Raw genomic sequence first — 56523 nt, 5'->3', positions numbered from 1 at the left:
GTCAGCTCGGCGACACCGGTGCCGACGCCGGCGGATCCGTACGACGAGACATGGAACAACTGAGGCGCGGCCTCTCCCGATGAGGCGCGGTTGATCCCGAGGGCGGTCCGTGGGGCCCGGAGTATCGTGAAAGAACCGAGGGTTCCTCGTGTGCCGGCCTTCACGCCCGTGCCGTTCTCGGCGATCGACGAGACCAGGTCGGCTGCGACGGCGCCGGGAACAGGTCCGCCTCATGACACAGAACGCGCTCCGGCCGCCCCGGGAACATCCCGGCGCCCGGGCCAGGCCCCGCCAGCAGTGCCCCTCGCCCTGGGAGGCGGAGCGGCTGCGCCCGTTGTCCCGGTGCCAGGTCATGGACCGGCTGCCGGAACTGGGCGAGATGTACGCGGCCAACTCCGGCGCCGAGCCCTGGCGGTGGGATGACCTGCGCCTCGCCTTCCTGGACCGGCTGGCCGACGACATGCGCCGCCCCGGCTTCTCCCTGCTGGTCGCGGAGAACTCGACGATGACGACGGCGTGCGCCTACGGATTCCCGCTGCGCGCAGGGCTGTTCGCGATCCGCGAGATCGTCGTACGCCCCCAGGTGCGCCGGCAGTCCACGGACCGCGACTGGAACCTGGCCCGGCGGCTGCAACGGCGGCTGCTCGGCGAGCATGCGGACGCCACCGGCGTCACCCTGGTCGCCCGTTTCGACGTACCGACGCTGGCCGCCCTGCGGGCCTGGGGCTGGCGGGACGTGCCGGCCGGCGAGCGCTGGACCCCGTCGGCCGATCCGCGCCGGGTCCTGCTCCTCGACCCGGGGCCGTCACCCTCGTAACCCGCACGCTCGTAACCCGCACGCTCGTGGCCCGCCCACTCGGGACCGTCAGTCGACCCCGTCGGGGGCCGGGATGGTGGACGTGTCGAACGTGCCGTCGACGATGTGCCGGGCGAAGTCGGTCAGCCGCAGGTGATGGGCGCGGGCGTAGGAGCGGAACGCGGCGAAGGCGTCGTCGACCGAGGTGCCCCAGCGCTCGGCCAGCACGCCCTTGACCTGTTCCACCAGGATCCGGCTGGTCAGCGCGGAGTTCAACTGGGTGTTCTCCACATAGGACTTCTCCAGCGTGCGCTGCTGGAGGATCGTGATGGTGGCCACGTCCGCGAGCGCCTGGGCGAGGGAGATCTCGGCGTCGTCGAGCCGGTGCGCGGAGGTCTGGAAGAGGTTCAGGGCGCCCACCACCCGGTCGCGCAGCCGCAGCGGGATGGCGTGCGTGGCGACGAACCCGAGTTCGCGGGCCCGCGGGGTGAAGCGGGGCCAGGCGGCGGCCGCCTCGGGGCGCCGGAGGTCGATGTTCGTACGGGCCGAACCGGTGTGGAAGCACTCCACACAGGGCCCCTGGTCGTGCTGGAGGGTGAGCAGCTCCAGCAGTCGGGTGTGTTCGTCGGAGGCGGCGATGACCTGCAGTTCACCGTGTGGGTCGGCGAGCAGGATGCCCGCCGCGGAGACCTCCAGGAGCTCCACGCAGCGCGTGGACAGCCGCTGGAGCAGGTCGAGGACGTCGAAGTCGTCGATGAGTGAGTCCGCGATCTCGACGAACACCTCCGCGAGGCGCTGTTCCCGCGTCATGCCGATCATCCCTCTCCAGCGACGGGCGCGTAGGTCCCGCTTCCATCGTCGTCGAATCGCAGCCTTCGGGCCACGACGTCTTCCGCCACGTCGCCGACCAGGCGCTCACTGCCGTAGGCGAAGGCGCGCAGCCGCACCAGGGCCTCGGCCAGGGGGATGTCGAGCTGGACGCTGATCATGCCGGTCGCCTGGTGCACCACGGCCCGGTGCAGCCCGTCGGCCGGCCACGGCAGTCCTTCGTCGCCGTTGCCGTCGCGGCGGTCGGCCGGTCGCCGTCCGTCCAGCAGGGCCGCGGTCAGGGCGGCGGCCAGCGTGTTCGCGTCCGCGAGCTGCCCGTCGTCCAGACTGCTCCGCCCGTCCCACAGCAGGGTGAACATGCCCAGCCGTACGGCACCCAGGCCGAGCGGGAAGCAGCAGACCCCGTCGACGCCGAGCTGTCGGGCGGCCGGCAGCAGCGTGGGCCAGCGGTCCGGGCGCACCCGGTCGAGATCCGGTTCCAGTACGGCGAGACCGGCGCGGTCGGCGTCGGGGCCGGGGCCCTCGCCGAGCGTGAACTGCAGTTCCTCGAACCGCAGGCTCGACTCGGGGTACCACCAGAGCGGTTCCGGCGCGCGGCCGCCGTTCGGGGTCGCGGCCGGCAGCGGGAAGACGGAGATCACGACGCCCGTGACGCCCAGCGCCCGGGCGGTGGTCCGCGCGGGATCGGCACCGCTGCCGGCGCGCAGCGACCGCAGCGCCTCGGCCATCCCGTCGCGGGTCACCGGTCTCCGTTCCGCCGGGGGCTCAGCACCCCCGGTCCTTCACCAGCCGAGCGATTCCTGGTCGGGGGCAACGGTACGGGTCGGGGCGGGCTGCGGGGCCTCGTGGCACACGAAACCGAGCCGGGTGAGCGCGCGGCGCATCTCGCCGGTGGTGAAGTCGCGGCGGTTCTGCCGGGTGATCACTTCGCCGACCTGGAGGACGGGGTAGACCTTCGTGCCGATGGTGACGGAGACACCGGTGACGGTTTCGGGCGTGATGCCGTCCATCGACTGCTCGACCTCGTTCTTGCGCAGGTCGAAGGGGAATCGGGCGATGACACAGCGCATGAATGCCTCCAACAGAAAGGGGAGTTGAACCGAGGGGAAGGCAGGGGAAGAGAGCGGAGTACAGCGGCGGACGGTGACACGGAGGAGCGGTCAGGACGCGCGGGTGGCGTCCTGACCGCGGGGAGCGAACCCCTGTGCCTGGACCTGTGCGGTGGTACTAGCGGGGGTTGCGGGTCGGGGTACGGCGCCCGCGGGAGCCGCCGGCCCGTCCGCCCCGGCCACGACCGGGTGCGCCGGATCGGTCACGTCGCTCCGCGGCCGGCGCGGGCGCCGTCACGACGACGGGTACGCCGGAGGGGGTGCGGGCGCCGGTGATGCGCTGGAGCTCGGGCTCGCCGGGGCTGACCCGGGTGCTGGTGGCCGGAGTGATCCCGGCGTCCTGCATCAGCCGGTCCATCGAACGCCGCTGGTGCGGCAGCACCAGGGTGACGACGGTGCCGGACTCGCCGGCGCGGGCGGTACGGCCGCCGCGGTGCAGGTAGTCCTTGTGGTCGCCCGGCGGGTCGACGTTCACGACCAGGTCGAGGTTGTCGACGTGGATACCGCGCGCGGCGACGTTGGTGGCGACCAGGGCGGTGAGGTGACCGTCCTTGAACTGGGCGAGCGTCCGGTTGCGCTGCGACTGGGACTTGCCGCCGTGCAGCGCCGAGGCCCGTACACCGACGGACAGCAGGTGCTTGGTCAGCTTGTCCACCGCGTGCTTGGTGTCCAGGAAGAGGATCACGCGCCCGTCGCGGGCGGCGATCTCGGTCGCCGTGGAGTGCTTCTCGGTGTCCCGCACGTGCAGCAGGTGGTGCTCCATCGTGGCGACACCACCCGCGGTCGGGTCGACCGAGTGCACGACCGGGTCGCTCAGGTAGCGGCGGACCAGGAGGTCGATGTTGCGGTCCAGGGTCGCCGAGAACAGCAGGCGCTGGCCGCCGGGACGGACCTGGTCGAGCAGCGCGGTGACCTGCGGCATGAAGCCCATGTCGGCCATCTGGTCGGCCTCGTCCAGGACCGTGATGCCGACCTGGTCGAGCCGGCAGTCGCCGCGCTCGATGAGGTCCTTGAGCCGGCCGGGGGTGGCCACGACGACTTCGGCGCCGCCGCGCAGGCTGCTGGCCTGGCGGCCGATGGACATGCCGCCCACCACGGTGGTGGTCCGCAGCCGCAGGGCGCGGGCGTAGGGGGCGAGCGCGTCGGTGACCTGCTGGGCCAGTTCGCGGGTGGGGACCAGGACGAGGGCGAGCGGCTGCCGGGGCTGTGCCCGCTTGCCGTTGAGCCGGGCCAGCAGCGCCAGCCCGAAGGCGAGCGTCTTGCCGGAGCCGGTGCGGCCGCGGCCCAGGACGTCCCGGCCGGCCAGCGCGTTGGGCAGCGTGGCGGCCTGGATCGGGAAGGGCACGGTGACGCCTTCGGCGCCGAGCGCGGCCAACAGGCCCTCCGGCATGTCGAGTTGGTCGAACGACTCGACGGCCGGGAGCGGTGCGGTGACGGTGGTGGGGAGTGCGAACTCCTGCTGCGGGCCGGCCGAGCGCGGGCCCTGGCCGTTCTTTCCGGCGCCGGCCGGACGCGAGGTCCGGCGGGGCTCGTGGGTACGGAAGCGGCTGCCGTGTGCGGAGCCGGATCCTCCCGTGGACTTCCTGTCCGTGCGGACGCGGCCCGAACTGGCGCTGCTGCTGCGACGGTCGCGGTTCATGGTGGAACCCTCCTCGATACGGCACGTATCGAGGAATTCCGTCCAGCGGCGAATAGCCGCATGAGGATTCACAAGAATGAGCCGTGAAAATAGCGAAAGCCGCGCCTGGCGGTTTGTGAACCGGAGTCGACCGGGGGTCGACCGGCGGATGAAACCGAGGCGGTCCCTCATGCGGGAATCAGCGTGAACTGGCTGGAACGTGAACTGGCTTGGAGCAGCAGGTAACGGCCGGAGTCAGCTGAGAGCGGCTGGGAACATGCGAAAAGTGAACGAGCTGAGGCCCGCACCCCATAGAGTGCGGGCCCCAGCTACTGTCATGCGTCAAGCAATCAGGCGGGAACGATGTTCTCGGCCTGGGGGCCCTTCTGGCCCTGCGTGACGTCGAAAGTAACCTTCTGGCCTTCCTGAAGCTCGCGGAAGCCGGAGGCGGCGATGTTCGAGTAGTGGGCGAAGACGTCAGCGCCGCCGCCGTCCTGCTCGATGAAGCCGAAGCCCTTTTCCGCGTTGAACCACTTCACGGTGCCAGATGCCATATTGAATCTCCCTTGGGGGGCAGTGCCGGGACCTGCACTTTGCCGATCCCGAGTCGCCGCGATGATCACCCCTCCGGAAAGATCCGGAAAGCTCTGCAAAGAAACTGGCTGTGAAACAAGTCTCTGGTAACCAAAACTGCAACTGGTATCACGCTAACACAGGTCGGCCGGAAACCCCATGTTGATCTGGAGTTCGATCACGAATTCTGACCCGGCCGAACACCCGGTTTCTGTACCCGCCGCACTAGATATCCGCGCCGCGCTCCGCCAGCAGCTTGCGCATTTCGTCGTTCAGCCGGAGGGCGTCCTCCAACTGGTCCTCCAGTGACACGATGCGGCACGCGGCCTCGATGGGAGTGCCCTGGTCGACGAGCTCGCGGGCCCGGGCGGCGACCCGCAACTGCCGCCGCGAGTACCGCCGGTGACCGCCCTCCGAACGCAGCGGTGTGATCAGCTCGGCCTCGCCGACGGCCCGCAGGAAGGCCGGGGTGATGCCGAGAACGTCGGCGGCCCGACCCATGGTGTAGGCCGGGTAGTCGTCATCGTCGAGATTGCCGGTGACGGGATCGATCTCAGCGGGCATGGCACCTTCGTTTCGGGGCGAGGCGGACGGCCCGGCCGGGTCCACGACCCGAGTTCCCTCAGGATCCGGCACCGAATCCGCCTCCTTCCCCAACCCTAACGCCGCGAGCCGCACGGATGTGTCTTGGCCGTGACAGATTTCCCTCGACGGCGCGGACAGCATCACCACGCGCCTCGAAGGACCGCAGGTCGGCCGGCTCCGCGATCTTCGGGGGCGGAGGGCTGCGTCACAGGGCCGTGTCAGGGTGTTGCGTCAGGTTGCCGCGCTCGGCGGGCGGGGCAGCGCCCCCACCAGGGGCGCTGCCCCGGCGGCCTACTCCTTCGGCTTCGGCGGGTCGATGCTCACCTTCACGCCGTTGTCGTCATAGAACTTCACGTTGTCCCAGTCCAGATCGCCCCACCTGTTGTACTTCACGAGCTGGCCCATCTCCCAGTCCGTGGCACTCCAGGTGCCGTTCTCGAAGTTCTCCACGGCTTTGTCGAACTTCTCCTGGTATGTGCCGTTGATCGGTTTGAAGCCCTTCAGGCTCACGGCGATCTTGCCGTTGTTCCGCATCACGTTGGTGACCTCGGACATCCAGGAGGCGTACGGCGTTCCGTCGGGCATCCTGCCCTCCTCCTTCGCGTACTTGGGGTCCATGAAGTTGTAGCCCTTGTGCTGTGTGGTCGCCTCCTCGATGAAGTCCTTCAGACCGAGGACCAGGGGCTTGCACTCGGAGTTGTGGACCAGGACCGGGGTCTTCCCGGCCAGGACGTAGAAGGAGTGCAGCCCCGCGACCGTGAGGCTGTACGTGACGGTCGTACGGGTGTAGGGGCGGTTGGCGAGCACCGTGGCGGTCCCGCCGCCGTCCGTGCGCAGGGTGTCGCCGGGGCGCAGGTCCTCCGCGGGCATCCAGGAGCGGAGGTCGACGCTCCAGAAGGGGTGCTCGTAGGTGGCCGAGAGCTCGCTGACGTCGCCGGTCGGTCCCCGGATGCTGAGGGCCGCGAGGTACTTGTCGTCGTACTCCGTGACGATCTGCTGCGCGACCCGTCGGGCCGCGGTCTCGCCGGTCGCCGGGTCGGTGGCCCGGACCAGGTCGCCCGCCCGGACCTTCTCGATCGGCCGGGTGCCGCCGTCCGACATGAGGACCCGGGTGCCGGGCAGGAAGCACTGCGTGCAGCCGCGTTGCAGGACTCGCAGTGTGCGGTAGGCCGCGCCCAGCATGCGGAACTTGGACGACATGATGACGTCCTTGTTCAGCTCCCAGCAGGCTTCGAGATCGCCCTTGCGTGCGCAGTTCTCCAGCTGGGTGAGACCGGTGATGGCGTTGATGATGTCGTTCAGCTGCTTCATGCTCGCCTCGAAGGCGGGCCCCTGGGAGAGCACATCGCAGTAGGCCTCGTGGTGCTGGCACCACCGGCCGGGGTTGTCGATCGCCTCGCAGCCGAGGATCCCGCACCGGTAGAGCTCGGCGGCCGAGACGCCGTCCTTCTCCTTGGCCTCCTTCGCGGCGACGGCCGCGCGGCGGCGGGCCTCCTCCTCCGCGCGGTACTTCTGGACGGTGGCCACGAACGCCTCGGTCGCGGCGGTCGCCGCCTCGGCCGCGCTCTTGCCGGCCCGCTCCGCCGAGGTCTGGGCCTGGGCGGCCGAGGCCCACGCCGACCCGGCGGAGGTCTGGGCGAGTTCCGCGGACACGGTCGCGTCGCTGGCGGACCTGGCGGCGTTCTGCGCCGCCGCGTCGGCCCGGTTCGCCGCGGCACGCGCCGTCCTCGCCGACTCCGCGGCCTGCGCGGCGGAGGCCTTCGCGTCGTCGGCGTACTGGTCGGCCTGCGCGGAGTAGTCAGCCGCCTTCTCGGAGGACGCCTTCGCCTGCGCCGCCCAGTTCTGTGCCTCGGCCGACGCCTTGCGGGCCGTCGCCGCGGTGGCCTGGGCGGTGGCGGCGTCGTGCTGTGCCTGCGCGGCCACCTGAGCGGCCTCGACGACCAGCTGCTGGACCTGCAACTGGTGGGTCAGGGACAGGAAGTCCTTGCGCTGGGCGGTGTACTGCCCGGACTGCACGAACCGGTGCAGCAGGTCGGCGGGGCCCTCGAGGGCGATCCGCGCGGCGGACCTCACCTCCGGGTCGCCGCTGTCGATCAGCTGCGCGGCGGTCACCCGGTCGTCCTGTACCTGGGCCTCGGCCAGGGTCTTGGTGAGGAAGGTGCGGTAGGCGTCGATGGTGCCGGTGCTCAGCGCCGCGCGCGCCTTGTCCTTGACGTTGGGGCCGCCGCCGTCGGCCGCCTGGGCGACCGCCACCCGGAACGCCTCCCGGCCGGCCTCGTACTGACCGTCCTTCAGGAACGCGCCGACCGTGGCCGTGCCACCGTCCAGTGCGGTCTCCGCCGCGTCCCGGACCTCCTTGACGGAGCTCTCCTCGGCGAGCCGCTCCACCTCCGTGCGGTCGTCCTGGGCCTGGGCCTCGGCCCGGCCGGTGCGGACGTACGCGACGACTCCCGCGGTGTCACTGCCCAGCGCCTCCTGGGCGGCCTCGCGCAGCCAGGGCTCGCCGTTCTTCATGTCGAGCAGGGCGAGTCGACGGCCCTGCGCCGCGATCACCTCGTCGTCGGTGCCCGCCCCGGCCTGCTGTGCCAACTTCTCGGCGGTGGCCTGCTGTTCGGCGAGGCCTGCGGCCTCCTGCTCGCGCTGTTCCTGTTCGGCCGTCTCCTGTGCCTTGAGGTCGCGGGCGTTCTCGATGCCGGCGTTGGTCCGGCCGAGCAGCTCCTCCGCCTCGACCTCGCGAGCCAGCGTGTAGACGGTCTGGGCCTGGGCGGCGGCCTCCGTGGCGACGTTCGCCGCCTCGGTGGCCGCGTTGGCGTGGGCGGTGGACCTGGCGGCCGCCTTGGACGCGTCGACCGCGCTGTCGGCGGCCTCCTGCGCTGCCGTCGCCGCGTTCCTGGCGTGCGTGGCGGCCGACCGTGCCGCGTCCCGCGCCTCGCCGGCCGCTGTGGCCGCCTTGCGCGCGAGCGACTCGGCCTGGCCCGCGGCCCGGTGGGCCTCGGCGGCCTGCCGGTGCGCCGAAGCCGCGGCGGCCCGGGCGTTCGCCGCCGCGGTGCTGCCCGCGCCGGCGTACTGGCTCGCGGTCACCGCCGCGTCGGCCGCCGCGGCGGCGTTGGTGCCCGCACTGGCGGCGGACGCCGCGGCGTCACCGGCCGCGTTGGCGGCCTTCATGGCCTTGTCCGCTGCGTCCGCCGCCTTGTCCGCGCCCTTGGCGGCGTCACTGGCCTTGGTCGCGGCCTTCCGCGCGGCGTCCGCGTTGGCGGCGTCCGTCGAGGCGGCCGCCGCCGCGTTGCGCGCGTCGGAGGCCGCGTTGGCGGCGCCGACCGCTGCCGCCGCGGCCTGGGCGGCTGCTGCCGCCGCCGTCCGCGCGGACTGTTCGGCGGAGTTGGCCGCGGAGATGGCCCGCTGCGCGGCCTTCGCGGCTCCGGACGCGGCGCTCGCCGCCCGGTTCGCCGCGCGTGCCGCGTCCTCGGTGTCGTCCTGGGTGGCCTCGGCCTCCGCGGCCGCCTTCAGCGCGGCCTTCTTCGCCTGTGCGGCGGCCTCGACGGCCTCTTTGGAGGCGTCCTCGGCCTTGGTCGTCTCCGCCGCGGCGAGCTTGCCCGCCTTCTCCGCCTGTTCCGCGAGCTCCGCGACGCTGGCGTGCTCCTCGTCCCGGTTGCGGGCGACGAACTGCCCGACGTCCAGGAACTCCCGTATGTCGTCGGTGGTTCCGCTCAGTGCGAGCCGTCCGGCGGCCCGCACGTTGGTGCCGCCGGTGGAGATGATCTGGGCCAGCAGGACCCGGTCGTCCTGCTCCTGGGCCTCCGTGATCCCCGTGTCGAGGAAGGCCTCGATGTCCTCGGGGGTGCCGGCGAGCGCGGTGCGGCCGCGCTCCTGCACCTCGGGGCCGCCCGCGTCGATCGCCCGTGCGACCAGGATCCGCTGATCCTGTTCCAGGGGCTCCGCCCAGCCCGACTTCATGAAGGCGGCGAGGTCGCCGTCGCTGCCGGCCAGCGCGGCGCGGACGGCGTCGAGGGTGTTCTCCCCTCCGACACCGGCCAGTTGGGCCGCCTCGACCCGGAAGTCCTGGACCTGTCGATCCCCGTAGGTGGTGAGGAAGGCGGCGATGTCGTCACCGCTACCGACCAGAGCGGCCTCGGCGGCCGACCGCACCTCGCTGCCGCCGGACGCCCAGAGGTCCACCACCTGCTGACGGGAGCTGCGCGACAGCGGTACGACCGTGTCGTCCGCCGTGTCGTCGGCGGCGGCCGGGTACACACCGAGCAGTCCGGCCAGCACGGCCAGGGCCAGGGAACCCGCCGTGCGTCTGAGGGCGCCCCTGCCTATTCCGGGGCGCCCGGATCGTTTCCCTCTCACAAATGTCCTCTTCCACCCCCGGGAAAGCTGCCCGCTCGGGCGGCTGTTCCCTTTTGTCGAATTCTGGATATTGCCACGGAAGAGCATAGCCAGAGGGGTGTGGAAAAAGCTTGCGGAGAATTTATTCAGGTTTATTAGGTCTATTCAGGCCTGTCGGTGAAACCCGCCACAGCCGGACCGACGGATTCCGGAAGGTGTGAGAGAGCAAATGTCACCGCCTCTTCCGCGGTGGCGGATTCACCGAGCATTCCGGTGTTCGCATGCCGCAGGACGAGGTACGGGCCGCCCCCGTACTGCGGGGCGATCGCGATCTCGTCGTGGTACGGGCGGTCGGTGCAGGAGCTGAAGGCGACCGTCCAGTGGCTGGTGAACGGGAAGAGCCGCCGCAGCCGGGGTTCCGCGTACGCCGCTTCCACCAGCCGCCCGAACTCGGGGAACGAAGGGGTGCCGGCCGCCTTCTCCTTCAACTGGTCCCACTGCGCCGCCACCGCCGCCTCAGGTCCAAGCTCATGGGCCTCGGCCAGCGCGTCGACCTGAAGGAAGGGCTGCGCGGCGCGCATCACCGGCGCCGGCGTGCCCGCCGCCCAGGCCGCACCTGCCTCTACGACGTCCCCGAGCTCCCGTGCCTCCCCGGTGAGGATGTCGACCTCCCTGGACCGGCCGACGAGCCGGAAGCCGCGGGCGTCGGCGCGCGGGAACACCAACAATGGGAGCCGTCCGACGGCCGTGGTGTCGATACCTACCGAATCCGCTATTTCCTTTCGACCGGCAACGAGAACGAGAGGGATATCGAGGCCGGCCGCCGTTTGTTCCAGCGCGTTCGCCAGGCCGCCGGCTTCGATGACGTCCGCATAGAATTCAGAATTCACCCGGACATTGTCGCATTGCGAAACCGGCCGTACCACCTGCTCGGCGGTACGGCCGGAACGCTCCTACCGTGCCGCGTAACCGAAACTGACGTCCGCGGCCGGCAGACCGCCGGCGCCCGGCTGATACGTCGTGACCGCGGCGACCGAGCCGCCGGCCGTCACGTTGGACAGCGGCAGGGCGTACAGAGTGCCGTAGACCGACGGACCGAAGGGCAGACCGACGTACAGGTTCGTACCGGTGTAGTGGATGCTGCCACCGAGGTGCTGGCCCGCGGCCGCGGTGCCGGGGACACCGTCGCCGTCGCCGATCTCGGTCCAGCGGTCGTTGGCGCCGGGCGAGCCCAGCAGCGAGAAGGTGCTGAACGCGCCCGCGCCCGTCGCCGACGTGCCGATGACCTCGTCCGGGATACCGACGGCCAGCTTGAGGGTGTCGGTGGTGCTCACCGCGCGGGGCGCCGTGTTCACCGCGCTCAGGGTCTGGCCGAAGTGGTCCCCGACCTCGGAGGTGCCGGCCACGTCGTCGCTGTCGGTGCCCGACATGTACGAGTTGAGCTGGGTGTAGGTGCCGGTCGAGGTGATCCCGAAGGTCAGGACGTTGCCCACCTCGGCCTTGGCGACCGAGTCGATCGTCAGGCCCTCGCCCGGCGAACCGACCGCGAGGATCGACTCGTTGGCCGAGGCGGCCCCGGTCGGACGGTAGGGCACGAGCGCCACCGAGCGGCCGAAGTCGTCACCGGCCTCCGCGCCCCCGCTCACCGTGGTCAGGTCCTGGTCGAGGCCGAACAGCGGGGTCGGGCGGCTCTCGGCGTTCAGCGTGTTCGGGTCGAAGACGGTGAGGTTGCCGGCGCCGGTGGCCGTGGTGCCGATGGTCTCGCCCGGGGCGCTGATGACGATGTGGTTGGAGTCGGCCGCGAGGGCGCCGCCGAAGCCGTCGTTCGGCTCGATGGAACCGGGGACGTCGAGGCTGTCCTGGTGGATGGAGACGTTGGCGTTGCCATGGACGTAGAAGGCCTCGCCGGCGTCGGGGGAGGTGCCGAGGTCCTCGCCGGGGCTGCCGATCACCACGAACGGCTCGCCCGCGTTGGTGACTCCGGCCGTGAGCGACGCGCCCAGCTGGTCGCCCGTCTCGTAGCTGGAGGCGGCCAGTGAGCCGGTGCCCGCGCCCTGCTGGAAGTTGGTGTCCTTCAGGGTGCCGGTGCCCAGGCCGCCGGTCGCGCCGTACAGGATGTCGGCCATGCCGGCGTCGGGTGCGGTGCCGAGGTCCTCGGCGGGGGTGCCGACGACCAGGTCGGTGCAGCCGTCCGCGTCGTAGTCGACCGTGTCGATGGCCTGGCCGAATCCGTCGCCGGCCTCCGCGCTGCCGTTGACCCAGTCGAGCGCCTGGTTGATCTCGGCGGTGCCCTTGCCGCCGCCGTAGACGATCCGGACCAGGCCTGCCTTGGCGTTGCTGCCGACCGTGGCCTCGGGGTCGGAGATCGCGATGTCCTCGACGCCGTCGCAGTTGAAGTCGGTGACGGGCGCCGCTCCGGTGGTGGCGGTCACCCAGGCGGACAGGTCGTCGGCGCGGGCGGCGACGGCGCCGGTGCGGGTCTCCGTCTCGCCCATGCAGCCGCCCTGCCAGGACCGGCTGCCGACGCCGACCAGCTGGACGGTGCCGCCTGTCTCGCGCAACAGGGGGCCGCCGGTGTCGCCCTGGCACAGCGCGCCGTTCACGCCGGTGACATTGAGGTCGGCGGTGCCTACGGCGTCCACGTTGAAGGTGGTGGTGTGCGGGCTGTCCGGCACCCACTCGGTGGTGGTACGGCCGTAGCCGACCGCGCGCAACTGGTTCCCGGCGGCGGGCGCGGCGGACGCGACGGTCACCGGGGTCACGCCGACGGCGGGCCGCGCGAGGCGGGCCAGCACCAGGTCACGGCCGGCCCTCGGCACCAACTGCACCACGGCGCTCGTCTTTCCCGCGACGGTGGCGGTGGCCGCCAGGGCGGGCTTGCCCGCGGCGACGGTCGGCACCTCGGGGTCGGCGGCGAAGCAGCTCGCCGCGGTGAGGATCCAGTCCGAGGCCACGAGGGCGCCGCTGCACGCGCGGGCCGTGTCGTCGGCGCCGAGGGACACCTTGGCGGTGAAGGCGTAGGAGCCGGCGGTCACGGTGTCGCCCGTGACGGCATGGGCCGGTACGGCGAGCAGGGCGCCGGCGGTGGCGACGACCGCCATCAACGCCGCGCCCGCGGAAGATCGCGCGGAGGAACGCGCGGAAGAACGCAGGGAGGTCACGTTTCTCGATTCCTTGACGCTGGGCACGGCCGGGTCAGCCGGTGACACGGATCTCGACGAGCACGGAGCGGGCGCCGCCCGTGGTGCCCTCGCCGACACTCTCGAAGCCGCCCTCGGCGACATCGACGGTGGTCGTGGCACCGTTCGCGGTGAGGTCGGCGCTGATCGGGTGGTCACCGGTCTCCAGGGCGAAGACGCGGGGCAGCGAGAGCGTGAGATAGCCGGACGCCGCCGTGGCCTTGAAGCAGTAGTCGCCCCTGCGGCCCACGGTGCTGTCCAACACGGTGTAGACCCGGATCTGGTCGGCGGAGTCGTCGCAGGTGACGAGCAGGATGTGCCCGTCACCCTTTCTCAGCTCGATGCCGTCCGACGTGAGAATGCCCGCCGCGCCGGGATAGGAGAACCGCTCCACCGCGACGGGCGGAGTGTCGGTCGCGGACGCCGAGGAATCATCGGCGACAGCGAGAGGAACGGCTATCGCCGCCCCCATCAATAGGGCCAGCCCAGCAAAAAGCAGATTCCGAGCACGGAAAAACACCGCACCCTCCTTTCGGGCGCGGCAAATTCCATACCGAAAGCCGCTCCCCCCGTGGAAACAGAATTACTAACGACCGTTCACAATCTAACCACAAATAAGCTGCCCGTCAACGAGATTAATTCGCGGCTATTTCACTGGTTGTGTTGGTAAGGGTGCAGCGCCCAGCGTGTGCTCAGATGACCACCAGAATCCGACATGCGGTATTTGCCGAGGGGGTGAGCGGGGCCGTTGCTTCGGGCGGACTTGAGGCGGCGGCTGGGCACCCATGGGCTGCACGCAGCTCGAACGCGGGGATCGCGAGGTCGCAAACCGGGGCCTCGGGACCGTGAACGTAGGGATGAGCTGACCACTTGCCGAGGCTTTCATGGACCGTGCCTGGGTTACGGAGCTTGAGGTATGTGTGCTGCGGGGGCCGCGGATCCGATTGAACGTCGAGGCGCTGGAAACCAAGCCTGCAAAGGATGCTGGTGGCGGCAGCCCTCTTTCTCCACGGACCGCCCGTACTGCTTTCGCGGCTACCGGGGCCGGAACATGGAAAAGGTGGTTCCGGTACTGCCTGCCGAAATTCATGGATCCCGTCGGCCATTTCTCACCAGATCCAACCCATGGCCGATCCGAAGCCGAATAACGTACGCGACACGGATGCCAAAGCGACGGCGCGGCGACGGCCGGACGTCGGCGCGTGGAGCTGCTCCATGACCACGTGGGGCCCGCCGCGCTTGGCGCATGGTCGAGCGGGCTCGGCTACGGGGTGGCGGGACCGGGATGCCGGCGCCGGGATGGCAAGTCCGCCCTCAAAACGGCCCCCACAACCACTCAGGGGCCTGACCCGCGATGCGGATCAGGCCCCTGACCTGGTGTCACAACGGTCGGGGTGGCGGGATTTGAACCCACGACCTCTTCGTCCCGAACGCGATCAGACCCGCCTTGACATGGATTCATGGCACCCTGACCTGCTGGTTCGGTTCCGGCACGGTCCACTACCGTCCGGGACGGTCTTCGTGCGGCTGCTTCGTTTGGCCCCCCTGCGCTCATGCCTCCCGGGGGAAGGCAGTCAGGCACTGTTGTGGCGTCCGCCCCTGTGCAGCACCCGCCGGCTACCGCTTCTGCTGGCGCATCACTTGCCGAACCGTGCGGCGGCTCGTCGGTGTGCAGTAGGCGCAGCTGAGCCCTGAGGTGATGACCATGCAAGGCCTGGGCACCCTTAAGGAGGAAGGTTCGCCCAGGTGGCGCAACGGTTACTTCCTCTGGAGCGACCGCAGACACCAACGATGAGCTGAAACGTTCATGAGTACAGGGAGTGAACGGCTGACAAGTGCTCGCTACCTGCTCGTTGCGACTGTAGATTGATGCTATGACGACTGCCCGAGAGCTGGTATGGCTGCGATGGAAGACGTGACGGCTCCCTGGACCATGACCCTCAACGTCCGTTGGCGCCCGACGCCGCGTGTCTACGACGGTCGCAATCGGCTGCTACTGCTGCTTGAGAGCCAGAAGCGGTTGCGTGCTTTCAAGATTGATGATGAAAATGTGCGCGCAGTAGTGGGAAAGGACGTGGAGATTCTCCTGTCTCCCGCCCATATCTCCATTGCGGAATCAACCGGTTCTGGGGACTCTGAAGCATTTATCTCGGTCCTTGACGCAGCAAGAGAGGCTATCGACTTCACGGCCACCTCCGTGAGTGCTTCATTTCAGCACCTCGTTCCTTTCGAGTCGGAGTCTGAGTACGACGAAGCGAGGCTAAGCTCGGCGAGGAACCTATTCAGGGGTCCGCTGGTCGACGGCTTCACGCTCACCGATACGGCAACTCTGTTGGACGGGAAGGCAGAGGCGACCGGGTCGTTGTTCAGGGCTGAATTCGGTGTCGTGGATCGAGAAGAATCTCTTGAGAGGCTGACCAAGAAATTCGGTAGACTCCGAAGTAGCGAAGAGCCTGACTTCAGTCATGTGGAGTTTGGGGGGCGGGAAATTTCGGATGTGGCGCTTTATGTCGATTCTAATTGGCATAGGCACGAGAAAATCCCTTCCGGTGTAGGCAGTGAGTGGTTCGTAGATATTGGTCGGATGTACAGTAGGGAGGCTGGTGAGCTAGTTAGCGGAATTTTTAGGCAAGTTTCCAAAAAAGACTAGGGGTGGGGGGTAGATTTGATGACGACAGGAACAGTTTCTCGGGCTGCTGGTATCATCAGTCGTAGGGGCTACTATTACGTAGACGACGAAATTCCGTGTGAGGAGTCAACTTCTCCAGAGTCGACACCTAGCTTGTTCATCGTCGATCCGGAAAATTCCGTACACGAGCCACGGCACGCAAACCGCGGAGACCTAGCTTCTCGGTGGCAGTACGCTGACGTAATTCTAGAGCTTCTGAGTGAACTTATCGCGACAGGGCGATCCAGCGAGGCGGCCGCAATCGAACGAGTCCTGGGGCACGACGACGATGAAGCTGCCATGCGCGCCTACGTTTCCCGGCTCTGGGCAGATGACTGGGATTCGGACGAAGACTCCGTATACGACAGTTAGTGACCTGTGCAGGTGAGACCCGGTGACATCGCCTTGGTTTACTTTCCGTTCAGCTACATGGCGGAGGAACCATTTAAAAGGCGCCCAGTGTTGGTTATTGGTTGCACGCTGCCAGGCGAAGTAGGGGATCATGCTGCGCTGGTAGCTCAAATCACAGGCGCATCTGAGCGGGTAGAAAATCCCGGCCAAGGTGATGTCGTGGTGCACAAATGGAAGGAAGCCGGACTTTATAAAATTAGCGTGGTGCGTGCTAGGCGCCTCTGGACTCCTGAGCCAAGGGATTTTGAGGGGACCACGCTGGGCGTTCTCGATGTGCCGACATTCGAGGAAGTTCTCTCGCACGTCAGGGTCTTTATCGCACCGCATGGCGCATCAGGGAGTATTTGAGCCCAAGCCCGGTTGGGAACTGAGCTGCGTTAACAGCGGGTGTCAGCGTGGCATGAACCCAGGTTTCTGTTCGGCAAGGGAGTGAAGCCGCGCAAGGTAGTCCTGTGCCGCCGGTTCTGACCTGTACCGGCTCCTCATCTCGGCAGCGAGTTCACGGCTGGTCATGATGAGCGACGGCACCGACTGTCGGTCACCTTCGAGGGCACGTTCGCCCGTGATGAGTGCCTCTTCCAAATCGCCCTCACGCGCCGCCGTGACGCGGGCTTCTGCGTTGCGCATTGGTGAGCGCTCGATGCCGTCGAAGTCTGTTCCTGCTCTCAGTACCTCTTCGGCCAGAGTGCGCGCGAGTTTGTCCTCACCGACCAGGCGGTAGCAGTCCATCGCGTAGAAGTCGAACTTAGCCGGGTCCACCACGAAGTGATTGTCCAGGTTCTCTGGGTACGGCATTGCTTCAAGGATTCGCCGCCCCTTGTCCAAAGCGACCTCGACTTGCCGGCGGTCCCCGAGCTGCGCCCACGCTTTGGCTTCCTGGGCGGCGAGTTGCACGGCTACGCCGTGGTGCGCCGCTGTCTCGGCTCCGGCCCGAGCCGCCGCGATAACGCCGCGGTAGTCGCCAGTCGTGAGGGCGAACCATGCCCGCATCTCGTGAGCCCACCCCGCGACTTCTGCATGGTCTGCCTCGGTCGCGAGTGAGAGCGCGGCCTGTCGGGTCGACTCGGCCGCATGTCGGGCGCCCGTGTCGTACTCGACCCAGCCGACCAGGAGCGCGAGCCAGCCGGACAGTGCGAGAACCGGCCTCGCCATTGCGCCCACCAACTGCACCGTCAAGGACGCTGGTCACGGACTGGCTCGCATATGGCCTGGCCGGCCTCGACCCCAGCACCGTCGAAACGACCACGCTCCTGAGCGAGAAGCACGTCATCCCCTCGCTCGGCGCTCGCAAGCTCCGTGACCTCAGTGCGGAGGATGTGGACCGCTGGCTGGCGACCAAGGCGAAGACACTCGGCACGCGCACACTTCAGGGCCTCCACTCCTGCCTGAGCCGTGCGGTCAAGCGGGCCGTGGCGCGGGACAAGGTTAAACGGAACGTCGTCGCGCTGTGCTCGGTACCGCGGGGGCAGGCGGGGCGGCTCTCCAAGGCACTCACCTTTGCTCAGGCCGAGACAGTGTTGAAAGGGGCTGCTGGGACCTCCATGCACGCGTACGTCGTCGTCGCGCTGCTGACCGGTGCCCGCACGGAGGAGTTGCGGGCGCTCACCTGGGACCACGTCTTTCTGAAGGGCCGGCCCGGCTTCGAGCCACCGCAGCCTCCTCACATCGCCGTCTGGCGCTCGGTCCGGAGGAGCGGAGACACCAAGACCCGAAAGTCCCGGCGCACCCTCGCCCTGCCAGCGCGCTGCGTCGAAGCGCTGTGGCAGCAGTTCGAGGAGCAGGGGTGGGATCGGCTCGCCGCTGACGAGGAGTGGGAGGAACACGGGCTCGTCTTCTCCTCGGCTGTGGGTAAGCCGCTCGATGCAGCCAACGTCCGCCGCGCCTTCCGCCAGGCGCTCAAGGATGTCGACGGGGTAGACGCTGCGGAGTGGACGCCCCGGGAGCTCCGGCACAGCTTCGTGTCACTGCTTTCCGACCGGGGCGTCCCTCTGGAGGAGATCTCCCGGCTCGTCGGTCACTCCGGTACGGCCGTGACTGAGGAGGTCTACCGGAAGCAGATCAGGCCCGTGATCCAGACCGGTGCCGTTGTGATGGACAGCATCTTCACGACGGACTGACGTCATCGGCAGTTCTAAAGGGTGGAACCCGTCTCACCGTGGGTTCCACCCTCTTCTGCGCCAAGGGGGCTGCGCTCAGCAAGATTCGAAGCACCGTACAGCAACTGCTCGCCTACGTATCCTGCCGTGGTGAAGGCTGAATATTGGTCCCTCGTGGTGTCTGTCTTGGCGTTCCTCGCAGCTGCTTGGGCCATGAAATACGCACGGTCACAAGCACGCTCGGCCGAGGGGCAGCTTGAAGTAGCCCGACGAGTGCATCGTGAGCAGAACGAGCCCTATGTCATCGTGGACATTCAGTTTCACGAAGCTGGATCCCTGCTGTTGGTGCTCATCATTCAGAACGTGGGTCCCACTCTTGCTCGCAACGTCAGAATCGCTGTGACTCCAGATCTGACGTCGACCCAGGGAGACGACGTTGGTGAAGCGCTGACGCAGGTGATCGCACGCCCGATCGCGATGATGCCTCCTGGACGGAGGCTGGTGTACTTCCTCGATTCTGCCATCCAGAGGTTCGAGTCGGATCTTCCGATGTTGTTCGAGTTCACTGTCAACAGTGAGGGCCCTATGGGGCCGGTGGAGGAGCTCAAGTACACCGTTGATCTTGAAGTGTTGAGCGAGGCTTTAGTCGGGCAGCGGGCCACCAAGCCACTTGAAGATCGTCTCGACAAGGTGAGCCAGGGGCTGAAGGAACTTACCGGCTACTACCAACAAGCCAATCAGCAGGCCATCGCAGCGACACGGTCTCGTCGGATGGAGGAAGTCAGGCAGCGCGCGGAAGCCCGGCAGCAGGACCATGCTGCTGGATCGGCTGATGGCTCCTCCGAGCCCGCAGGCAACGCATAGTCACGCAGTTAGACACGCAGCAACACCAGAGGGCCCTCACCGATCCGGTGAGGGCCCTCTGAACTGCTCTTCGGCTGTCGGGGTGGCGGGATTTGAACCCACGACCTCTTCGTCCCGAACGAAGCGCGCTGCCAAGCTGCGCTACACCCCGATGTCGCTGCTGTACTGCTCGTCGCGGCGACATCGCTACTTTAGCCCACGGGTGGCCCGAGACGAAATCCGGTTTTGGGGCGGTGGCGGATCAGGTTCGGGCGGGCGTGGTCCAGGGCGACCAGCAGGATCGCGAGGGCGTAGAAGGCGAGGCCGAGGAGGAGGGCGTTGCCCAGGACGCTCTTGTAGCCGTGGAGGTCGACGTCCAGGAACGGGTAGAGATAGCGCCCCCGCGTGCCCGGGACGATCAGCTCGCCGCGGCCGAGTGAGAAGGCCAGGTACGCCAGGGGGTACAGCAGCCACGCCGCCGCTTGCCGGAGGTGCAGGCGGCCGGGAGAGGTCATCAGCAGCCAGTCCAGGACCGCCGCTATCGGCGTCACCGTGTGCAGGACCTGGTTGGTGATCGTCTGCCAGCCGGTCAGGGAGCCGCTCGTCACGGAGAACGGGGTCGCCGCGTCCGCCAGGAGCAGGTGGTACACGAGGCCGGTGACGGCGACGTAGAGGAGGGTCGCGCCGGTCAGTGCCGAGGGGAGCGGGCGGCGGGCCGACCAGGCTCGGCGGGCCGAGAGGACCAGGACCAGGGCGAGCAGGATGTTGCTCTGGATCGCGAAGTGGCTCAGGACGCGGACCGGGCTGCCGAGCAGCAGGTCCACGGTCACCGCCCCTGCCGCGACCAGGGCGACCAGGAGTCGGTAGACGGCGGTGAGTGGGCGGCGTACCGGAGTCACCACCGCGGTGGCGGGGACGAGGGAGGGGAGCAGCGCGGGTACACCCGGGATCGCGGGGAGGTTCGGGATGTCCCTGGGTATCGGGGCGGTCATGCCCTCACGCTAAACAGGAGGGACGAAACGGGCGATACGGGCGGGCTGTGTGGGTTACTCCGCTGCCGTTTCGGCGTCTCGCCCTTTCAGCGTCTCGCCGTCTCGCCGTCTCGCCGTTCCGGCGGCTCGCTGGTCGGCGTCGCCGTCGCCTCGACTCCTGCCCTGCCGTCTTCTACGCCCCGCCCTCCACCCCGTACCTCTTGCCCCCGTACCCCTTGCCCCGTACCTCTTGCCCGCCTATCCCTCGCCCGCCTACCCCTTGCCCCCTGCCCCTTACTTCCGTCCCCGCCCCTCGTCCCGTCCCACCAACGTCAACAACGTCACCTCCGGCGGGCACGCGAACCTCACCGGCGTATACCGGTTCTGGCCGCAGCCTGCGGAGACGTGGAGATACGACGTCCGTCCCTCCGCCCGGTGCGTCGACAGGCCCTTGACCCGGTCCGCGTCCAGGTCGCAGTTGGTGACGAGGGCGCCGTAGAAGGGGATGCAGAGCTGGCCGCCGTGGGTGTGGCCGGCGAGGATCAGGGGGTAGTCGTCGGCGGTGAAGGCGTCCAGGACGCGCAGATACGGCGCGTGGACGACGCCCATCGAGAAGTCCGCCGTACCGGACGGGCCGCCGGCCACCTCGGCGTAGCGGTCGCGCTTGATGTGCGGGTCGTCCAGGCCGGTCAGCTCGACGGACACGCCCTCGACCTTCAACAGGCCACGTGTGTTGGTCAGGTTCTGCCAGCCCGCCGCGTCGAAGCCGTCCCGCAGGTCCTCCCACGGGATGTGGATCGCGCCGACGACCGGTGGGTTGCCGTTGAGACCGTGCTTGCCTTGCACCTTCTCCAGCAAGTAGCGGGCGGGGTTACGGGGTTTGGGGCCGTAGTAGTCGTTGGAGCCGAAGACGTACGCGCCCGGGAACTCCATCAGCGGGCCCAGCGCGTCCAGGACCTCGGGGATGCCCTCCGGGTCGGACAGGTTGTCGCCCGTGTTGATCACGAAGTCGGGGCGCAGACCGGCCAGGGAGCGCAACCAGCGCTGTTTCTTGCGCTGGCCGCCGACCATGTGGATGTCGGAGACCTGAAGTACCCGCAGCGGGCGCATCCCGGCCGGCAGGACGGGGACCGTCACCCGTCGCAGTCGGTAGGAGCGGGCCTCGAATCCCGCCGCGTAGGCCACTCCGGCGGCACCGGCCGCCACGATTCCCAGGGGTACTCCGTAACGTGCGCGCATACTGCCATCGTGTCAGACCGCACGGACACCGCTTGCCCGCGGTCCCTCGCCTCCGTGACTCCCTGACTCCGGCGAACTCCGGCGACCCCGCTCAAGTCCCCTGGCCCTCCTGCCCCTTGGGCTCGCTCAGGTCCGCGTGCGCCCACGCACCCTCCACTTCGTCTCGCTCCGACCCGCTCCTCGAAATCAACGGGCGTCCAGCTCGACGTACCTGCGACAATCGACCACATGACCACGTCGCTCAAGTCGAAGCTGCAGGAAGACCTCACCGCCGCCGTCAGGGAGCGAGACGAGCTGCGCTCCGCGACGCTCCGGCTGACGCTCGCCGCGATCACCAAGGAGGAGGTCGCGGGCAAGACGAAGCGCGAGCTCTCCGACGACGAGGTGCAGAAGGTGATCGCCAAGGAGGCGAAGAAGCGCCGTGAGGCGGCCGACGCCTTCGCACAGGGTGGTCGGGCCGAGAGCGCCGAGCGGGAGAAGGCGGAGGGCGTGGTGCTCGCCGAGTACCTGCCCAAGCAGCTCGGCGACGAGGAGCTGGAGCAGATCGTCGCGCAGGCCGTCCAGGAGGCGAAGGCGGCCGGTGCCGAGGGGCCGCGGGCCATGGGCGCCGTCATGAAGATCGTGAACCCGAAGGTGGCCGGCCTGGCCGAGGGCGGCCGGGTCGCCGCGGTGGTCAAGAAGCTGCTCGCCGGCTGAGCGGCCCCCGCACACGTACGACGAACGGCTCCTTGCCTCTTTACGGAGGTGAGGAGCCGTTCGTCGTACGGATCAAGAACGTCGGTGAACCGTGGCCCGGTGTCTAACCGCGCCCCCCGTTCCCGTTCCCGTTGTTCCCCCCGTCCTGCCCTTGGATGAAGCCCTCGGGGAGGGAGAAGGACGGCGTCGGGGTGGTGCCCCCGTCCGTGCCGCCGTCGGTCAGGCCGCCGATGAGGCCGCCGTTGTCGTTGCCCCGGTTGTCGCCGTTGTCACCGTCGTCGTTCCCGTTGTCCTTCTCCTTGGGCTTGTCCGGCGGGATGTAGGCGAGGCTGAGCTGTTCCACCGGCTTGCCCTCGAGGGCGCCGTTCATCATGTCGCGCCAGATCGGACCGGGCACCTGACCGCCGTACACCTTGTCGCGCGTGATGCCGCCGATGGTGATGTTGGTCATCCTGCGCTTGTGGGCCGGGTCGCCGACCCAGACCGCGGCCGCCATGTTCGGGGTGTAGCCGACGAACCAGGCCGCGTAGCGGTTGTCCGTGGTACCGGTCTTACCGGCGCTCGGCCGGCTGCCGAGGCCCGCCTCGGAGCCCGTACCGTCCTCGACCACGCCCTTCAGGAGCGTGCTGACGGTGTCCGCGGTGGTCTCCGACATCGCCCGCGAGCAGGTCGACTTGGGCACCTGGAGCGACTTCTTCTGGTCGCCGACGGTCTGCGTGATCGACTCGATGGCGACCGGCGTGCAGTACATGCCGCGCGCGGCGAAGGTCGCGTACGCGTTGGCCATCGTCAGCGGGGACATCTCCATGGTGCCGAGCGCGATGGACGGCGCCTGGTCGATCTTGCCGCCGTTGGCCCGCTGCACGCCCATCTTCTTGGCCATGTCGATGACCGGGCAGATGCCGATGTCGCTGATCAGCTGGACGTAGTAGGTGTTGACCGACTTCGCGGTCGCCACCCTCATCGAGTACGGGCCGTGCTCCGACTCGTCCTCGTTGGTCAGCTTGGCCGGGTTGTTCGGGTCCGTGCGCCAGGTCTTGTCGTTGCAGATCGACACCGGGCTCGGGTAGTTCATCTCGTACGGCGACGAGTACTGCTGGTTCGACGGGGTGCCGCCCTCCAGGGCGGCGGCGGCCACGATCGGCTTGAACGTCGAACCGGGCTGGTAGCCGGCGCCGCCGCCCATGTCCTGGTTGACCGAGAGGTTGATCGTGGTCTGGTGGTCCTTGGTGTCGATGCCGTACGGCCGTGACTGGCCCATCGCCAGGATCTTGCCGGTGCCGGGCTGGACGATGGTGGCGGCGGTCGCCACGGCGTCGCTCTGGTAGACGTGCTCCTTGATGGACGCCTGGGCCGCCTTCTGCGACTGCGGGTCCAGCGTCGTACGGATCGTCAGACCGCCCTGGTTCCAGATCTTCGCGCGGGCCGCGCTGGTCTTGCCGAAGACCGGGTCGTTCAGGAACACCTCGCGCACGTAGTCACAGAAGAAGCCGGCGCCCTTCACGGCCGTGATGCAGCCGTTCTTGGGCTTGCTGACCTTCAGGCCCAGCGGCGCCTCCATGGCCTTGTCGGCCTCCGCCTTGGAGACGTCGCCGACCTCGGCCATGCGCGCGAGCACGGTGTTGCGGCGCTTGGTGGCCTCCGCCTCGTCGTTCACCGGGTCGTAGCGGGTCGGCGACTGCACGATGCCCGCGAGCAGCGCCGACTCCTGGAGGTTCAGGTCCTTGGCGTGCTTGGAGAAGTAGCGCTGGGCGGCGGCCTCGACACCGTAGGCCTGCTCGCCGAAGAACGTGATGTTCAGGTAGTTCTCGAGGATCTTCTTCTTGCCCAGCTCCTCTTCGACCTGGATCGCGTACTTCAGTTCCTTGATCTTGCGGCCGAGGGTCTGCTGGGTGGCCTGCGCGACCTTCGTCGGGTCGTCGCCGGCCTCCTCCACGAAGACGTTCTTCACGTACTGCTGGGTGAGCGTGGAGGCGCCCTCGGCGACCCCGCTGCTCTGCACGTTCTTGTTGAGGGCGCGCAGCACGCCCTTCAGGTCGACGGCGCCGTGCTGGTAGAAGCGCGAGTCCTCGATCGCGACGATCGCCTTCTGCATGTACGGCGCGACGTTCTTGAGGTCGACCACCGTGCGGTTGCGGGAGTAGACGGCCGCGATCTGACCGCCGTCGGCGTCGAGGATCGTCGTGCGCTGGCTCAGCGGCGGGGTCTTCAGATTGGCCGGGAGCTCGTCGAAGCTCTCCACCGAACCCTTCGCCGCGAGGCCGAGCGCGCCGAAGGCGGGCAGCGCGATGCCGGCCAGGACGGCGCCGGCAAGGACGCTGACACCTAGGAACTTGGCGGCCTGTTGTGTTGGGGACAGACCACCGCCCGAACGCTTCTTTGGCATGGGGGCAGCCTACGTTCTCATTCGCCGGACACACGTATATGCCTTGGCCTAAGCTGCTCACAACTGTCACAGCAGTAGGTCCACGTATCAATACGTCCGGCGACCCCGAATCGTTCCGGAGGTTCCCCGACTTTCTGGTGGGGGCGTGTCCGAATCCGCCTTGTGTGTCACCAGGTGCCCGTTGTGACTCGGCTGAACTGTCCTGGTTTTCCGGGAAAGTCACGTATGTCACCAGCTCACTCCCCCGGGTGATCTGCCGCTAACGCATAGTCCGTTCGGGCCATTCAAGATTGGGCCCGAAGGGGGTGTTGCGCTGTGCCCACCTTCCGTAACGTCCTCAACTGGCAGCGGTGAATATGCCGCTACCGCCGTGGGGGAGCCTCGATTCGGGAGAGGACGGCGCCGGTATGGGCTGGGTAACCGACTGGAGTGCGCAGGCCGCCTGCCGCACTACCGATCCGGATGAACTGTTCGTGCAGGGAGCAGCGCAGAACCGGGCCAAGGCGGTGTGCACCGGATGTCCGGTACGCACCGAGTGCCTGGCCGATGCGCTCGACAACCGCGTCGAATTCGGCGTGTGGGGAGGCATGACGGAGCGGGAACGCCGCGCGCTGCTGCGCCGGCGGCCGACCGTCACCTCGTGGCGCAGGCTGCTGGAGACGGCTCGTGTCGAGTACGAGCGCGGCGTGGGCATCCTGCCGCTCGACGACGATGAGATCTACGAGAACTACGCGGCGGTGAGCTGAGGCGACCCCTCGGCACCTCGTCGTCGCAACAGCAGCACGCCGCAACAGCCGTTGCCGTCGGCTCAGTCGCCGTCGGCCTCGGGCAGCTCCGGCCGGTTGGCCGCGAGCCGGTCACCGATGTCCCGCAGACCCACGAGGTCGTGTACGTCGCCGGGCAGCGCGGCCACTTCCGTCACCGCCACCTCGGGGTGGCGAGCCGTGAAGCGGTCACGTGTGCGCTGCTCGCGGGAGAGCACGTGCATACGGTCGGCGTGCAGCCTCAACAGGCCCGCGGTGAGCCGGTCGACGCTCTGGTCCTCCTGATCCGGACCGGGGGAGCCGGGCTCGGACGTGGTGGACCCGTCAGGCGCGTCGTCGGCCGTGTCGCGGGCTGTGGTTGCGGAAGATTCTGAACTGCCGTACGTGTCGGGAGAGTTACGAAGACCAGCTTTCCCGCCGTGCTGATCGACAATGCGGGGCTCCACAAGATTTTCCGCGGCGGCGAGCGCACGCTCGGCCGACAACCGGTCTGCGCCGCTGCCGTGGACCCGGTTGAGCACCAGTCCGGCCAGCGGCATGTCCTCGGCCGCCAGCCGCTCCACGAAGTACGCGGCCTCGCGCAGCGCGTCCCGCTCGGGCGCCGCGACCACCAGGAACGCCGTCCCGGGTGCCTGAAGCAGCTTGTACGTGGCGTCCGCGCGCGTGCGGAAGCCGCCGAACATCGAGTCCATCGCGGCCACGAACGTCTGCACGTCCTTGAGCAGTTGACCGCCGAGCAGTTTGCCCAGGGCGCCGGTCATCATCGACATCCCGACGTTCAGGAACTTCATGCCCGCGCGCCCGCCCACCTTGGCCGGCGCGAGCAGCAGCCGGATCAACTTGCCGTCCAGGAAGGACCCGAGCCGCTTGGGCGCGTCCAGGAAGTCGAGCGCCGAGCGGGAGGGCGGGGTGTCGACGACGATCAGGTCCCACTCGTCCCTCGCCCGCAACTGCCCGAGCTTCTCCATCGCCATGTACTCCTGCGTGCCCGCGAAGCCCGCCGAGAGCGACTGGTAGAAGGGGTTCGACAGGATCGCGGCGGCCCGCTCGGGATCCGCGTGCGCCTCGACGATCTCGTCGAAGGTGCGCTTCATGTCGAGCATCATCGCGTGCAGTTCGCCGCCGTTGCCCGAGTCCTCGATGCCCTTCACCCGGCGCGGGATGTTGTCCAGCGAGTCGATGCCCATGGACTGGGCGAGCCGGCGGGCCGGGTCGATGGTCAGGACGACCACCTTGCGCCCGCGCTCGGCGGCCCGCAGCCCCAGCGCCGCCGCCGTCGTGGTCTTGCCCACCCCGCCCGAGCCGCAGCACACCATGATCCGCGTCTTCGGGTCGTCGAGCAGCGGATCGACGTCGAGCACGCGCGCGGGGGAGAGGCGGTGTCGCGCGTTCTCCTGGGCGTCGGCCTTGGCCGCCTCCGGGCTCATGACATCCCCTGCTTCCCCTGGTCGCGCTGCTTCCGACTCGTGCTCCGACTCGTGCTCCGGCTCACGGACCGACTCCTGCCCCGGTCCGGGTGCCCACTCGTGCTCCGGCTCATGACAGGCCCTGCCCGCGCAGCTCCCTGGCCAGCCCGTACAGCCCGCCGAGGTCCATGCCTTCGGCCAGCAGCGGCAGTTCGTGCAGCGGCAGGCCCAGATCGGCCAGGACGGACCGCTGTTCCTCCTCCAGCGCGTACCGCTCGGCGTACTCCTTCGCCTCCGCGAGCAGCGGGTCCACCAGCTTCTCCGCGTTGCCGCCGCGCCGCGCCCCGCCGAGGCCCGCGGCGGACAGGGACTTCGCGAGGGCCGTACGCGGTGTGCTGCCGACGAGTTCCAGGTCTGCCGCGTCCAACACCTCCGGGCGCACCATGTTCACCATGATCCGGCCCACCGGCAGCCGCGCGGCGCGCAGTTCGGCGATTCCGTCGGCGGTCTCCTGGACGGGCATCTCCTCCAGGAGCGTCACCAGGTGCACGGCCGTCTCCTTGGACTTCAGCACCCGCATCACGGCCTGCGCCTGATTGTGTATCGGGCCGATCTTCGCGAGACCCGCCACCTCGTCGTTCACGTTCAGGAAGCGGGTGATGCGGCCGGTGGGGGGCGCGTCCATGACGACGTAGTCGTACGCGAAGCGGCCGCTCTTGTCCTTGCGACGCACCGCCTCGCACGCCTTGCCGGTCAGCAGGACGTCCCTGAGGCCGGGCGCGATGGTGGTCGCGAAGTCGATCGCGCCGAGCTTCTTCAGGGCCCGTCCGGCGCCCCCGAGTTTGTAGAACATCTGGAGGTAGTCCAGAAGGGCCAGCTCGGGGTCGATGGCGAGCGCATACACCTCCCCGCCACCCGGAGCGACCGCGATCTTCCGCTCCTCATAGGGCAGCGCATCCGTCTCGAAGAGTTGCGCGATGCCCTGGCGGCCCTCGACCTCGACGAGAAGCGTCCGCTTCCCCTCGGTCGCGAGGGCCAGCGCGAGTGCGGCGGCGACCGTCGTCTTGCCGGTCCCGCCCTTGCCGCTGACGACCTGGAGCCTGCTCACGTCTTCGAGCCTAACCAGTCTGTGCGCAAGCTACGCGGCAGCCTGTGGACAACGTGGCGACAGTCGCCCCCTGAGCCCTGCGGACCAGCCGCTAAAGTCGGCCACATGACCAAGTGGGAATACGCAACCGTGCCGCTGCTCGTCCACGCCACGAAGCAGATCCTGGACACCTGGGGCGAGGACGGCTGGGAGCTCGTCCAGGTCGTGCCCGGGCCCAACAACCCCGAACAGCTGGTGGCCTACCTGAAGCGGGAGAAGGCATGAGCACCGTCGAGGCGAAGCTGGCCGAACTCGGCCTGACCCTGCCCGAGGTCGTCCCGCCGCTGGCCGCCTACCAGCCCGCCGTGCTGTCGGGCGTCTACGTCTACACCGCGGGGCAGCTCCCGATGGTGGAGGGCAAGCTGCCCGTCACCGGCAAGGTCGGCGCCGAGGTCACGCCGGAGGAGGCCAAGGACCTGGCCCGCATCTGCGCGCTGAACGCGCTGGCCGCCGTCAAGTCCGTGGCCGGCGACCTGGACCGCATCGCGCGCGTGGTGAAGGTCGTGGGCTTCGTCGCCTCGGCGTCGGACTTCACCGGTCAACCGGCCGTAGTCAACGGCGCCAGTGAGCTGCTCGCCGCCGCCCTCGGTGAGAAGGGCGTGCACGCGCGCAGCGCGGTCGGCGTGGCGGTGCTGCCGCTGGACGCTCCGGTGGAGGTCGAGATCCAGGTGGAGCTCGTTCCGTAGGCGACACCCGCGAGCCGGGGCCCTGACCTCGGGTACCTCTCGAACATTCGCGCACCAGGGGATAGCCTCCGGCCATGGCGAATGGGCAGTGGTTTCCCCAGGACTGGCCGGAACGTATCCGCGCGCTGGCGGACGGCACGCTCACCCCGGTCACCCCCAAGCGCGCGGCCACCGTCATGCTCCTCAAGGACACCGACGGCGGCCCCGCCGTCCACATGCTGCGCAGACGCGCCTCCATGGCCTTCGCCGGAGGCGCGTACGCGTATCCGGGCGGCGGCGTCGACCCCCGTGACGACGAGCACCACATCCGCTGGGCGGGCCCCACGCGCGCGTGGTGGGCGAAGCGGTTCGGCGTCGACGAGACGGAGGCCCAGGCGATCGTCTGCGCGGCCGTCCGGGAGACGTACGAGGAGGCGGGCGTCCTGCTCGCCGGTGAGACCCCCGACTCCGTGGTCGGCGACACGACCGGCCCCCAGTGGGAGACGGACCGGGCCGCGCTGGTCGACCGCGAGCTGTCCTTCGCCGAGTTCCTCGACCGCCGCGGCCTGGTCCTGCGCTCGGACCTGCTGGGCGCCTGGACCCGCTGGATCACCCCGGAGTTCGAGACCCGCCGCTACGACACCTGGTTCTTCGTGGCCGCCCTGCCGCACGGCCAGCGCACCCGCAACGCCTCCACGGAGGCCGATCGCACGGTGTGGATCCGGCCGGAGGAGGCGGCGATCTCGTACGACAAGGGCGAGCTGCTGATGATGCCGCCCACCATCGCGACCCTGCGCCAACTGCTGCCCTATGCCACGGCCGCCCAGGCGCTCGCCGCGGCCCCGGATCGCGACCTGACCGCCGTGCTGGCCCGCGCGCGGCTGGCGGACGGCGAGATCGTGCTGTCCTGGCCGGGGCACGACGAGTTCACCAAGCACATCCCGACCGACCATCCGACCGATCAACCGACCGACCTCTCGACCGGTGGAGCCACGGCATGACGGACGCAGCAGCCCTTCCCGGTCAGCCCAGAGGCGGGGTCCTCTCGGGTCCCGCCACCGCCCGCGCGGTCAACGTCCTGGCGCCCAACGCCTCGGCGATGACCCTCGACGGCACCAACACCTGGATCCTCGCCGAGCCCGACTCGGAGCTGGCGGTCGTCGTCGACCCGGGCCCCCTGGACGACGGGCACCTGCGCAATGTCATCGACACCGCCGAGAAGGCCGGCAAGCGGATCGCGCTCACCCTGCTGACCCACGGCCACCCGGACCACGCCGAGGGAGCCGTCCGCTTCGCCGAGCTGACCGGCACGAAGGTGCGGGCCCTGGACCCGGCGCTGCGGCTGGGCGACGAGGGACTGGGCGCCGGGGACCTCGTCCGGGTCGGCGGTCTGGAGCTGCTGGTCGTGCCGACCCCGGGACACACCTCGGACTCCCTGTGCTTCCATCTCCCGGCCGATCAGGCGGTCCTGACCGGGGACACGGTCCTGGGACGCGGTACGACGGTCGTGGCGCACCCCGACGGCCGCCTCGGTGACTACCTGGACTCCCTGCGCCGCCTCAGATCCCTCGCGGTCGACGACGGCGTCCACACGGTGCTCCCGGGCCACGGGCCGGTCCTGGACGACGCCCAGGGCGTCGTCGAGTTCTACCTCGCCCACCGAGCCCACCGCCTCGCCCAGGTCGAGACGGCCGTCGAGAACGGTTACGGCACGTCGTCCGAGATCGTCGCTCATGTGTACGCCGACGTGGACCGCTCGTTGTGGCCGGCGGCGGAGCTGTCGGTACGGGCACAGCTGGACTACCTGAAGGAACACGGTCTTATCTAGGCGCCTTGCGCGCTCAGGCGCTCTGCGCACGCGAAAACGGGGCTCCTCTTAAAGAAGGAGCCCCGAAGTCGTACCGCCAAGACCAGCGTCAGCGCGAACGCTTGGCCAGCCGCTCGACATCCAGCAGGATCACCGCACGCGCCTCCAGGCGGAGCCACCCGCGCTGGGCGAAGTCGGCGAGCGCCTTGTTCACGGTCTCGCGGGACGCGCCGACCAGCTGGGCCAGCTCCTCCTGCGTGAGGTCGTGGACGACGTGGATGCCCTCTTCGGACTGCACGCCGAAGCGGCGGGAGAGGTCCAGCAGGGCGCGGGCGACGCGGCCGGGAACATCGGAGAAGACCAGGTCGGACATAGCGTCGTTGGTCTTGCGCAGTCGGCGGGCGACGGCGCGCAGCAGGGCGCCGGCCACCTCGGGACGGGCGCTCAGCCAGGGCTGGAGGTCACCGTGGCCCAGACCGAGGAGTTTGACCTCGGTGAGCGCGGTGGCGGTCGCGGTACGGGGGCCCGGGTCGAACAGCGACAGCTCGCCGATCAACTCGCCGGGGCCGACGACGGCGAGCATGTTCTCGCGGCCGTCGGGGGAGGTGCGGTGCAGCTTGACCTTGCCCTCGGTGACCACGTAGAGCCGGTCTCCGGGGTCGCCCTCGTGGAAGAGCGAGTCTCCGCGCGCGAGGGTCACCTCGCTCATGGAGGCGCGAAGCTCCGTGGCCTGCTCGTCGTCGAGCGCCGCGAAAAGCGGGTTCCGCCGCAGAACGTCGTCCACGAGTTCTCTCCTTGTCGACCTGCTCAGGGGATCTTGCGCCCCCTTGGTACCAGGGGACCGTGCTCCCCATCTTGCCGGACGGTCCAAACAGTGTGATCTGTCACAAGGATGCCGCACTGGTGTCCCGAGGTAAGCGGCAGGGGTCCAATTGGGGGCTGATCTCCTGGGTCCGGGGCGGATGTCAGTGTCGGGCTCTAGGCTGGCCGGGTGTCCAAATCGCCGGTGAGAGCACAGGCCAAGGGGGCTGGGCGGATGGCTGCACGTCGTGATTCCGCTGTGGGCGAACAGGACCCTGGTGGCGGAAAGAAACCGGCAAAAGTGACAAAGAAGGCTGCGGTGAAGAAGGCGACTCCGGCGAAGAAGACGGCCACGAAGAAATCGACGGCCGTGAAAGAGACGACGGCCGCGAAGAAGGCCGCGGTCGGCAAGAAGGCCACGGCCGCGAAGAAGGCCGTACCCGCGAAGAAGGCTGCGGTGAAGAAGACGGCGCCCGCGAAGAAGGCCGCGTCCGCGAAGAAGGCGGCGGCCGTCGCCAAGCCGGCCAACGCCGAGTCGCACACCGCCCTCGTCCGCCGGGCCCGCCGGATCGACCGCGAGCTCGCCGAGGTCTTCCCGTACGCCCACCCGGAGCTGGACTTCGAGAACCCCTTCCAACTGGTGGTGGCCACGGTCCTGTCCGCCCAGACCACCGACCTCAGGGTCAACCAGACGACACCCGCGCTCTTCGCCAAGTACCCCACCCCCGAGGACCTGGCGGCCGCCAACCCGGAGGAGGTCGAGGAGATCCTCCGCCCGACCGGCTTCTTCCGGGCCAAGACCAAGTCGGTCATAGGGCTGTCCAAGGGCCTGGTGGAGCAGTTCGGCGGCGAGGTCCCCGGCCGCCTCGAAGACCTCGTCAAACTGCCCGGCGTCGGCCGCAAGACCGCCTTCGTGGTGCTGGGCAACGCGTTCGGGCGGCCCGGCATCACCGTGGACACCCACTTCCAGCGGCTGGTGCGGCGCTGGCAGTGGACCGATCAGACCGACCCGGACAAGATCGAGGCCGCCGTGGGAGCGCTCTTCCCCAAGAGCGACTGGACGGACCTCTCGCACCACGTGATCTGGCACGGCCGCCGCATCTGCCACGCCCGCAAGCCCGCCTGCGGAGCCTGCCCCATCGCCCCGCTCTGCCCGGCGTACGGCGAGGGCGAGACGGACCCGGAGAAGGCGAAGAAGCTCCTCAAGTACGAGAAGGGCGGCTTCCCGGGCCAGCGCCTCAACCCCCCGCAGGCCTATCTGGACGCGGGCGGCAAGGCGGCGCCGCCGCTGGGGGCGGCCGGATGACGGACCGCTCGCCGGGCCCGCCGGTGACGGCGCACTGTCCGCCGGGGACCCGGATGCCCTCTCAGGGGTGTTCTCGGGGGCGATCTCAGGGTCGCCGACAGGAACGATCAAGGGGGCGGCGGGCGTTGGAACCAGCAGGACTTCGGGGGTGGCGATGACGCGTGCGAGCAATACGCGGGGCGGTCCGGTGACGCTCAGCAAGGAAGGCCTGCCGGGCTGGCTGGATCCGGTGGTGCGGGCGGTGGAGACGGTGCAGCCGCCGCAGCTCAGCCGCTTCCTGCCGCCTGAGGACGGGGCGGGCCGGCAGTCTGCCGTCCTCGTGCTGTTCGGCGAGGGCGAGCGCGGCCCCGAACTGCTGCTCATGGAGCGGGCCAGCTCGCTGCGCTCGCACGCCGGCCAGCCGTCCTTCCCCGGCGGTGCCCTCGACCCCGAGGACGGCGACCCGGGCACCGACGGGCCGCTGCGGGCCGCCCTGCGCGAGGCCGAGGAGGAGACCGGCCTCGACCCCTCAGGTGTTCAGCTCTTCGGCGTGCTGCCCCGGCTGTACATCCCGGTCAGCGGCTTCGTCGTGACCCCCGTGCTGGGCTGGTGGCGTGTGCCGACCCCGGTCGGGGTGGTCGATCCGAACGAGACGGCGCGGGTCTTCACGGTCCCCGTGGCGGATCTCACGGACCCGGCCAACCGCGCGACGGCCGTGCACCCCCAAGGCCACCGAGGTCCGGCATTCCTGGTCGAATCGGCCCTGGTGTGGGGCTTCACGGCCGGAATCATCGACCGACTGTTCCACTACGCCGGCTGGGAGCGCCCCTGGGACCAGGACAAGCAGGTCCCCCTCGACTGGAGGTCATGACAGGGTGTCTGCCGTGAACGTGCTGGACATCTTGTTGCTGGTCGCCGCCGTGTGGTTCGCGATCGTCGGTTATCGCCAGGGCTTCGTCGTCGGCATCCTGTCGGTGATCGGCTTCCTGGGCGGCGGTCTCGTGGCGGTGTATGTGCTGCCCGTCGTCTGGGACGCGCTGACCGACAACGCCGAGGTGAGCACGACCGCCGCCGTCGTCGCGGTCGTCGTCGTCATCGTCTGCGCCTCCGTCGGCCAGGCCCTGACCACCCACCTGGGCAACAAGCTGCGCCGGTTCATCACCTGGTCCCCGGCCCGCGCCCTGGACGCGACCGGTGGCGCCCTCGTCAACGTCCTGGCGATGCTCCTGGTCGCCTGGCTGATCGGCTCCGCCCTCGCGCAGACCACGATGCCGACGGTCGGCAAGGAGGTCCGCAGCTCCAAGGTGCTCCTCGGGGTGTCCGAGGTGCTGCCCACCCAGGCGGACACCTGGTTTAAGGACTTCACCTCGGTCCTCGCGCAGAACGGCTTCCCGCAGGTCTTCAGCCCGTTCTCGAACGAGCCGATCAAGGAGGTCCAGCCGCCCGACCCCGCGCTCGCCAGCAGCCAGGTCGCCACCGGCGCCAAGCGCTCCATCGTCAAGGTCATGGGCACCGCCCAGAGCTGTGGCAAGGTCCTGGAGGGCTCCGGCTTCGTCTTCGGCGACCGCCGCGTCATGACCAACGCGCACGTGGTCGGAGGCGTGGACGAGCCCACCGTCCAGATCGGCGGCGAGGGCAGGAAGTACGACGCGACGGTCGTCCTGTACGACTGGAAGCGGGACATCGCGGTGCTCGACGTACCCGATCTGAAGGCGCCCGCGCTGAAGTTCACGGACACCGACGCGGACAGCGGCGACGGCGCGATCGTCGCGGGCTTCCCGGAGAACGGGTCGTACGACGTCCGGGCGGCACGCGTGCGTGGGCGGCTGCCGGCCAGCGGTCCGGACATCTATCACCGCGGCACCGTCCGCCGTGACGTCTACTCGCTGTTCGCGACCGTCCGTCAGGGCAACTCCGGCGGCCCGCTGCTCACCCCGGAAGGCAAGGTGTACGGCGTGGTGTTCGCCAAGTCCCTCGACGACGCCGACACCGGATACGCCCTCACCGCGGACGAGATCCAGGAGGACATCGTCAAGGGGCGTACCGCCAACCAGCAGGTGGACAGCGACAGCTGCGCGCTGTAGACCGCCGTACCGGTAAAGATCTTCGAAGCCCTGGAAGGGGCTCGAAGAAGAAGGCGCTCAGCCTCGGGGATGGCGCAGGCGCACCGAGACCCAGCGGGCCCGGCGGCGCAGGATGCGCGGAATGCCCACGCGGAGATCCGTGCCCGCCATCTGCGGGGCGCTGCCTCGCTGGTGGGGACTCAGGCCGCCCACCGAGCGGCGACTGCGTGCTGTGTCACTGTAGTCGTGCGTCCAGCCCATACCCCGACGTCTGCCCCTGCCCCAAGGTCGATAACCGCCCCAGGGGCCCCCAATCGGCCTATGCGCCGGGCAAGTGGCTGTTCGTAGGACAGGTGTTCAGTTCCGGATACCGGGCGCATCGGCGCGGTCACCGATCGGGTTCGGGGTCCTTCAGCCAGTTGACCAGTTCTGTACTGAAAGCGACCGGATCCTCCTCGTGCGGGAAGTGCCCGAGGCCGTCGAACAGCCGCCAGCGGTAGGGCGCTTCGACGTACTCGCCGGAACCGGCCGCGCTGCGGGTGCGCATCACGGGGTCCAGCGAGCCGTGGAGGTGGAGGGTCGGCACGCGCAGCGGGCGCTTCATGCGCCGGTTGAACTGGATGCCGTCCGGGCGGGCGATCGAGCGGACCATCCAGCGGTACGGCTCGATCGCGCAGTGCGCCGTCGAGGGGATGCTCATCGCGCGGCGGTAGGTGTCCACGGCCTTGTCGTCCGGGGCGTTGGGCCCGGACCACTCCCGGATCAGTTCGCCGACCAGCGCGCTGTCGTCGGCGGTCAGCTGCCGCTCCGGCAGCCAGGGGCGCTGGAACCCCCAGATGTATGAACCGGCGCGCGTCTGCTTGACGTCGGAGAGCATCGCCGAGCGCCAGCGCCGGGGATGCGGCATCGACGAGACCGCGAGCCGGCGCACCAGCTTGGGCCGCATCACGGCCGCCGTCCAGGCCAGATAGCCGCCCAGGTCGTGGCCGACCAGCGCGGCGTCGGGCTCGCCGAGGGAGCGGATCACGCCGGTGATGTCGAGCGCGAGGTTGGCGGGGTCGTAGCCGCGCGGGGTGCGGTCGCTGCCGCCGACGCCCCGCAGGTCCATGGCGACGGCGCGGAAGCCGGCGTCGGCGAGGGCCGTCATCTGGTGCCGCCAGGTCCACCAGAACTGGGGGAAGCCGTGCACCATCATGACCAGCGGCCCGTCGCCGATCTCCGCGATGTGGAAACGTGCGCCGTTGGCGGCGACGTCCCGGTGCGTCCAGGGGCCGTCGACTCGTACGACCGACGTCGGTTGCGCCGAAGGTGTGGCGGGGTCCGTCATGACGACGAGCGTGCCACAGCCTCGAGGGCCGCGGGCGCACGGTCCTCCAGAGCTGGGGCCTCCGGACGCGTGTGCGGCTTCGCGTTCCCCAGCACGCCGGCCGTCTCCTTCACCGACGCGGCCACCTTCTGCGGGCCCTTGCCCTTGGCAGCCTTCTTCGCGAAGAACACGCCGACCAGCACCAGGACGACCGCGATCAGCACGTTCGCCGCGAAGGACAGCAGGAAGCAGAGCGCCAGGTTCCAGTCGCTCCAGGTGCGGATGCCGTACGCCAGCGCGAAGTTGAGCATCGGCAGGGAGAACACCAGTACGCCGGCGGCCACGGTGAACGCGCCGCCGCTCATCGCCCCGCGGATCACGTCCTGCTTGAGCTGCGCCTTGGCCAGCGCGATCTCGTCGTGCACCAGCGCAGACATCTCGGTCGTCGCCGAGGCGAACAACTGACCGATGCTGCGTTCGGCGCCGACCGGGCTGCCCTCGGGTGCGCTCATCGCCGTCTCCCTCGTAAGTCTTTTGTACCGTCCCGTCAGATCATGCCGGACGGTGGTCCTCGACGCCTGCCCCGCCCGCCACTTCGGCAAGCCCGCGTCGCCCGCGCTGTCTACCGAGCCTCGGCCTCCCCGCGCGCCTCGGCCTCCTTGAGCGCGGCGATCCGGCGGTGCTCGGCGGCCTTGCGGTCGAAGATCTCTGCCATCCGCAGGTGGTACGCCGGGTCGTCCTGCTCGTAGATGTCCGGGATCCCGTCGAGGTCCTCGTCGCGCTCCTCGTCCTCGCACATCCTGCGGTACTTGGCGTTGCGGACCTTCAGCAACACGGTCGCGAGGACGGCCGCGATCAGCGAGGCGGTCAGTACGGCGGCCTTGACCTCGTCGGTCAGTACGGCATCGCCGTCGAAGGCCAGTTCGCCGATGAGCAGCGACACCGTGAAGCCGATGCCGGCAAGGGTCGCCACCGCGAACACGTCGGCCCAGGCGAGTTCGTCGCTGAGCGAGGCCCTGGTGAAACGGGCCGTCAGCCACGTGCCGCCGAAGATCCCGATGGCCTTGCCGACGACCAGGCCGAGGACCACGCCCAGCGTCTCGGGCCGGGTGAACACATCGCCGAGCGCGCCGCCCGACACGGTGACGCCGGCGCTGAAGAGCGCGAACAGCGGGACGGCGAGGCCCGCCGACAGGGGGCGTACGAGGTGCTCGACGCGCTCGCCGGGTGCCCGTGTCTCGCCCTCGTGGCGGTGGCAGCGCAGCATCAGGCCCATGGCGACGCCGGCGATGGTGGCGTGGACGCCGCTGTTGTACATCAGCGCCCAGATGACGAGCGCGAGCGGGACGTACACGTACCAGCCGCGTACGCCCCTCCGCAGCAGCAGCCAGAAGACGACCAGGCCCACGACGGCGCCGCCGAGCGCGGCGAGGTCGATGTCGCTCGTGAAGAAGATCGCGATGATCAGGATCGCGAAGAGGTCGTCGACGACGGCGAGCGTGAGCAGGAAGGCGCGCAGGGCGCTCGGCAGCGAGGTGCCGATGACCGCGAGCACGGCGAGCGCGAAGGCGATGTCGGTGGCGGTGGGCACCGCCCAGCCGTCCAGGGAGCCGTTGCCGGTGAGGTTGGTGAGCGTGTAGACGAGCGCTGGTACGGCCATGCCGCACAGGGCCGCCACGACCGGGAGCGCGGCCGCCTTGGGGTCGCGCAGGTCACCGGCGACCAGTTCGCGCTTGAGCTCGATGCCGGCGACGAAGAAGAAGACGGCGAGCAGACCGTCGGCGGCCCAGTGCGCGACGGACAGGTTCAGGCCGAGCGCGGAGGGGCCGAAGTGGAAGTGGCTGACGCTCTCGTAACTGCTGTGCAGCGCCGGGATGTTCGTCCAGATCAGCGCGGTGACCGCGGCCACGAGCAGCAGCACACCGCCGACCGTCTCGGCGCGCAGGGCGTCCGTGACGAAGGTCCGCTCGGGCAGGGACAGGCGTCCGAGGACCTTGCGGGCGGGGGTGGTGCGGGGCGCGCTCACGGGAGGCCTCCGGGTGGTGGGCAGGGCAGAACCGTTCGCCGACCAGACTTCCCGGCACACCTTGAGGGTCACGCAGTTTTGCTTAGTTTACCTAAAAGGGGCGCCCGGCGCTTTTCGCGCCGGACGCCCCTCTCATGGTCGTACGACTGCTCAGTCCTCGCTGGGCGCGGCCGGCAGCTTGGCCTGGATGAGGTCCATGACCGTCGAGTCGGTCAGCGTCGTCACGTCGCCGAGCTGACGGTTCTCGGCCACGTCGCGAAGCAGGCGGCGCATGATCTTGCCGGAGCGGGTCTTCGGCAGCTCCGCGACCGGCAGCACCCGCTTGGGCTTGGCGATCGGGCCGAGGACGCTGCCGACGTGGTTGCGCAGGTCGTTGACGAGGTTCTCGTCCTCGGCGTTGGCCGTGCCGCGCAGGATCACGAAGGCGACGATGGCCTGCCCGGTGGTCTCGTCGGCGGCACCGACGACGGCCGCCTCGGCGACCGCGGGGTGCGAGACGAGCGCCGACTCGACCTCCGTGGTCGAGATGTTGTGCCCGGACACGAGCATCACGTCGTCGACCCGGCCGAGCAGCCAGATGTCGCCGTCGTCGTCCTTCTTCGCGCCGTCGCCGGCGAAGTACTTGCCCTCGAACCGTGACCAGTACGTGTCGAGGAAGCGCTGGTCGTCGCCCCAGATGGTGCGCAGCATCGACGGCCACGGCTCGGTCAGGACCAGGTAACCGCCACCGCCGTTGGGCACCTCGTTGGCCTCGTCGTCGACGACCGTCGCGGAGATGCCGGGCAGCGGGGTCTGCGCGGAACCGGGCTTGGTCGCCGTGACACCGGGCAGCGGCGAGATCATCATGGCGCCGGTCTCGGTCTGCCACCAGGTGTCGACGATCGGGGTCCGGTCGCCGCCGATGTGCTTGCGGTACCAGATCCATGCCTCGGGGTTGATCGGCTCACCCACGGACCCGAGGACACGGAGGGAGGACAGGTCGAACTTCGCGGGGATGTCGTCCCCCCACTTCATGAACGTACGAATGGCGGTGGGCGCCGTGTACAGGATCGTCACCCCGTACTTCTGCACGATCTCCCAGAAGCGGCCCTGGTGCGGGGTGTCCGGGGTGCCCTCGTACATGACCTGGGTGGCGCCGTTGGCCAGCGGCCCGTAGACGATGTACGAGTGGCCGGTGACCCAGCCGACGTCGGCCGTGCACCAGTAGACGTCCGTCTCCGGCTTGAGGTCGAAGACGGCGTGGTGGGTGTACGAGGCCTGGGTGAGGTAGCCGCCGGAGGTGTGCAGGATGCCCTTGGGCTTACCCGTCGTACCGGACGTGTACAGGATGAACAGCGGGTGCTCGGCGTCGAAGGCCTCGGGCGTGTGCTCGGCCGACTGGCGCTCGACGATCTCGTGCCACCACACGTCCCGCTCGCCGTCCCAGGCGACCTCCTGGCCGGTACGGCGGACCACGAGGACGTGCTCCACGTTGTCGACCTTGGTGACCGCCTCGTCGACGGCCGGCTTGAGCGCGGACGGCTTACCGCGCCGGTAGCCGCCGTCGGTGGTGATGACGACCTTGGCGTCGGCGTCCTGGATGCGGGTCGCGAGCGCGTCGGCCGAGAAGCCGCCGAAGACGACCGAGTGGGCGGCGCCGATCCGGGCGCACGCGAGCATCGCGACCGCCGTTTCCGGGATCATCGGCATGTAGACGGCGACCCGGTCGCCCTTGCGGACACCCAGCTCCAGCAGGGCGTTGGCCGCCTTGGAGACCTCGTCCTTGAGCTCGGCGTAGGTGATGGCGCGGCTGTCGCCGGGCTCGCCCTCGAAGTGGATGGCGACCCGGTCGCCGAGCCCGGCCTCCACATGGCGGTCCACGCAGTTGTACGCGACGTTGAGCGTGCCGTCCTTGAACCACTTGGCGAACGGCGGGTTCGACCAGTCCAGCGTCTCGGTCGGTTCCTTGGCCCAGGTCAGCCGACGGGCCTGCGCGGCCCAGAAGCCGAGCCGGTCAGCCTTGGCCTGTTCATACGCCTCCGCCGTGACATTGGCGTTCGCCGCCAGGTCCGCGGGGGGTGCGAACCTGCGTTCCTCTTTGAGCAGGTTGGCCAGGCTTTCGTTGCTCACGGCATCTGCCTTTCCCAGGGTGTCCGTTGTGTCCCGGGCCAGCTCATCAGACCCGGGGGTCCGATGACAAGAGTCGACCTGGAATTGGTTTAGACCTGTCATCGGACTTGTGCGGCCAGGGGTTGTCCATAGCCACGGACGCCGGGTGAGGGGGGTTCAGGCGAGGGTCCGGGCGGAGGCTCAGGCCGGGAGGTCCGCCGCGCTCACGTGGTCGAACACCTCGTCCTGGTCCTCTTTGTTCTCCCCGTTCTCCGGACTCCCCTCGGTCAGCAGATACGCCTGCGCCTCACCCACGTGGAAGTACATCCCGTGCAGCTCCAGCGCCCCCTCCCGCAGCGCCCGCGTCACCGACTCGTGCGCCCGCAGATGCTCCAACTGCTGGACCACATTGGTCAGCGAGAGCTGCTCCACGGCGTCGGCGGGCGCCCGCCCGGCGAGCCGCGCCCACGGTCTGCCGTCGTCGGCCATCCGCTCCAGACTCGGCAGCCCGTGCCGCAGCCACCGCTTGAGCGGCGTCCGCGCGCCCCCCGGCTCCGAGTTGAGCAGCGCTTGCATGGCCCCGCAGCCGGAGTGCCCGCACACCGTGATGGACCGCACCTTCAGTACGTCCACCGCGTACTCGATCGCGGCCGCCACCGAGTCGTCGCCGCCCTCGTCGCCGGGCAGCGGGACGAGGTTGCCCACATTGCGCACCACGAACAGGTCGCCCGGACCACTGGAGGTGATCATCGAGGTGACCAGCCGCGAGTCGGCACAGGTGAGGAAGAGCTGCGAGGGCCGCTGCCCCTCCCGCGCCAGCCGAGCCAGCTCGCCGCGCACGAGCGGGGCGGTGTTGCGCTGGAACGCGCTGATGCCTTGGGCGAGTTGGCGTCCACCGCTGCCGCTGTTGGAGGTGCCGCTGGTGCTGGTGCTGGTGTCGGTATCGGAGTCGAGGTCGGTGCCGGTGTCGCCCGGCTTGGAGCTGCCGGGTGCGGAACGGGCGGTCGACTCACCCGGGTGCCCGCCCGGCGGCGCGGACTCCAGGGGTTCGCATTGGTGGTTGCGCCAAGGTGTCCAGGGTCGGCAGCGGCAACCGGCCGACGCCGTCGGCTCACCGGTCGGGGTCACCCCGCCCCCGGCGTGGCCGGCACCGGACACGCGTGTGCCCGTACGGCGGCCGGTCAGTTCGGCGGTGCCGCCCTGTGCGGTGTGCGTGCTCTGCCAGTCGTGCAGGGACTCGTACGCCGCGTGGTCCATGAACGAGCCGTCCAACTCCACGACGGCGTGCGCGCCTTGGGGTACGAGGTGCAGGGCCCGGCTGAGGCGCGGCACCGCGAGGAACGTCAACTGGCCGCGGACCTGGACGTGATGGACTCCTTCCTTCTCCTCGTGCGTGATGCGGGTGCGGGCCAGGCGCTGCATGGCGACGGCGACGGCGACGGCGATCCCCAGCGTGACGCCCTCCAGGACGCCGAAGACGACCACGCCGAGGGTGGTGACGGCGTAGACCAGCACTTCTCGGTGGCGGGTCACCGTGCGGATGTGGTGCAGGGACACCATCTGGATGCCGACGGCCATCACCAGGGCGGCGAGCGAGGCGAGCGGGATCAGCTCCAGGACCGGGACCATCAGCAGCGCGGCGATCACTACGAGAACGCCGTGCAGCAGCGTGGAGTTCCGGCTCACGGCACCGGCGTTGACATTCGCCGCACTGCGGACGGCCACGCCGGCGACCGGCAGTCCGCCGAGGGCGCCGGAGACGATGTTGGCGGCGCCCTGGCCGAGCAACTCGCGGTCCAGACGGGAGCGGCCGACGCGGGCGGTGAGGCCGGGCCGGGCGGCCATCATCTTGTCCACGGCGACCGCGCCGAGCAGCGACTGCACGCTGCACACCAGCGTGGTGGTGAGCACGGCGGCGACGATGCCGAGCACCGGGCCCTCGGGGAGTCCGGCCAGGGCGTGGCTGCTCCACGACGGCAGATCGACCTTGGGCAGGCTGAGGCCGGTGAGCGAGGCGGCCGTGGTGGCGCCGGCGACCGCGACGAGCGCGGCGGGGATCTTGCGCAGCAGATGTCCGACCCGGCCCGGGATCCGCGGCCAGAGCAGCAGCAGGGCCAGCGTCAGCACGCTCACCGACACGGCGGCGGGTTGCAGCCGCGCCAACTGGGCGGGCAGGGCGCGGAGGTTGGCGAGGACGGAGCTCTGCGGGGTGCCGCCCAGGACGATGTGCAGCTGGGCGACGGCGATGGTGACGCCGATGCCGGCGAGCATGCCGTGCACGATGGCGGGGCTGACGGCGAGCGCGGTGCGGGCCACGCGCAGGCAGCCGAGGCCGAGTTGGGCGAGACCGGCGAAAACCGTGATGGCACAGGTCGTGCGCCAGCCGTAGCGCTGGATGAGGTCGGCGGTGACCACCGTGAGTCCGGCGGCGGGGCCGCTGACCTGGAGCGGGCAGCCGCCGAGCCAGCCGACGACCAGGCCGCCGACGGCCGCGGCGACCAGGCCCGCCTGGAGCGGGGCGCCGGTGGCGAGGGCGATGCCCAGGGAGAGCGGCAGGGCGATCAGGAAGACGGCGATGGAGGCCGACACATCGGCGCCCGCGAGCCGGAAGCGGCGAGGTGGGGTCGGCGGGCTGTGGGGCCGATGGGTGCGCTCGGTGCGGGTCGAGTGGCGGTCGGTGGCGCGAGTACGTACGCAGGCTGACATGTTTCCCGTCTCCTCCGGGGCAGCGCGGTCGCGGAACAGGGGTCCCCGTCGGTGGCGGGGTCGGGTCGCGGCCGTGGGTCACGGCGTGCAGCGGCGGGATGAATCAACGTTCGGTAAACGAATCGTAATGCAGAGTAAAGGCTAGGCATGAACTTTCCTGGCAAATAGCCCTATAAGTCACCCGCAAGAGCGAAGCAATTATTTGATCGGCTTGTCGTACTAATTCCTTCTCGGCCCCGTGCAACCTTGGCGGCGCTGTCGGGCCTTCCCGGCACATCACCAGAAAACGCCCTCAGCGGCGTTGGCCTGAGAGAAGGAAGAAGGTGGGCGGAACATGGCCGCCACCCAGAGGATCGCCGCCGGCGCCGTGATCGCCGCGGTCTGTGCCGCATCGCTCGCCGGCTGCGGGATCGGTTCCGACGGTTCCAAGGCAGGTGCTCCCGGTCCGCAGAAGGCCAAGCCGGCCCAGCCGCCCAAGAGCCTGGTCCGGCTGATCGGCGACGGCTCCACCTCGTACACCGGGGCGCAGCCGCACCTGCCCAGGCCGGAGCGGCTCAAGCCCGGCCAGAAGCCCCCGCAGTTCGTCGTCTTCTCCTGGGACGGCGCCGGCGAGGACAGCCAGCAGCTGTTCTCGCACTTCCGCAAGGTCGCCAAGGCCAACCACGCGACGATGACGTACTTCCTGAGCGGCGTGTACATGCTGCCGGAGGACAAGCGCGACGAGTACAAGCCGCCGCAGCACTCACCGGGCCGCTCCGACATCGGCTTCAACGACACCAAGGGCATCGCCGACACCGTCAAGCAGCTGCGCCTGGCGTGGCTGGAGGGCAACGAGATCGGCACCCACTTCAACGGCCACTTCTGCGGCAAGGACGGTGGCGTCGGCGAGTGGTCGGTCGCGGACTGGAAGGACGAGATCGCCCAGGCGAAGCACTTCGTCAAGTCCTGGAAGACCAACACCGGCATGAAGAAGGCGGCCGCGCTGCCCTTCGACTACGACAAGGAACTCGTCGGGGCCCGCACGCCGTGTCTCGAAGGCCAGCGCAACTTCATGAAGGCCGCGCACGAGCTGGGCTTCCGCTACGACACCAGCGGGGTCAACGACCAGCTCTGGCCGAAGAAGAAGGAAGGCCTGTGGGACCTGTCGATGCAGCTCGTGCCGTTCCCCGGGCACTCCTACGAGCAGCTCACCATGGACTACAACTTCATGGTCAACCAGTCCGGTACGCAGACCCAAGGTGACCCCGACAAGTTCCGGTACTGGGGCGACCAGATGCGCGACGGCCTCCTCAAGGGCTTCCACCGCGCCTACGACGGCAACCGCGCGCCCCTCGTCATCGGCAACCACTTCGAGTCCTGGAACGGCGGCACCTACATGCGTGCCGTGGACGAGGTCGTCGAGAACGTCTGCAACAAGCCCGACGTGCGCTGTGTGTCCTTCCGGCAGCTGGCCGACTGGCTGGACGCCCAGGACCCGCAGATCCTGGCGAAGCTGCACGGCCTGAACGTCGGCGAGGCACCGAAGCAGGGCTGGGCGTCCTTCCTTTCGGGCCGGCCGGCCCCGGCCCCGAAGGGCGTGCCCGGAGCGCCGGCGGCCAAGCAGCAGCCGTAGTCGGCAAGGGGCTCGGCCGTCGTCGCGCGCGAGCGTCACACGGCGGTGGTGAGCCCCTCATACGGCGGTGGTGAGCCCCTCGCCGAGCACGAAACCGGGGTCGACCTGCGCCGCCAGGTCGACCCCGGTGCGCTCGTTGCCCCAAGAGGCCGCGTTCTTCAGATGGAAGTGCACCGTCTGGCGCGTGTAGCGCTCCCAGTCGCGCAGGTCGTACGTCGCGTCGGCGGCGACCTGAAGAGTGCGCAGGGCGCGGCGGTTGGCGTCCTCCAGGAGCGGGAACCGGGGCGGGCGGCCCTTCTCCATGGCGCGCACCCAGTCCGAGTGCCCGACGGTCACCAAGAGGTCGTCCCCGACCTCGGCGCGGAGGAAGTCGAGGTCGTCCTGCCCCTGCACCTTGTTGCCGACGACTTTCAGTACGACGCCGAAGTCACGGGCGTACTCCTTGTACTGGCGATAGACGGAGACCCCCTTCCGGGTCGGCTCGGCGACGAGGAACGTGATGTCGAAGCGGGTGAACATGCCGGAGGCGAAGGAGTCCGAGCCCGCCGTCATGTCCACCACGACGTACTCGCCCTGCCCGTCCACCAGGTGGTTCAGGCACAGCTCCACCGCTCCCGTCTTGGAGTGGTAGCAGGCGACCCCCAGGTCGGCGTCCGTGAAGGGGCCGGTGACCATCAAACGGACGGTCCCGCCGTCGAGTTCCACCGGCCGGGCGCAGGCCTCGTAGACCGGGTTGTCCTCGCCCACGCGCAGCAGCCGGGAGCCCTCGCCGGGCGGGGTCGTCTTGATCATCGTCTCGGCGGAGGCGATCCGCGGGTTGGATCCGCGCAGGTAGTCCTTGATCAGCGGCAGCCGCTCACCCATCGCGGGCAGCCCGGCCGCCTCGGTGTCGTCCAGTCCCAGTGCGGCGCCCAGGTGCTGGTTGATGTCGGCGTCGACCGCGACGACCGGGGAGCCGGCCGCCGCGAGATGGCGGATGAACAGGGAGGACAGGGTCGTCTTGCCGCTGCCGCCCTTCCCGACGAAAGCAATTTTCATGTTCACGAAGGGTAGTCGGACGGTAGCTGTAGGTGTCAGGCGTACGTGAAGAAGACCACTCCTTCGTGGGGTCGACGCCCGGTGTGCGTAGGGTCGTACTCATGAGTACGACAGGCGCGACCGCTGATCCGCTCGCGGCCCTGGGCGCACTGCCCGGCGTGGCCGAGTCCGTGGAGTCCGTGCGCAAGTCCGTGGACCGGGTCTACGGGCACCGGATCATGCGGCGCCGCAGCAACGAGATCACCTCCGAGGCCGCGCTGCGCGGGGCGCGCGGTTCCGCCGCGCTGTCCGGCGCGGACTGGGCGCTCGAAGAGGTGCGCAGGCGGACCGACTTCAGCGGCGACACGGACGCGCGCGTGGTGGGCGCAGCGCTACGGCTGACCGCCGAGGCGGGTCAACTCCTGTCCATCTGGCGGCAGTCGCCGCTGCGGGTGCTGGCCCGGCTGCACCTGGTGGCCGCCGCGAGCTCCGACGACGCGGTCGGACGGCCGCGGCAGCACGGGGAGCCGGTCGACGAGCCGCTCGTCGAACTGCCCCTGCCGGACGCGGCCGAGGTGCACGGACGGCTGGAGGGCCTCTCCGAGCTGATGATCAAGGGCAGTTCGGCGCCCGCCCTGGTGACGGCCGCGATCGTGCACGGCGAACTGCTCGCGCTGCGCCCCTTCTCCTCGCACAACGGCCTGATCGCGCGCACGGCGGAACGTATCGTCCTGGTGGGCAGCGGCCTCGACCCGAAGTCCGTGTGCCCCGCGGAGGTCGGCCACGCCGAACAGGGCCGCGCGGCCTATCTGGCGGCCCTGGACGGATACGTCTCCGGGACCCCGGAGGGGATGGGTGCCTGGATCGCCCACTGCGGCCGGTCGACCGAACTCGGTGCGCGCGAGTCGACGGCGGTGTGCGAGGCGTTGCAGCGCGGGGCGGCCTAAGAGGCCTGAGATTTGGGGCAGTTCCGGGAGTCTCCGGAGTTCCCGAAGTCCCCGGACAAGAGTTGCGGCGGTACGAGGATTCGTACCGCCGCTGGCATGTTCACCGGGTTACCAAGCGTCCTCGAAATATTGCCCATCAGGTCGGGAACATAGCCCGTCACCTGGTGCGGCTGGCCCGTAATCGACGGGTCGACGTCGCGTGGGTGCCCTGTGTCCATGCGCGGTCCGTGGGGCCAAATGCGATTAGTAAAGGTGATCCTCTCGGACGTCCTTGGCTTCGCGGGCCGTAATCTCTTTGTACTCCAGGACCGAAGCAAGCGGAACCCCCGGCTGTGCTTCTTTACTTTTACTCTCAATCAGGTTCAAAAAGGGCGGAGTGATCAGGCAGTTGTCGCCCGACGCCGGCTGGCGTACCAGACCAGGCCCGCGGTGGCCGCCGCGGCACCTATGGCCGCGGCCGCGACGAGTGCCGGTCGGGGCGGTACGGAGAGCGTCGGGATGCGCTGCTTGAGCCGCACCGGGCGGTGGAAATCGAGAATGGGCCACCCGCGCGCGAGTGCCTCGCGCCGCAGTGTCCGGTCCGGGTTGACGGCGTGCGGATGGCCGACCGTCTCCAGCATCGGCAGGTCGGTCGCCGAGTCGCTGTAGGCGTAGCAGCGCTCCAGGTCGTACCCCTCGGACTCGGCCAGCTCCTTGATGGCCTCGGCCTTCGTCGGGCCGTACGCGTAGTACGCCACCTCTCCGGTGAAGCAGCCGTCCTCGCCGACGACCATGCGGGTCGCCACCACCCGGTCCGCGCCGAGCAGTTCACCGATGGGCTCGACCACCTCGGCGCCCGACGTCGACACGATGACGACGTCCCGGCCGGCGGTGTGGTGCTCCTCGATGAGCGAGGCGGCCTCGTCGTAGATGATCGGGTCGATCAGGTCGTGCAGCGTCTCGGCGACGATCTGCTTGACCTGCTGGACGTTCCAGCCGCGAACCAGTGCGGACAAGTACTCGCGGGTGCGCTCCATCTGGTCGTGGTCCATACCGCCGACGAGGAAGACGAACTGGGCATAGGCGCTCCGCAGGGCGTCCCTGCGGTTGATCAGGCCGCCTTGGTAGAACGACTTGCTGAACGTGAGCGTGCTCGACTTCGCAATGACCGTCTTGTCCAGGTCAAAGAAGGCGGCTGTGCGGGGCAACGAGTGGTTTTCCACGACCCCGAGCATAGGCGCAGCCCATTCGGCGTAAGGTGTGGCGCGTGGGTTTGCCTGAGAGGGCTCTCGGGTACACCATGGAAGTCACGGATCGTTCGCGACCGTGCTAACGCGGTCCGGCTCCTCCCCCCCCGAGTCGGCCGTGAAGGCGACCCCCACTCTCCCCCCCGGTGGGGGTCGTCGCATGTCCGGGTGGGTTTCTCCCTTGTTGCAGGCGGCTGTTCGGCCGTGTCGAGGCGGCTGCGGCCGCCTCTTTCGCATGCCCGCGATCCGTCACTGAGCGTAGTCGCTGGGCTGCTCTGCGGAGACTTTCCGGGCGGTCCGGGGGCGGTCCGGGCCGCGGTACAGCCATTGGTACAGGCCTCACCGGTACGAGTGACGGCGATATTCACAGGCTCTGCGTTGTCCACAGTTTTCGACCAAGATCCACAAGATTTTCCGGATCGCTGCACCGTGATTCAAACGCGTCCCGCCGGCACCGAGTTCGTGACCGGAACCGTGGTTTGTCGGGTGGGTTTGGCCGGTTCCTATCGGCCGTTCATATGGAGGGCCGCTCACCGGTTCTTCACGCGTTTGGGAATCGCGTGGCCGCAGGGGCTGCGCGAGAGATGCAGCGAAGGGGGATGGGGATCGTGGCCGGAGCCGTCACACACGAACCACCGCCCGCCGCCTCGGGGCGGCAGGCCGGACCGTTGATCGTCACGGAGGACGTGGATCTGCTCGACGACCTGCTGCGCCTGTGCGCCGCGGCCGGCGCGACGCCGGAGGTGCACCACTCGGTGCCGGAACGGGCGGGCGGCTGGGAGGCCGCACCGCTCGTCCTGGTCGGCGACGACGCCGCGCGGCGGGTGCGCGGGGCCGTACGAAGGCGCGGAGTGGTGCTGGTCGGGCGCGATCAGGACGACTCGGGGGTCTGGCGCCGGGCCGTGGAGATCGGTGCCGACCACGTCCTGATGCTGCCCGACGGGGAGCAGTGGCTGGTCGACCGCATCGCGGACGTGGCCGAGGGCGTCGGACGCCCCGCCCTCACCGTCGGCGTCATCGGCGGCCGCGGCGGCGCGGGAGCATCCACGCTCGCGTGCGCCCTCGCTGTCACCTCCGCGCGTGAGGGGCTGCGCACGCTGCTCGTGGACGCCGATCCGCTGGGTGGCGGACTCGACGTACTCCTCGGCGGGGAGACCGCGGAAGGACTGCGCTGGCCCGCTTTCGCCGCCTCGCGCGGGAGGGTCGGCGGCGGCGCCCTGGAGGAGTCGCTGCCCGAACTCCACTCCCTGCGGGTCCTCAGCTGGGACCGCGGCGACTGTGTCGCCATCCCGCCGCAGGCCGTGCGGGCGGTGCTCGCCGCCGCCAGACGCCGGGGCGGCACGGTCGTCGTGGATCTGCCGCGCCGCATCGACGACGGCGTCGCCGAGGCCCTCGCCCAGCTCGACCTCGGGCTCCTCGTCGTCCCCGGCGAACTGCGCGCCGTCGCGGCGGCCGGCCGGGTGGCCTCGGCGGTGGGGATGGTCCTGCGCGATCTGCGGGTCGCTGTACGGGGGCCGTACGCACCGGGGCTCGACGACCGCGAGGTGGCCCGACTGCTCCGCCTGCCCCTGGCCGGCGAGGTGCCCGTCGAGTCGGGCCTGCTGCGCGCGGGCGAGGCGAAGGCGCCGCCGGGTGGGGCGGGACGCGGTCCGCTGGCGCGGTTCTGCAAGGAGTTCTGGGAGCGGGCGTTGGTGGAGGTGGGGAGCGCGTGAGGACGGGGTCCAGTCCTGGGGTTGAGCGGATGGGGAGGGGAAGAGGCGGAGACGAAGGCCGAGACGGGGGCGGAGACGGAGGCCGAGACGGGGGTGGGGGTGAGGGTCGAGGCGGCGGCGCGGGCGGTTCGGTGGTTGCCGTGGGGCGGGTGCCTGCGGGAGCGCCTGTGCGGGTGCCGTCCTGGGCATCGTCGGAGGCGCCGCCGCCGCGGGTGGTTACGGGGGTGTCGTCCACGGTGTCTACGGGTGCGTCGTCCCGGAAGTCGCCGGGGGCGCCGTCCCGGGCGTTGTCGGGGGCGCCGCGCTGGGTGTCTACGGGGGTGTCGTCCGGGGCTTCTTCGGAGGTGCCGTGGGAGTCGAGCGGTGGCGGAGGGGCGGACGGCTGGTCGCCCGTTGCGGTGGCAGCGCCCGAGATGCCCTCCGGCCTGCTCGACGGGGTGCGGCAGTGGCTGGTCGAGAGCGGGGCCGAGCCGACTCCCGCGCGGGTGGCGCAGGCGTTGCGTGAGCAGGGGCGGGTCCTCGGGGACGCCGAAGTCCTCGGGGCGGCCGAGCAGTTGCGGTCCGAACTGGTCGGCAGCGGTCCGCTGGAGCCGTTGCTCGCCGATCCGTCGGTGACCGACGTACTGGTGTCCGCGCCGGACCGGGTCTGGGTGGACCGGGGCGGCGGACTGGAGTTGACCTCCGTGGCCTTTCCGGACGCGGCGGCGGTACGCCGGCTCGCGCAGCGTCTGGCGGCGGTGGCCGGACGCAGGCTGGACGACGCCCGGCCGTGGGTGGACGCACGGTTGCCCGACGGGACCCGTCTGCACGCGGTGCTGCCGCCGGTCGCCGTCGGCTGCACGTGCCTGGCTCTGCGGGTCGTACGGCCCCGGGCCTTCACGCTCGACGAACTGGTCACGGCGGGCACGGTGCCGCCCGGCGGGGACCGGGTGCTGCGGGCGCTGCTTGAGGCGCGGCTGTCCTTCCTGATCAGCGGGGGTACCGGCACCGGCAAGACGACGCTCTTGAGCGCGCTGCTCGGGCTGATCGGGCCCGACGAGCGGATCGTGCTCGCGGAGGACTCGGCGGAGTTGCGGCCGGACCATCCGCACGTCGTCCGCCTGGAGACCAGACCCGCCAACCAGGAGGGCGCGGGCCTCGTCACGCTCCAGGACCTGGTCCGGCAGGCGCTGCGGATGCGGCCCGACCGGCTGGTCGTGGGCGAGGTGCGCGGAGCCGAAGTGGTGGATCTCCTGGCCGCGTTGAACACCGGCCACGAGGGCGGCTGCGGCACGGTGCACGCCAACGCGGCGGCGGACGTGCCGGCGCGGTTGGAGGCGCTCGGCGCGGCGGCCGGGCTCGATCGGGCGGCGCTGCACAGCCAGTTGGGGGCGGCGCTGGCGGTGGTCCTGCATCTCGTGCGCGACCGGACCGGGCGGCGGCGGATCGCTGAGGTGCATGTGCTGGAGCGGGACCAGTCCGGGTTGGTGCGAACGGTGCCGGCGCTGCGGTGGGGGGAGACGGCCTTTGTGTACGAGCGGGGGTGGGAGCGGCTGCGGGGGTTGTTGGACGGCGGGTCCTTCGATGGAGGGCCGGGTGGGTGTGGGTGAGGCGGGGTTCGTGTGTGGGCGGGGCTGTTGGAGGGCGAGTTCTGGGACGGGGACAGGGGCGGCGGTCGGCATGACGCAGGCGGAGGCGGAGGCGAAGTCGGGAGCGGCTGACGGGGCTGCTGGGGCTGAGGAAATGCGAGTTCGTCGAAGGAGGACGTGATGGGTGGGGCGGCGATGGCTGCGATGACGGAGGCGGAGATGGCGGGGATGGGGGCGATCGGCGTGCCGGAGGCGGCGATGGGTGCGGCCGTGGTGTGTGTCGGTGCCGTGGTGTGGCTGTTGGGCGGGCGGCAGTCCGGGGCTCGGCGGGCGCAGTTGCTGCTCGCGGGTGGCGGGGCGGTGGGGAGTGGGCCGCCGTTCTGGCAGGAGGCGGTCGGGGAGTTGCGGCGGCTTCGGGGGCGGCTGGGCGCTGAGTGGTGGGCGCCGGTTGCCGGGCTGGTGCTGGCCGTGCTGGGTGGTTCGGTGCTGCCGGTCGTCGCGGGGGCGGCCGGGGTGCCGTTGTTGCGCCGGGTGCGGGTGGCGAGCGAGGCCCGGCGTTCCCGGGAGAACCGGGCGGATGCGGTGATCGCGCTGTGCGGGGCGGTCGCCGGGGAGGTGCGGGCCGGGCGGCAGCCGGGGGAGGCGTTGTTGCATGCCGCGCGTGACTCCGGCGGGCTCGGGGACGGGCAGGCCGTGGTGCTGGCGGCGGCGCGGTTCGGCGGCGATGTCCCTGAGGCGCTTGCGGCGGCTGCCCGGCAACCCGGTGCGGAAGGCCTGCTGGGCCTGGCCGCGTGCTGGCGGGTGGCGGTCGGCCAGGGGGCGGGCCTGGCGGCCGGACTCGACCGGCTCGAAGGGGCGTTGCGCGCGGAGCGGGACCAACGGGCCGACCTGCGCGCCCAGTTGGCCGGCGCCCGGTCGACGGCCGTGATGCTCGCCGGCCTGCCGGTCCTGGGCCTCCTCCTCGGCGTGGCTCTGGGCGCCGACCCACTGCATGTCCTGCTGCACACCGGCGCGGGGTTGGGGTGCCTGGTGGTCGGGGGCGTGCTGGAGGGGGTCGGGATGTGGTGGGCGATGCGGATCGTGAAGGGGGCTGAGGCGGTGTGAGGGCGGAAGCGGGGCGCGGGTGGGTGGCGTGGTGTCGGGCGTGGATCGGGAGTGCGGAAGGGGCTGGGCGGTGTGAGTGCGGAAGTTGTCCACAGGGTGGGGGTGACCTTGGGGGTGTTGTGCGTCCTGGGGTGGCTGCTGCGGTGGGCCGAAGGGGTCCGGCGTGAGCGGCGGGTGCGGCGGCGGGTGGCCGAGCTGCTGGCCGCTGCGGAGCTGACGTCCGGGCGTCCGTGGGGCGAGGTGCGGACGGGGGTGCGGCGGCAACTGCCCTTGGTGGCGGCGGGGTGTGCCGGGTGGGTGCTGGTCGGGGGCGTTGCCGGTGTCGTCGTGGGGCTGGTGATCGCTGCTGGGCTGTGGTGGTGGCGTGAGCGGCAGTCGGCGGCGGGTGGTGTGCGGACGTACGACGAGGGCGAGGCGGCGCGTCAACTGCCTCTCGCGTCGGATCTGTTGGCCGCGTGTATTGCCGCGGGCGCCGGTCCCGTGGTCGCTGCTCAGGCAGTGGGTGAGGCGCTCGGTGGCCCCGTCGGGGAGGCGCTCGCTCGGGGTGCGGCGGAGGTGCGACTCGGCGGGGAACCGGCAGAGGCCTGGCGACGGTTGGCCGTGCTGCCCGGCGCAGGGGCTCTGGCGCGGCTGCTGGAACGCGCCGATGTGTCCGGGCTCCCTGCGGCGGGGCCGGTGGCCCGGTTGGCGGCGGAGGCTCGCGCCGAGTGGACGCGCGCCGCGACGGCACGGGCGAGACGGGCGGCCGTGATGGTCACCGTGCCGGTGGGGCTGTGCTTCCTGCCCGCGTTCATCGCGGTCGGCGTACTGCCCGTGGTGATCGGGCTGGCGGGTGGAGTGATGGGAGGGGGTGGCGGGTGACGAGGGGCGAGTAGCCGTCGTCGGCGGGCAAGATCGGTGGGCCGAGATCGGTGGGCCGGAAGGCCTGCACCGAGAAGTACGGCAGTGAGAAGTACGGCAGTGAGAAGTGCGGCGCCAATCAGCGCGGCAGCACGACGACAGAGATCGTCAACGGGACTGATTCCTTACGGGGGTTGAGATGTACAAGGTGATGCGGGCGCGGCTGTACGCCCTGGTGTGCCGGGTGTCGGCGGCGCGACGGGATTCCGGGATGGTGACCTCGGAGTACGCGATGGGGATCGTGGCGGCGGTGGCCTTCGCGGTGGTCCTCTACAAGGTGGTGACCAGTGGGGAGGTGAGCGCTGAGCTACAGGGCATCGTGAAGAGGGCGCTCAATGCGGGGGTGTGAGCGCGGCAGCGGGGGCGACCGTGAGAAGGGCGCGGACCGGGGGTTCGTGACGGCGGAGTCGGCCGTGGTGCTGCCCGTGCTGGTGCTCTTCGCGATGGGGCTGGTCTGGGGGCTGCTCGTGGTCGCCGCGCAGATCCAGTGCGTGGACGCGGCGCGTGCGGGAGCCCGTGCGGCCGCCCGCCAGGATCCGGCCGACGCGGTCGTGGAGGTGGCCCGCGGGGTGGCACCGGGCGGCGCGAGCGTCACGGTCAGCCGGGAGGGGGAGCGGGTCCGAGTGGTCGTGGTGGCCAAGCCGCCGGCGCTGAGCGGTCTGCCCTTCGAGGTGCGGGAGGAGGCCGTGGCGGACGCGGAGGAGACGGTGGGGGTCGGGGGATGAGGAGCAGAACCGTGATCCCGGCGGACGCCGACCGTGGCTCCGCCACCCTCTGGAGCCTCGGTGCCATCGCCGTGCTGTGCGTGGTGTTCGGGATCGTGCTCGCGATGGGGCACGCCGTCGTGACCCGGCATCGCGCGGCCGGCGGTGCGGATCTCGCGGCGCTCGCGGCGGCGGACCACTGGGCGCAGGGTGCTTCGGTGGCCTGCGCCCGGGCGGACGAGGTGGCTCGCGCGCAGGCCACCAGACTCGTGCGGTGCGCGATCGTCGGCGACACCTCGGACGTGACGGCGGCGTCGGGGCGGGGCCCGTTCGCGGCGGAGGTCAGGGCACGGGCGGGGCCTCCGGGTCAGGACCCGACGTCGGTCCCTCCACCGGCAGGTCACGCAGGCTCGGTTCCAGCGTCGCTCCCTCCAGGAGCTGCTCCCCAGGCCGTTTCCCAGCCCCAGTCCCAGCCCCAGTCCCAGCCTTAGCCCCAGCTTCCGCCTCGCTCTCCTCCCCGGTCTTATCCTCCGGCGCCCCCCGAAGCAGCACCGTGAGCAGCCGTACCGCCCCCCGCTTGTGCAGCGGATCGTTGCCGTTGCCGCACTTGGGGGACTGGATGCAGGACGGACAGCCGGCGTCGCACTCGCAGGAGGAGATGGCCTGGCGGGTGGCGGTCAGCCAGGCGGCGGCGGTGTGGAAGGCGCGCTCCGCGAAGCCCGCGCCGCCCGGGTGGCCGTCGTAGACGAAGACCGTGGGCAGCAGCGTGTCGGGGTGCAGGGGGACCGAGACTCCGCCGATGTCCCAGCGGTCGCAGGTCGCGAAGAGGGGGAGCATGCCGATCGACGCGTGCTCGGCGGCGTGCAGGGCGCCGCCGAGGATCTCCGGGTTGATCCGGGCCTCGTCGAGCTGGTCCTCGGTGACGGTCCACCACACCGCGCGGGTGCGCAACGTACGAGGAGGGAGGTCGAGTTTGGTCTCGCCCAGCACTTCACCGGTGATGAGGCGGCGGCGCAGGAAGGAGACGACCTGGTTGGTGACCTCGACGGAGCCGTAGCACAGGCGGCCGTCGCCCCAGGGGATCTCGGTGTCCGTGGACAGGACGGAGATGGCGGTGGTGTCGCGGGCGACGGTCGAGTAGGAAGGGTTGGCCTGCTCCACCAGGGCCACCGAGTCCTCGAGGTCCAGGGAGCGCACGAGGTACGTGAGGCCCTGGTGGAGGTGGACCGCGCCCTCGTGGACGGTCGTGTGGGCGGAGCCCGCGTCGACCGTGCCCATCAGGCGGCCCGTGCCGGCTTCCACTATCTGGACCGGGCGTCCGCCCTCGCCGCGGATGTCGGCCAGGTCGGCGGCCCGTTCCCGGCGGGTCCAGTGCCAGGCCTTGGTCCGGCGGCGCAGCAGCTTCGCGGCCTCCAGCTGGGGGAGCAGTTCCTCGCAGGCGGGGCCGAAGAGGGGCAGGTCCTCGTCGGTGAGCGGAAGTTCGGCGGCGGCCGCGCACAGGTGCGGGGCGAGGACGTAGGGGTTGTCGGGGTCGAGGACGGTGGACTCGACGGGCTGGTCGAACAGGGCCTCGGGGTGGTGGACGAGGTAGGTGTCCAGGGGGTCGTCGCGGGCGACCAGGACGGCCAGCGCGCCCTGTCCTGAGCGGCCCGCGCGGCCCGCCTGCTGCCACAGGGAGGCGCGGGTGCCCGGGTAGCCGGCGATCACGACGGCGTCCAACCCCGAGACGTCGATGCCGAGTTCGAGGGCGGTGGTGGCGGCGAGGCCGAGGAGTTCGCCGGAGTGGAGGGCCTGTTCGAGGGCGCGGCGTTCCTCGGGGAGGTAGCCGCCGCGGTAGGCGGCGACGCGTCGGGCCAGGGAGCGGTCGATCTCGGCGAGGCGCTCCTGGGCGATCACCGCGATCAGCTCGGCGCCGCGCCGGGAGCGGACGAAGGCGACCGAGCGCACGCCCTGGAGGGTGAGGTCGGTCAGCAGGTCGGCGGTCTCGGCGGTGGCCGTGCGGCGGACCGGGGCGCCCCTCTCGCCGTGCAGTTCGGTGAGCGGGGGTTCCCAGAGGGCGAAGACCAGTTCACCGCGTGGTGAGGCGTCGTCGGCCACCTCGACGACCGGGAGGCCGGTGAGGCGGCGGGCGGCGACGGAGGGCTCGGCGGCGGTCGCGGAGGCCAACAGGAAGACGGGAGAGGAGCCGTAGCGGGCGCAGAGGCGGCGCAGCCTGCGCAGGACCTGGGCGACGTGCGAGCCGAAGACGCCCCGATAGGTGTGGCATTCGTCGATGACGACGTACTTCAGCGACTTCAGGAAGGAGGCCCAGCGGGGGTGGGACGGGAGGATGCCGCGGTGGAGCATGTCCGGGTTGGTCAGGACGTAGTTCGCGTACTGGCGGATCCATTCGCGTTCCTCGAACGGGGTGTCACCGTCGTACACCGCGGGGCGTACCGCATTTCCCAGAGGTTGTGAAAGTTCCTTCACGGATCGCCGCTGGTCTGCCGCGAGCGCCTTGGTCGGGGCCAGGTAGAGGGCGGTGGCGCCGCGGCCGTTCGGGGCCTCGGAGCCGTCCAGGAGGGTCGAGAGGACCGGGACCAGGTACGCCAGCGACTTGCCGGAAGCAGTCCCTGTGGCGACGATCACGGATTCGCCGTCCAGGGCGTGCTCGGCGGCCCGTGCCTGGTGGGCCCAGGGGTGTTCGATACCGGCCGACTGAACGGCGGCGATGACTTCCGAACGAATCCGGTCAGGCCAGACGGCATGGCGGCCCTCACGTGGGGGCAAGTGCTCCGTATGAGTGATGCGCGAAGCCCGGCTCGGCCCGGAGGCGAGTCGGCCCAGGACCGTGCCCGGCGAGAGCCGGGAAACGGGGTCCGTCGGGGATCTGTCGGATCGATGATTCTTGGCCATCGGCACCGAGTGTGTCACTGGCGTGACGGACAATGGGACCAAGGCGTCGTGCACGCCTGCCGGTAAGTGATTGAATGCCATCGCGGCTGGCGATCCGTTCCGGGGGCTCTGCCGAGGTGTCCCGAGGGGCGACCGCTCGATAGCAAGGTGCTGGAGGATCCGTGGACCTGTCCCTGTCGACCCGTACCGTCGGCGATCGTACGGTCGTCGAGGTCGGTGGAGAAATCGACGTATATACCGCGCCAAAGCTGCGCGAGCAGTTGGTCGAGCTGGTGAACGACGGGAGTTTCCACCTCGTCGTCGACATGGAGGGCGTCGACTTCCTCGACTCCACCGGGCTCGGCGTGCTGGGCGGCGGCCTGAAGCGGGTGCGTGCCCATGAGGGCTCGCTGCGCCTGGTCTGCAACCAGGAGCGCATTCTCAAGATCTTCCGCATCACCGGCCTCA

The 56523-nt window shown here is 70.0% G+C and carries 48 protein-coding genes, 1 tRNA gene and 3 pseudogenes (1 of these 52 only partly in view); 25 read left to right on the top strand and 27 right to left on the bottom strand.

Annotated features, from left to right (window positions below; genetic code table 11):
- Both ACWD5F_RS17415 and ACWD5F_RS17410 read left to right on the top strand, forming a co-directional pair.
- Positions 1 to 63, top strand: partial view of a TIGR03943 family putative permease subunit gene (locus tag ACWD5F_RS17415; protein WP_451255192.1) — the 3' end only. 726 nt of this gene lie to the left of the window's left edge; only the last 63 of its 789 coding nucleotides appear in the window; the start codon falls outside the window, past its left edge; it ends in the stop codon at positions 61 to 63.
- 169 nt (positions 64 to 232) lie between these two features.
- Positions 233 to 817 (top strand): hypothetical protein, encoded by a 585-nt coding sequence (locus ACWD5F_RS17410; protein WP_451255190.1) that lies wholly within the window; start codon positions 233 to 235, stop codon positions 815 to 817.
- Positions 818 to 865: 48 nt separating this feature from the next.
- On the opposite strand, the gene ACWD5F_RS17405 is transcribed toward ACWD5F_RS17410, so the two are convergent.
- The 10 genes from ACWD5F_RS17405 to ACWD5F_RS17360 form a co-directional block, all read right to left on the bottom strand.
- Positions 866 to 1615, bottom strand: coding sequence for a GAF domain-containing protein (locus ACWD5F_RS17405; RefSeq protein ID WP_451255188.1), 750 nt, complete (start codon positions 1613 to 1615; stop codon positions 866 to 868).
- Positions 1612 to 2367: an ANTAR domain-containing protein gene (locus ACWD5F_RS17400; RefSeq protein ID WP_451255186.1), complete on the bottom strand. Its 756-nt coding sequence runs from the start codon at positions 2365 to 2367 to the stop codon at positions 1612 to 1614. Before ACWD5F_RS17400 ends, ACWD5F_RS17405 begins: the two co-directional genes overlap by 4 nt.
- A gap of 39 nt (positions 2368 to 2406) precedes the next feature.
- Positions 2407 to 2694: an SCO5918 family protein gene (locus ACWD5F_RS17395; RefSeq protein WP_401719151.1), complete on the bottom strand. Its 288-nt coding sequence runs from the start codon at positions 2692 to 2694 to the stop codon at positions 2407 to 2409.
- A 157-nt stretch (positions 2695 to 2851) separates the two neighbouring features.
- Positions 2852 to 4372 (bottom strand): DEAD/DEAH box helicase, encoded by a 1521-nt coding sequence (locus tag ACWD5F_RS17390; RefSeq protein WP_451255184.1) that lies wholly within the window; start codon positions 4370 to 4372, stop codon positions 2852 to 2854.
- A 329-nt stretch (positions 4373 to 4701) separates the two neighbouring features.
- Positions 4702 to 4905 (bottom strand): cold-shock protein, encoded by a 204-nt coding sequence (locus ACWD5F_RS17385; protein WP_055489522.1) that lies wholly within the window; start codon positions 4903 to 4905, stop codon positions 4702 to 4704.
- Positions 4906 to 5149: 244 nt separating this feature from the next.
- Positions 5150 to 5488, bottom strand: a complete 339-nt coding sequence (locus ACWD5F_RS17380; protein WP_401719145.1) for a MerR family transcriptional regulator — start codon at positions 5486 to 5488, stop codon at positions 5150 to 5152.
- A gap of 312 nt (positions 5489 to 5800) precedes the next feature.
- On the bottom strand, positions 5801 to 9859 hold the full coding sequence (locus tag ACWD5F_RS17375) for a polymorphic toxin-type HINT domain-containing protein (RefSeq protein WP_451255181.1): 4059 nt from the start codon (positions 9857 to 9859) through the stop codon (positions 5801 to 5803).
- 140 nt (positions 9860 to 9999) lie between these two features.
- Positions 10000 to 10764 carry a DUF6193 family natural product biosynthesis protein gene (locus ACWD5F_RS17370; RefSeq protein ID WP_451255179.1) on the bottom strand — a complete coding sequence of 255 codons (765 nt, stop codon included), beginning with the start codon at positions 10762 to 10764 and terminating at the stop codon, positions 10000 to 10002.
- Positions 10765 to 10791: 27 nt separating this feature from the next.
- Positions 10792 to 12939 (bottom strand): S1 family peptidase, encoded by a 2148-nt coding sequence (locus ACWD5F_RS17365; RefSeq protein WP_451255960.1) that lies wholly within the window; start codon positions 12937 to 12939, stop codon positions 10792 to 10794.
- A 94-nt stretch (positions 12940 to 13033) separates the two neighbouring features.
- Positions 13034 to 13537, bottom strand: a complete 504-nt coding sequence (locus ACWD5F_RS17360) for a hypothetical protein (protein ID WP_451255177.1) — start codon at positions 13535 to 13537, stop codon at positions 13034 to 13036.
- A 1377-nt stretch (positions 13538 to 14914) separates the two neighbouring features.
- Between ACWD5F_RS17360 and ACWD5F_RS17355 the strand changes: the two genes are divergently transcribed.
- Positions 14915 to 15667 (top strand): hypothetical protein, encoded by a 753-nt coding sequence (locus ACWD5F_RS17355; protein ID WP_451255175.1) that lies wholly within the window; start codon positions 14915 to 14917, stop codon positions 15665 to 15667.
- A 402-nt stretch (positions 15668 to 16069) separates the two neighbouring features.
- The gene (locus ACWD5F_RS17350) at positions 16070 to 16444 is read left to right on the top strand and encodes a type II toxin-antitoxin system PemK/MazF family toxin (protein WP_451255173.1); all 375 of its coding nucleotides are present in this window, start codon (positions 16070 to 16072) and stop codon (positions 16442 to 16444) included.
- 42 nt (positions 16445 to 16486) lie between these two features.
- Here ACWD5F_RS17350 and ACWD5F_RS17345 read toward each other — a convergent pair whose 3' ends face one another.
- The gene (locus ACWD5F_RS17345) at positions 16487 to 17257 is read right to left on the bottom strand and encodes a hypothetical protein (RefSeq protein WP_451255999.1); all 771 of its coding nucleotides are present in this window, start codon (positions 17255 to 17257) and stop codon (positions 16487 to 16489) included.
- Between ACWD5F_RS17345 and ACWD5F_RS17340 the strand changes: the two are divergent.
- Both ACWD5F_RS17340 and ACWD5F_RS17335 read left to right on the top strand, forming a co-directional pair.
- Positions 17181 to 18213, top strand: a pseudogene (locus ACWD5F_RS17340) (site-specific integrase). The gene ACWD5F_RS17345 and the pseudogene ACWD5F_RS17340 sit on opposite strands and share 77 nt — an antisense overlap.
- 129 nt (positions 18214 to 18342) lie before the next feature.
- The gene (locus ACWD5F_RS17335) at positions 18343 to 19056 is read left to right on the top strand and encodes a hypothetical protein (RefSeq protein ID WP_451255171.1); all 714 of its coding nucleotides are present in this window, start codon (positions 18343 to 18345) and stop codon (positions 19054 to 19056) included.
- 77 nt (positions 19057 to 19133) lie between these two features.
- Here the strand turns inward: ACWD5F_RS17335 and ACWD5F_RS17330 are convergent.
- The 3 genes from ACWD5F_RS17330 to ACWD5F_RS17320 form a co-directional block, all read right to left on the bottom strand.
- Positions 19134 to 19207 (bottom strand) — tRNA-Pro (locus ACWD5F_RS17330).
- A gap of 40 nt (positions 19208 to 19247) precedes the next feature.
- Positions 19248 to 20027 carry a Pr6Pr family membrane protein gene (locus tag ACWD5F_RS17325; RefSeq protein ID WP_451255169.1) on the bottom strand — a complete coding sequence of 260 codons (780 nt, stop codon included), beginning with the start codon at positions 20025 to 20027 and terminating at the stop codon, positions 19248 to 19250.
- A 273-nt stretch (positions 20028 to 20300) separates the two neighbouring features.
- Positions 20301 to 21245: a metallophosphoesterase gene (locus ACWD5F_RS17320; protein WP_451255167.1), complete on the bottom strand. Its 945-nt coding sequence runs from the start codon at positions 21243 to 21245 to the stop codon at positions 20301 to 20303.
- A 228-nt stretch (positions 21246 to 21473) separates the two neighbouring features.
- On the opposite strand from ACWD5F_RS17320, the gene ACWD5F_RS17315 reads away from it, so the two are divergent.
- Complete coding sequence (locus ACWD5F_RS17315) at positions 21474 to 21941, top strand: GatB/YqeY domain-containing protein (RefSeq protein WP_401719070.1); 468 nt, start codon at positions 21474 to 21476, stop codon at positions 21939 to 21941.
- A gap of 103 nt (positions 21942 to 22044) precedes the next feature.
- On the opposite strand, the gene ACWD5F_RS17310 is transcribed toward ACWD5F_RS17315, so the two are convergent.
- The gene (locus ACWD5F_RS17310; protein ID WP_451255164.1) at positions 22045 to 24327 is read right to left on the bottom strand and encodes a transglycosylase domain-containing protein; all 2283 of its coding nucleotides are present in this window, start codon (positions 24325 to 24327) and stop codon (positions 22045 to 22047) included.
- 407 nt (positions 24328 to 24734) lie between these two features.
- Here ACWD5F_RS17310 and wblA point away from each other — a divergent pair, with 407 nt between their 5' ends.
- Positions 24735 to 25073, top strand: coding sequence for a transcriptional regulator WblA (gene wblA / locus ACWD5F_RS17305; RefSeq protein ID WP_401719065.1), 339 nt, complete (start codon positions 24735 to 24737; stop codon positions 25071 to 25073).
- A 62-nt stretch (positions 25074 to 25135) separates the two neighbouring features.
- Here the strand turns inward: wblA and ACWD5F_RS17300 are convergent, their stop codons facing one another.
- Both ACWD5F_RS17300 and ACWD5F_RS17295 read right to left on the bottom strand, forming a co-directional pair.
- Positions 25136 to 26518 (bottom strand): ArsA family ATPase, encoded by a 1383-nt coding sequence (locus ACWD5F_RS17300; protein WP_451255162.1) that lies wholly within the window; start codon positions 26516 to 26518, stop codon positions 25136 to 25138.
- Positions 26519 to 26627: 109 nt separating this feature from the next.
- A complete protein-coding gene (locus tag ACWD5F_RS17295) occupies positions 26628 to 27605 on the bottom strand; it encodes an ArsA family ATPase (RefSeq protein WP_451255160.1) in 978 nt (325 codons plus the stop codon).
- 105 nt (positions 27606 to 27710) lie between these two features.
- On the opposite strand from ACWD5F_RS17295, the gene ACWD5F_RS17290 reads away from it, so the two are divergent.
- The 4 genes from ACWD5F_RS17290 (at position 27711) to ACWD5F_RS17275 (ending at position 30137) form a co-directional block, all read left to right on the top strand.
- Positions 27711 to 27869 (top strand): DUF4177 domain-containing protein, encoded by a 159-nt coding sequence (locus ACWD5F_RS17290; RefSeq protein ID WP_003967454.1) that lies wholly within the window; start codon positions 27711 to 27713, stop codon positions 27867 to 27869.
- The gene (locus ACWD5F_RS17285; RefSeq protein ID WP_451255158.1) at positions 27866 to 28330 is read left to right on the top strand and encodes a RidA family protein; all 465 of its coding nucleotides are present in this window, start codon (positions 27866 to 27868) and stop codon (positions 28328 to 28330) included. Before ACWD5F_RS17290 ends, ACWD5F_RS17285 begins: the two co-directional genes overlap by 4 nt.
- Positions 28331 to 28404: 74 nt before the next feature.
- Complete coding sequence (locus ACWD5F_RS17280; protein WP_451255156.1) at positions 28405 to 29310, top strand: NUDIX hydrolase; 906 nt, start codon at positions 28405 to 28407, stop codon at positions 29308 to 29310.
- Positions 29307 to 30137, top strand: coding sequence for an MBL fold metallo-hydrolase (locus ACWD5F_RS17275; protein ID WP_451255154.1), 831 nt, complete (start codon positions 29307 to 29309; stop codon positions 30135 to 30137). Before ACWD5F_RS17280 ends, ACWD5F_RS17275 begins: the two co-directional genes overlap by 4 nt.
- A gap of 88 nt (positions 30138 to 30225) precedes the next feature.
- Here the strand turns inward: ACWD5F_RS17275 and ACWD5F_RS17270 are convergent, their stop codons facing one another.
- Positions 30226 to 30900, bottom strand: a complete 675-nt coding sequence (locus tag ACWD5F_RS17270; protein ID WP_123998683.1) for a Crp/Fnr family transcriptional regulator — start codon at positions 30898 to 30900, stop codon at positions 30226 to 30228.
- Between the two features lie 252 nt (positions 30901 to 31152).
- On the opposite strand from ACWD5F_RS17270, the gene nth reads away from it, so the two are divergent.
- The 3 genes from nth (at position 31153) to ACWD5F_RS17255 (ending at position 34286) form a co-directional block, all read left to right on the top strand.
- Positions 31153 to 32223 (top strand): endonuclease III, encoded by a 1071-nt coding sequence (gene nth, locus ACWD5F_RS17265; protein ID WP_451255152.1) that lies wholly within the window; start codon positions 31153 to 31155, stop codon positions 32221 to 32223.
- A 154-nt stretch (positions 32224 to 32377) separates the two neighbouring features.
- Entirely contained in the window at positions 32378 to 33073 is a 696-nt protein-coding gene (locus ACWD5F_RS17260) for an NUDIX hydrolase (RefSeq protein ID WP_401719625.1), read from the top strand.
- 13 nt (positions 33074 to 33086) lie between these two features.
- Positions 33087 to 34286, top strand: coding sequence for a MarP family serine protease (locus ACWD5F_RS17255; RefSeq protein ID WP_451255150.1), 1200 nt, complete (start codon positions 33087 to 33089; stop codon positions 34284 to 34286).
- A 57-nt stretch (positions 34287 to 34343) separates the two neighbouring features.
- Here the strand turns inward: ACWD5F_RS17255 and ACWD5F_RS17250 are convergent, their stop codons facing one another.
- From ACWD5F_RS17250 to ACWD5F_RS17225, 6 genes and pseudogenes are all read right to left on the bottom strand, one after another.
- Entirely contained in the window at positions 34344 to 34526 is a 183-nt protein-coding gene (locus ACWD5F_RS17250; protein WP_123998680.1) for a hypothetical protein, read from the bottom strand.
- A gap of 127 nt (positions 34527 to 34653) precedes the next feature.
- Entirely contained in the window at positions 34654 to 35592 is a 939-nt protein-coding gene (locus tag ACWD5F_RS17245) for an alpha/beta fold hydrolase (protein ID WP_402357508.1), read from the bottom strand.
- A complete protein-coding gene (locus tag ACWD5F_RS17240; RefSeq protein ID WP_451255148.1) occupies positions 35589 to 36083 on the bottom strand; it encodes a phage holin family protein in 495 nt (164 codons plus the stop codon). The genes ACWD5F_RS17245 and ACWD5F_RS17240 overlap by 4 nt, the downstream gene beginning before the upstream one ends.
- A gap of 40 nt (positions 36084 to 36123) precedes the next feature.
- Positions 36124 to 37597, bottom strand: a pseudogene (gene nhaA, locus ACWD5F_RS17235) (Na+/H+ antiporter NhaA).
- Between the two features lie 150 nt (positions 37598 to 37747).
- A complete protein-coding gene (acs, locus tag ACWD5F_RS17230; protein WP_451255146.1) occupies positions 37748 to 39706 on the bottom strand; it encodes an acetate--CoA ligase in 1959 nt (652 codons plus the stop codon).
- A gap of 180 nt (positions 39707 to 39886) precedes the next feature.
- The gene (locus ACWD5F_RS17225; protein ID WP_451255144.1) at positions 39887 to 42391 is read right to left on the bottom strand and encodes a bifunctional SulP family inorganic anion transporter/carbonic anhydrase; all 2505 of its coding nucleotides are present in this window, start codon (positions 42389 to 42391) and stop codon (positions 39887 to 39889) included.
- A 334-nt stretch (positions 42392 to 42725) separates the two neighbouring features.
- On the opposite strand from ACWD5F_RS17225, the gene ACWD5F_RS17220 reads away from it, so the two are divergent.
- Positions 42726 to 44003 carry a hypothetical protein gene (locus tag ACWD5F_RS17220; protein WP_451255142.1) on the top strand — a complete coding sequence of 426 codons (1278 nt, stop codon included), beginning with the start codon at positions 42726 to 42728 and terminating at the stop codon, positions 44001 to 44003.
- 57 nt (positions 44004 to 44060) lie between these two features.
- On the opposite strand, the gene ACWD5F_RS17215 is transcribed toward ACWD5F_RS17220, so the two are convergent.
- On the bottom strand, positions 44061 to 45041 hold the full coding sequence (locus ACWD5F_RS17215) for an ATP-binding protein (protein ID WP_451255141.1): 981 nt from the start codon (positions 45039 to 45041) through the stop codon (positions 44061 to 44063).
- Between the two features lie 101 nt (positions 45042 to 45142).
- Here ACWD5F_RS17215 and ACWD5F_RS17210 point away from each other — a divergent pair, with 101 nt between their 5' ends.
- Positions 45143 to 45967: an oxidoreductase gene (locus tag ACWD5F_RS17210; RefSeq protein ID WP_451255139.1), complete on the top strand. Its 825-nt coding sequence runs from the start codon at positions 45143 to 45145 to the stop codon at positions 45965 to 45967.
- Positions 45968 to 46347: 380 nt separating this feature from the next.
- On the opposite strand, the gene ACWD5F_RS17205 is transcribed toward ACWD5F_RS17210, so the two are convergent.
- Positions 46348 to 47181, bottom strand: a complete 834-nt coding sequence (locus ACWD5F_RS17205; RefSeq protein WP_401719027.1) for an HAD family hydrolase — start codon at positions 47179 to 47181, stop codon at positions 46348 to 46350.
- 611 nt (positions 47182 to 47792) lie between these two features.
- On the opposite strand from ACWD5F_RS17205, the gene ssd reads away from it, so the two are divergent.
- From ssd to ACWD5F_RS17170, 7 genes and pseudogenes are all read left to right on the top strand, one after another.
- Complete coding sequence (gene ssd, locus ACWD5F_RS17200) at positions 47793 to 48905, top strand: septum site-determining protein Ssd (RefSeq protein WP_451255958.1); 1113 nt, start codon at positions 47793 to 47795, stop codon at positions 48903 to 48905.
- A gap of 413 nt (positions 48906 to 49318) precedes the next feature.
- On the top strand, positions 49319 to 50494 hold the full coding sequence (locus ACWD5F_RS17195; RefSeq protein WP_451255956.1) for a TadA family conjugal transfer-associated ATPase: 1176 nt from the start codon (positions 49319 to 49321) through the stop codon (positions 50492 to 50494).
- A gap of 207 nt (positions 50495 to 50701) precedes the next feature.
- On the top strand, positions 50702 to 51577 hold the full coding sequence (locus ACWD5F_RS17190) for a type II secretion system F family protein (RefSeq protein WP_451255954.1): 876 nt from the start codon (positions 50702 to 50704) through the stop codon (positions 51575 to 51577).
- 72 nt (positions 51578 to 51649) lie between these two features.
- Complete coding sequence (locus ACWD5F_RS17185; protein WP_451255136.1) at positions 51650 to 52438, top strand: type II secretion system F family protein; 789 nt, start codon at positions 51650 to 51652, stop codon at positions 52436 to 52438.
- Between the two features lie 178 nt (positions 52439 to 52616).
- Complete coding sequence (locus tag ACWD5F_RS17180; RefSeq protein ID WP_451255135.1) at positions 52617 to 52826, top strand: DUF4244 domain-containing protein; 210 nt, start codon at positions 52617 to 52619, stop codon at positions 52824 to 52826.
- The gene (locus ACWD5F_RS17175; RefSeq protein ID WP_451255134.1) at positions 52813 to 53202 is read left to right on the top strand and encodes a TadE family type IV pilus minor pilin; all 390 of its coding nucleotides are present in this window, start codon (positions 52813 to 52815) and stop codon (positions 53200 to 53202) included. Before ACWD5F_RS17180 ends, ACWD5F_RS17175 begins: the two co-directional genes overlap by 14 nt.
- Positions 53199 to 53483 (top strand): annotated as a pseudogene (locus ACWD5F_RS17170) (Rv3654c family TadE-like protein); the annotation flags it as partial. The gene ACWD5F_RS17175 and the pseudogene ACWD5F_RS17170, both read left to right, overlap by 4 nt.
- 40 nt (positions 53484 to 53523) lie before the next feature.
- On the opposite strand, the gene ACWD5F_RS17165 reads toward ACWD5F_RS17170, so the two are convergent.
- Positions 53524 to 56157: a DEAD/DEAH box helicase gene (locus ACWD5F_RS17165; protein ID WP_451255132.1), complete on the bottom strand. Its 2634-nt coding sequence runs from the start codon at positions 56155 to 56157 to the stop codon at positions 53524 to 53526.
- Positions 56158 to 56237: 80 nt separating this feature from the next.
- Between ACWD5F_RS17165 and bldG the strand changes: the two genes are divergently transcribed.
- Positions 56238 to 56523 (top strand): anti-sigma factor antagonist BldG (bldG, locus tag ACWD5F_RS17160; protein ID WP_451255131.1); only part of this gene is annotated, 286 nt, incomplete at its 3' end.

It is taken from the genome of Streptomyces sp. NPDC002499 (genome assembly GCF_053595415.1).
Note: the sequence above shows the minus strand (reverse complement) of the source record. Positions and strands in the feature narration are given on the sequence as shown.

Excerpts from the sequence above, each read along its gene's own strand:
- ACWD5F_RS17285 (WP_451255158.1), top strand. The coding sequence starts at position 27,866 with ATGAGCACCGTCGAGGCGAAGCTGGCCGAACTCGGCCTGACCCTGCCC.
- ACWD5F_RS17365 (WP_451255960.1), bottom strand. The coding sequence starts at position 12,939 with ATGGCGGTCGTCGCCACCGCCGGCGCCCTGCTCGCCGTACCGGCCCAT.
- ACWD5F_RS17220 (WP_451255142.1), top strand. The coding sequence starts at position 42,726 with ATGGCCGCCACCCAGAGGATCGCCGCCGGCGCCGTGATCGCCGCGGTC.
- ACWD5F_RS17310 (WP_451255164.1), bottom strand. The coding sequence starts at position 24,327 with ATGCCAAAGAAGCGTTCGGGCGGTGGTCTGTCCCCAACACAACAGGCC.
- ACWD5F_RS17225 (WP_451255144.1), bottom strand. The coding sequence starts at position 42,391 with ATGTCAGCCTGCGTACGTACTCGCGCCACCGACCGCCACTCGACCCGC.
- ACWD5F_RS17390 (WP_451255184.1), bottom strand. The coding sequence starts at position 4,372 with ATGAACCGCGACCGTCGCAGCAGCAGCGCCAGTTCGGGCCGCGTCCGC.
- ACWD5F_RS17215 (WP_451255141.1), bottom strand. The coding sequence starts at position 45,041 with ATGAAAATTGCTTTCGTCGGGAAGGGCGGCAGCGGCAAGACGACCCTG.
- ACWD5F_RS17250 (WP_123998680.1), bottom strand. The coding sequence starts at position 34,526 with ATGGGCTGGACGCACGACTACAGTGACACAGCACGCAGTCGCCGCTCG.
- ACWD5F_RS17315 (WP_401719070.1), top strand. The coding sequence starts at position 21,474 with ATGACCACGTCGCTCAAGTCGAAGCTGCAGGAAGACCTCACCGCCGCC.
- ACWD5F_RS17380 (WP_401719145.1), bottom strand. The coding sequence starts at position 5,488 with ATGCCCGCTGAGATCGATCCCGTCACCGGCAATCTCGACGATGACGAC.
- ACWD5F_RS17280 (WP_451255156.1), top strand. The coding sequence starts at position 28,405 with ATGGCGAATGGGCAGTGGTTTCCCCAGGACTGGCCGGAACGTATCCGC.
- ACWD5F_RS17210 (WP_451255139.1), top strand. The coding sequence starts at position 45,143 with ATGAGTACGACAGGCGCGACCGCTGATCCGCTCGCGGCCCTGGGCGCA.
- ACWD5F_RS17190 (WP_451255954.1), top strand. The coding sequence starts at position 50,702 with ATGGGGGCGATCGGCGTGCCGGAGGCGGCGATGGGTGCGGCCGTGGTG.
- ACWD5F_RS17260 (WP_401719625.1), top strand. The coding sequence starts at position 32,378 with ATGACGCGTGCGAGCAATACGCGGGGCGGTCCGGTGACGCTCAGCAAG.
- ACWD5F_RS17325 (WP_451255169.1), bottom strand. The coding sequence starts at position 20,027 with ATGACCGCCCCGATACCCAGGGACATCCCGAACCTCCCCGCGATCCCG.
- ACWD5F_RS17385 (WP_055489522.1), bottom strand. The coding sequence starts at position 4,905 with ATGGCATCTGGCACCGTGAAGTGGTTCAACGCGGAAAAGGGCTTCGGC.
- ACWD5F_RS17290 (WP_003967454.1), top strand. The coding sequence starts at position 27,711 with ATGACCAAGTGGGAATACGCAACCGTGCCGCTGCTCGTCCACGCCACG.
- ACWD5F_RS17355 (WP_451255175.1), top strand. The coding sequence starts at position 14,915 with ATGGCTGCGATGGAAGACGTGACGGCTCCCTGGACCATGACCCTCAAC.
- ACWD5F_RS17245 (WP_402357508.1), bottom strand. The coding sequence starts at position 35,592 with ATGACGGACCCCGCCACACCTTCGGCGCAACCGACGTCGGTCGTACGA.
- ACWD5F_RS17165 (WP_451255132.1), bottom strand. The coding sequence starts at position 56,157 with ATGGCATTCAATCACTTACCGGCAGGCGTGCACGACGCCTTGGTCCCA.
- ACWD5F_RS17275 (WP_451255154.1), top strand. The coding sequence starts at position 29,307 with ATGACGGACGCAGCAGCCCTTCCCGGTCAGCCCAGAGGCGGGGTCCTC.
- ssd (WP_451255958.1), top strand. The coding sequence starts at position 47,793 with ATGGGGATCGTGGCCGGAGCCGTCACACACGAACCACCGCCCGCCGCC.
- ACWD5F_RS17205 (WP_401719027.1), bottom strand. The coding sequence starts at position 47,181 with ATGCTCGGGGTCGTGGAAAACCACTCGTTGCCCCGCACAGCCGCCTTC.
- ACWD5F_RS17300 (WP_451255162.1), bottom strand. The coding sequence starts at position 26,518 with ATGAGCCCGGAGGCGGCCAAGGCCGACGCCCAGGAGAACGCGCGACAC.
- ACWD5F_RS17395 (WP_401719151.1), bottom strand. The coding sequence starts at position 2,694 with ATGCGCTGTGTCATCGCCCGATTCCCCTTCGACCTGCGCAAGAACGAG.
- nth (WP_451255152.1), top strand. The coding sequence starts at position 31,153 with ATGGCTGCACGTCGTGATTCCGCTGTGGGCGAACAGGACCCTGGTGGC.
- ACWD5F_RS17175 (WP_451255134.1), top strand. The coding sequence starts at position 52,813 with ATGCGGGGGTGTGAGCGCGGCAGCGGGGGCGACCGTGAGAAGGGCGCG.
- ACWD5F_RS17195 (WP_451255956.1), top strand. The coding sequence starts at position 49,319 with ATGCCCTCCGGCCTGCTCGACGGGGTGCGGCAGTGGCTGGTCGAGAGC.
- ACWD5F_RS17320 (WP_451255167.1), bottom strand. The coding sequence starts at position 21,245 with ATGCGCGCACGTTACGGAGTACCCCTGGGAATCGTGGCGGCCGGTGCC.
- ACWD5F_RS17405 (WP_451255188.1), bottom strand. The coding sequence starts at position 1,615 with ATGATCGGCATGACGCGGGAACAGCGCCTCGCGGAGGTGTTCGTCGAG.
- wblA (WP_401719065.1), top strand. The coding sequence starts at position 24,735 with ATGGGCTGGGTAACCGACTGGAGTGCGCAGGCCGCCTGCCGCACTACC.
- ACWD5F_RS17180 (WP_451255135.1), top strand. The coding sequence starts at position 52,617 with ATGTACAAGGTGATGCGGGCGCGGCTGTACGCCCTGGTGTGCCGGGTG.
- ACWD5F_RS17410 (WP_451255190.1), top strand. The coding sequence starts at position 233 with ATGACACAGAACGCGCTCCGGCCGCCCCGGGAACATCCCGGCGCCCGG.
- ACWD5F_RS17240 (WP_451255148.1), bottom strand. The coding sequence starts at position 36,083 with ATGAGCGCACCCGAGGGCAGCCCGGTCGGCGCCGAACGCAGCATCGGT.